This is a genomic window from Nonomuraea sp. NPDC003727 (genome assembly GCF_053586935.1).
Genome location: NZ_JBSFNE010000004.1, coordinates 223,230 through 279,083, shown reverse-complemented (window position 1 = coordinate 279,083; position 55,854 = coordinate 223,230). Strand labels below are relative to the sequence as shown.

The following is a 55,854-nucleotide window of genomic DNA, read 5'->3' as shown; positions in this document are numbered from 1 at the left end:
GTCATGTCACCGCGTGGTGTTGCGATCCCTGACGTACGACAGCAGCTCTTCAACGCGGCCGAGCGCGTGCTGCTGCGCGAGGGCCCGTCCGGCCTGACTGGACGCGCCATCACCAAGGAGGCCGGGTGCGCCACCGGCCTGCTCTACAACCACTTCGCCGACCTGGACAGCTTCCTGGCCGCGCTGCTCCTCGATCGCGCGGCCCGGACGGGCGAGAGCCTGGCCGGCCTGCCTGGGCTGGCGGGCACGGGCCGCGTGGTGGACAACCTCCTGGACGCCGTCGAGACGTTGTTCGCGAGCAACCTGCTCGCCCTCGCCGGGCTCGTCATGGCCAGGCCGTCCCTCATTCCCCGGCTGGGCGACGCACTCGCCGACGGCACCCTGCACATGGATTCCGGCGAGCGCGCCTTCGCCGCCTACCTCCGCGCCGAACGCGAACACGGCCGCGTCCAGGCCGAAGCCGACGTGGACTCGCTCGCACTCGCCCTGGTGGGGACCGCGCACCATCTCGTGCTGAGCCACACTCCCGACCTGCGCCGGCGCATGCACAGGGTGACCACGGCCCTGATCGCGGGCGTCCAACCGACGATCTAGCGAGGCGCGGACCTGGCGCAGGCGTGGAGGCTCGGCGCAGCCGCAGAGCCAGGTTCGCTCCCTGGCATCGCGGCCCCGTGAGGAGCAGGCTCCAACGCGGCGATCGAACGGATTTGAGAGGGCTTTAACCACGTGAGTGGTTGGATCCGCCACATCGCCGAAAGGATTCGAGACATGAGCAAGCACGTACTCGAACCGGAAGCGCAGGAGATCGCGGATGCCACCGCGAACCCGCCCTTCCTCTATGAACTCGGACCTGAGGGTGCCCGCAAGGTACTCGACGATATTCAGTCCGCTCCGATCGACAAGCAGCCCGTCGCCGGCGACAAGTGGATCACCGTTCCGGCGGAGGTCGGAGATGTCCAGGTGCGCATCATCAAGCCTGAAGGGACGACCGGCCTCCTGCCGGTGATCCTCTACATCCATGGCGGCGGGTGGATCCTCGGCAACTCGGCCACGCACGACCGGCTTGTCCGCGAACTCGCCAACGGCGCGCGGGCGGCCCTGGTCTTCGTCGAGTACGACCGCTCCCCGGAGGCGCGCTATCCCGTCGCCATCGAGCAGGCGTACGCGACCGCGCAGTGGATCATCAAGAACGGCGCCGGCGAAGGGCTCGACGCCAGCCGCATGGCAGTCGCCGGCGACTCGGTCGGCGGCAACATGACCGCCGCGGTGGCGATCATGGCCAAGCAGCGCGGTGACGTGCGGTTCGTGCACCAGTCGCTCTATTACCCCGTCACCGACGCGGCGCAGGACACCGACAGCTACCGCGAGTTCGCCGACGGGCCGTTCCTCACCGCGAGGGCGATGGCCTGGTTCTGGGACGCGTACATCCCGGGCGATGGAGCGCAGCGCAAAGAGATCACCGCGTCACCGTTGCGCGCCTCCCTGGAGGAACTCGCGGGCCTCCCGCCGGCGCTGGTCATCGTCGACCAGAACGACGTCCTCAGGGACGAGGGCGAGGCTTACGCCGCCAAACTCACTCAGGCCGGTGTTCCCACGGCGTGCGTCCGGTACAACGGCATCATCCACGACTTCATGATGCTGAACCCGGTGCGTTCCACCCAGGCCACCACAGCGGCCATCGACCAGGCTGTCCACGTGCTGCGCAAGGCACTCGGCACGCTTTGACACTCCCGTGACGTGTCGGGGAAGACCGTCCTTCTGCGATGAGTTTCGGCCCGGGCGTTCGAGGATGAGCCAGGCTGCTTGGAACTGATAACGCGAGCGGAGCGTGTTTGCCGAGGTCGCGGTGCGCTCTTTCATCTGCGGCACGGTCTGGACGCCCTGAGCCGGCTGCCGTCCACCGAGGATTCGTGACTCACCGACACGCTGCCGGTGGCAGGGACGGCCGCATCGCCCACTGCGACAAGTCCGGTTCGGCCGGCCTCCATTGCATGATGCTGCCTTCGATCCCGCAGCATCCTGCCACCCGTCGATCTTCAAACTGCCCGTCACCCCCGCCATCCTTGAACGAAACATCCAGCGCGAATGAATCCTTCTGGGGGAAGCGGAAATGAAGAAGATGATCAGCAGGGTCTTGGCGGTAGTCGCGCTGGCTGGCGCGACGTTCATGGGTGCGAGCAGTGCGCACGCCGCGGCGGACTTCTCCGATGTCATCGTGTGCGTGCGGTCGACGGCGGAGTTCGCGGACGGTTCGGTGCTCTCCTGCACAAACGTCTGGTAGACGGTCTCGTTCCATCGGATTGGGGTGTGGGCGCGGTTCGCCTCACCCCAATTCCGTTGCTCTGACGAAATGCGGCCAGGCTGAACCAGGGGTGAACGCACCGCGAAAGCCGGAGTGGAAATCCAGATCTACCTCCCATTCCGAAATCGGGCTTCACATGACCACCTGACCCGAGGTGGGGCACCCCGCACGATGACCAGCGGGCATCTCCCCGAGGGGAACGCCGTCTGTGCCGGTGCGCCGGACGATGATGTCCATCGCCCCGCCGGCTGCGCGGGTCCAGCCCGTCGACATCCTGCCCCGAAGCAGGGCGATACCGGTCGCGCCGCCGACAGCGTGCGGTTTGTGAGGGGCGCGTCGGAGGGTGAGGCGGTCCGCGTCACCTATCCCTTATCACCTATCACCCGGAGGAACGGGTCAATGTCCCAACCTGTCTTTTCGTCGGATCGTGCGCGGCCACGCCAGCTGCGTACGGTCACAGCTTCGGCGCTGGCCGTGAGTATGACCGTGGCCGCGGCGTCCCCCGCTGCCGCCGCGGCCACGCCGTACGCGGACTGGAGCGGCACCACGGCGCAGCGCGCTCAGCTACAGCAGTTGGCACGGAACCTGGTGGACGCCGGGGCGCCCGGTGTGGTCGTGCGGGTCGACGACGGCCGCGGCCGGCCGATCGAGATCGCCGAGCAGGCCACCTGGACCAGACGGGATCACCTGCTCAAGGTGGGAGACGAGTTCCGGATGGGGTCCCACACCCAGACCGTGATGGCCACGCTCGTGCTGCGGCTGGTCGCCGAGGGCAAGCTCGCTCTGACCGACCCGGTGGAGAAGTGGCTGCCTGGCAAGGTGCCGGGCGGCAAGGCGATCACGTTGCGCATGCTGCTGAACCACACCAGCGGCCTGTTCGACTACACCGATGACGCCGCGCTCCTGCCGTCGATCCTCGGCAAGGATCGGCGGCGGTGGACCTCGGCGAAGCTGCTCGCCGTGGGGGTGAAGCACGATCCGCTGTTCGCGCCGGGCACGAAGTGGTCGTACAGCAACACCAACTACGCCGCGGTCGGCGCCGTCCTGGAGCGGGTCACCGGGGCGAGCCTGGCCGATCTGGTCCGGGATCGGATCGCCCGACCGCTCGACCTCAAGCACACCTACTTCGCCACGGACTCCACCTGGCGCGGCTCCCATGCGCACGGCTACGAACCGGATGCCGCCCACATGCCGCAGACCGTGCCGGCCAAGTTCCGGCACTTCGCCGGGGCGCGCCACCACGGTCACGTGGACGTCTCCGACAATGACCCCGGGTGGAGCGGGGCGGCCGGGGCGCTGGTGTCCACCACACGGGACTGGTCCCGGTTCTACACCGCGTTGATGTCCGGCAAGCTGCTGCCCGCCGCCCAGCTGGCACAGCTGCGCGCCACTGTGCCGAGGGACCCGCAGCAGCCGGACGGGCCCGGCTACGGACTCGGCATCCAGACCGGTACGAGCCCGTGCGGCACGTTCTGGGGTCACGAAGGCGGCATCCCCGGCTACCTCACCATCAGTATCACCGACCGCACCGGCACCCGCTCGGCGACCGTCCTCATGTCGACGGAGGTCCAGGCCGAGTTCGGGGCCGACCCGAAGATCGCCGAGGCCGCCCCGGCGCTCCAGACGGCCGTGGCCTGCGCGATGTTCGGCCAGCCCGTGCCGACCACGGCTTCCGCCAACTGACCGGTGCGGTGGTGATCGGCCTGCATGACCCGCGCCGCCGACCGGTGGACGCCGCACTCCCCCGCCACGGCGTCGGACTCTCCCGGTCACCGGCGAGCGCTCCACGCGCCCAGCTCACCATCGCAAGGCACCAAGCCGCGCCGCAGCCCCTGACCGGCTGCAGACAGTGACAGACCGACATGTCCACCATGCCGCGAAGACGAAGATCGGAGCTTGAACGACAAGCCAAGAGTCGCATGTTTGCGGTGTCCGGCGGCGGGCAGGCGGCGGCTGTCTGCCCCGGGCGGGGTTCTCCCCGAGGCTTCGTCCGGAGCAGGCCGGGCAGGGACACCTGCCGGGGAAAGCGTCTCCCGACGGCCACGGCGCGGGAGACGACGGGACTCGCAGTCGAGCACTACGGATCGACACCAGACGCCACGCGCGCCCGCGGCGTAGGGATACCAGAAACCACCCCGCGGTTTCGAACGGCTGGCCCCGACCCCTTACACCGACCGGCACACCAGCACCCTGTTCCTGGGCACCTGCAACGCCGACGACGTGGCCGCCCGCCTGTCGATCAGCGTCCAGCACATGCGCCGGCTGGCGACAGGCACGTCCTTCAACAGGATCCGTGAGGAACTGCGGCGCGACATCGCCGTGGACCGCGGTGGCGAGTCCATCGACGAGCTCTCCCATCGGCTCGGGTTCTCCGAGCCGAGCGCACCTTCACGCGCTGGGTCGGGCGTTCGCCGGGCGCGTACCGCCACAGCCTCCCGTGACCGCGGCGGCCGTCAGGCGTCAAAGCGTCCGCGGGCAGCCTCGATGTGCGCCAGGTACCGCTGGGTCCAGCCGCACATCCCGTCAGCCACCGATCGCAGAGCCCTGCCCGGCTCGGTGAGGGTGTACTCCACCCGCGGCGGCACGGTGGGATGCACCTCGCGCTCGACCAGGCCGTTGCGCTCCAGCATGCGAAGGTTCTGGGTGAGCATCTTGTGGCTGATGCCCTCGATCTCCTGCCGCAGCTCGCTGAAGCGCAGGGTGCGCTCGCCGAGGGCCTCGATGATGAGGAGCGCCCACTTGTTGGCGACATCCGAGAAGATCTCCCGCGCCAGGGAGTCCGCGCGTCTGAGGTCCGCGGCCTCGGGTGAGCTTCCGTACTGCTTGGTCACCATCGGGTTCCCCAGTCACTGAAAAGTGCGTTCTTCCATGTCAGAGAACACTCTCCTACGGTTCCTGAGTAACCACAAGTGACTACGAAAGCAGGCGTCATGGCCATCACTCTGGTGAACCCCGACGGATTGCCCACGATCGACGTTTACCGGCAGGTGGCGATCGCGTCCGGGACGAAGCTGGTCTTCATCGCCGGGCAGGTCGCCTGGGACGCGGAACCGGAGCTCGCAGCGCAGGTCGAGCAGTGCTACCTCAACATCGGCACTGCCCTGGCCGAGGTCGGCGGTTCCTTCGCCGATGTGGCGAGACTGACCGTGTACGTCGTCGACTGGACTCCTGACAAGATGCCGGCTCTGCTGGAGGGGATCTCCCGGGCGGCCGGAAGGCTCGGGATCACTCCCGTTCCCCCGGCCACTCTTGTGGGTGTCGCGGCGCTGGACATCCCCGACCATCTGGTCGAGATAGAAGCCACCGCGATCCTCGACTGAACTGGCGTAGCTACGCAGGCGCCCGCCGGGCCGGCCAACCAGCCTTCCCACCGGCATCGAACTCTTCGTCGACGGCGGCCTGGCGCAGGTGTGAGCCCGATCGGCCGGAGCGGCTCGGCTGAGCACAGGGCGGCATGTCCACACGGTTTCTAGGTGGGCAACTCCGTCCCGGCCTGCTCGGCGATCATGTACGCGGCATACCAGCTGGGCCAGTCCGCGTCCGGTTCGCCGGTGCGCTTCTCGTGCTCACCATGGGCGGCCTCGGCCCGCCGCAGCGCCTCGGCCAGTTCGCCCGCGGAGGTGTAGGAGGCGGGAGCCGGGTCCACGCGCCCGGGCAGGCGGGTCGTGACCTCCTGCATGACCCAGGTGTTGCCGTCGGGGTCGCTGAAGGTGGCGAGGGAGTTGTAGGTGCGGCGCTCCGGATCCAGGCCGTCGGCCTGCCCGTCCGGGGTGCGGTGGAAGATCTCGCCGACGTCGACGCCGGCCGCGACCAGCGCCCGCCTGGCGGTCTCGATGTCGGAGACGATCACGTACGCCCTGGCCGAGCCGGGCGCGGCCGAGGTGATGTTCTCCCCGAAGTGCACCGAGCCCGGCGAGCCCGGCGGCGTGAACTGTTCGACCCCGGGCGGCGTGACGTCCTGCCTCCAGCCGATCCTGCGGTAGAACTCCGTCGCCCGCTCGACGTCAGAGACGGGCAGGACGATCACCTCGATCTTCATGTCGAAGCTGCCGACGCCGACATCTGTCGTGCTCATCGCTATCTCCTTGGTGGCGATCTTTACCAGGACCCGGGGGCCCTTGGGGTCGAACGGGATGCCGCCGGGCTTGGCTCGTTCGAGCTGGGCCTTCATGGAAGCTGCGCCGATCTCGAGGCGGGCGTCGCCGAAGGCGGAGTGGTGCACGAACGCGTTCCGGAAACTGACATCTCCGCTGGAAGTACCCGGGTAGCCGTTCCAGCCGATCAGGCGCGGGTAAAACCATCCGCCGGTGTGGTTCTCCACCGCGTCATCGGCTGCGTTGGCGAAGCGGAGAGGCGGAGCACCTCCTGCCGACCCGGTCCGGGCCGGGGCCGATGCCGCGTTCCAGGTAGGCACCGGCGACGTGGGCGTTGTCGATCCCGGCGCGCTTGAGCACGGCGTCGACGCCTTCCCGTGCCCGGTCGAGGGCGTCCGGATCCGTGGCGTCCACACGCATCGCGGTGACCGCCGGGACGGGCCGGGCCCGCGCGGGGTCCCGAGGAGCTTGCCTGGTACCAGAACGTGGCTGCACTCCCCACCAGGGGCGAACGTCACACCGGCGCCAGGACCATGGCCGTGCCCAGGAGGACCGCGACGGAACCCGGCGGGACCGTAGTCGAAGGACCGGTTTCGTCGCGGTGGCGTCGGCTGAGCAGCATGCGACGCTCCGCGGCACCGGGACGTGGGCCGAACGACTCGGATGTGAGGGACCAATTGCTCTTCGAACGGTCCCCGCCGACCGTCACTGTGGAGAGGCGGGGAGTGTGCACCCGGGGCGAGGAGGGTTGGCGCTGTCCCAGGCCGCTGCCCGATCTGCGTCTCGACGGGTCGTGCTGGAGGCCGCGGCTTCCTGGGTGTGCTCGGTGGGGCCGCCATGGGCGTCACCTGGGCGACGCTCACCGCCCTGGCGATGGTCCGGCTAGGGGGAGGACATGAAGATCAAGAACGTGATGTCCACGCCGGTGGTCGTGGTGCCGCCGTACACGGCGGTGTGTGATGTAGCCCGGCAGATGGACCATTCCGGAGTCGGCAGCGTCGTCGTCAGCGACGGACAGGAGGTCATCGGCATCGTGACCGACCGCGATCTGGTGCTGCGGGTGCTCGGGCAGGGAGGGGACGGCCAGGCTCAGGTGCGAGAGGTCATGACCAGGGATCCGGCCACCGTGCGACCTGATGACGACCTGGACGTGGCGGTCGAGATGTTCCGACGGAGCGCGTTCCGCCGGCTGCCCGTGGTGGAGGCAGGCACGGTGATCGGACTCCTGAGCGTGGACGACCTGCTGCTGCGGGTCAACCAGCTCACAGCCGACCTGCTCCGGCCGCTGGCCAGGCAGATCAGCACGCCCGGGCACTTCCAGGAAGGCTAGCGCGGTTACCACGAACGTTCACCGGCGTACAACGGCGATCCGGGGTAGTGGCCAATGATCACCTTCGCCGTAGCAGCGCCGCGATGCTCGCCGTGAGGGCAGCACCCACTCCTAAAGCCATGAGCACATGCTTGGTGTCCGAAGACGCGTGCCTCTGCCGGATCACTGGCCTCGCCGGGAAGCGCTGGGCCTTGTTCAGTTCCTCATCTACCACGCGACAAAACGCGCGGCTGCGGGTGCGACTCGAGGCCGAGAAGCTCGCCCTCGCACTTGCCCAGTGCTGTCTAGCAATCTCGCCCTTGAAGGCATCTGCGACATACATGCGTAGCTCGTTGTCGGGGAGCTGGCCGAGCTCGTACATCGCGAGCCAGTGGACGAGCCACAGATTGTAGTACATGCGCATCTGGCGAGTCTGATGATCCTGACCGTCCAACGGCGCTTCCAAGACCTGCATCAAGTCGGGTGTATCCATCCCGAGTCGGACCATCTCCAGATGCTGTGCTCTGGCCATCTGCAAAGCAGAAATCCGGACACTCCGCGCCTGCACGACGACGGAGAGCGCGACGCCGATGAGAGAGATCGCGGCCAGCAGCGTCGCCGCCGGCCCGTACGCCTGCCCGATATCGCTCAACAACGACCAGTCGAGCCCCGGCGTTAGCTCCACCACGCGGGCCATGGCCAGCGGCGAGAAGATCAGCAGTCCCCCGGCTAAGAGGAGCATCATCAGCGCGAACCACACGACCGTCGTTCGCCATATCCAGCGCCTCATCCGCTCTCCTCGCTCGTTGGTCGACGTCTTCACCGTCCAATCTGCCCGGGTTGCGATCGAAGATCACCGGTGCCCAGCACGCCCGCTACCGCTACCTTCGCCGACCTGGCTTGAACTTCACCTGCACATCGACCACCTAGCATTCGAGCCGAGTGCGGGGGTTGACTATGGATCTCACTCGAGCGCCGAAAGCGGTTCCGATGCCGAGCAACTCCAACGTTGCCTGCCGGACCATCGGTACCGCGTTGCTCGGCAATGCTCGATAGTCCTCGGCAATACTCGGCAAGGCATGGCACCGGACTTCTAGTCCAACGGTCGCAGGTTCGAATCCTTCAGGGCGCACTTCAATTACGGTGTTGACCTGCGAAAACATGTGTTGGCCCACTTGTGTGGAACATGGTTCTAGCCGTTACACCGGCATCTTCGTCCCGTCCGGGAAACTCGCCGACGGATGCAGAATTCTCGGCGCCGACCGTGTCTACGCCATGTACACGGAAGATCCGTTCCGTGGAGAGGTGGCGAGACACATCAGGGACGCCTTCCAAACCCACAGGCAACCGATCCGAAGCCGGATCGGCAAGGCCAGCCCATCACCAAGAACTTCCCCGGCAACTACGACGTGATGCCCAGGGCCCCCTTGACCAGGCGGGCGAACAGCGAGCTCGCCCCCCGGCGGCGTGCTGCTGAACGGGAAGAACCGCACCCGGATGACCTGGTACTGTCCGAACCTCAGCGGGGCCGGCACGGGCAAGGAGTGCGACGAGTATCCATTCCCTCCACCTTCCGATCGCTCGGCGTCGAGGGCAAATGGTCAACAATGTCTGGACGCCTACGTTCAACGCCTCAATTCGCATGGTGAGCGCGGCGCACAACCAGGCCGCCGGACGCGATCTGGGAGCTTTCTACTCCCGCTATCGCGTCTTCACCTCGAGCTCCCGTGAAGGCGGCGCGGGCAACTGGCCGTCCAACGCCTTCTGGGTCAGAATCCGCACGGGCACGCCACCGTCATAACTCCACAGTCAGGAGGGGCGTCTCCGGGATGCCCCTCCTGGCGCACCGACAATCGGGAGGTGACCGTGCGGTCGCCGACGTACCTGCACGACCTTCTGGTCTCGACTCTCTTCACCGAAGAACTCGATCACGACATGGACCTGTGGTCGCTGGGATTCAGCGCCCTTTGGATCAAGGGAGCGGATCTCGACACCCTCGCCCAAGCCTTCTCCTTGGACCTTTCCACCCGCACCCCGAGCCACCTGAGCGAAATCCTCGACCACAACGGCGACGACGGTTCTCTCTGGGTAGCCGAGGCCGGAGGTTGGACGGGCATCCTGCCGGCACGTTCAGACGACGCTTTCCTGCTGTCGCTGACCGAAGGAGGCCGTCACGCCCTCAGCTTCAGCATGGACATCAACGGCCATGACAGCTTCAAGTACATCCGGGACGGGGACACCATCGTCTCTTTCCGGCCCACCTGGCCCGACTCCAAGCACGGCAGCGACCCGCACGCGCTCGATCACCTGATGGATGGGCTGCGCTTTCAGGTCAGTGGCGACGACAACCCCGTGGAAGAGGACGAGAGCATCAGCTCGACCCTGGCGTTGATCGGCCGCATAACGGAAACGGACATGGCCGCTGACTGGCTTGAGGCGGTGCACTCCCGCATCGGACTGACCCGAAGGTGACGGGGTTGGTCTCCGATCGCCCTGGCGGGCGGCCCGTTCCGGGCTGAAAATCGGGGTGGTTGCCCGCCAACGTCGTGTCTCTATGCGCGCCTGATGATCTGGCTATCAGGCCGGCCTTTCAGATTGCCCGTAACGACGGGGGTGATGTTGGCCGGCGCATCGCTCTCATGCCCTCGCGGGACTTGGCCGCCGCGTGGGGCCACCGGCGTGAACGTAGGCGACCGCGAAGGAGTACCACGTGCGGGCGTTCTTGGCTCTGGCCATGGAGGCCGGCAGACCGCACTCCAGCTCGAAGGCTTCACCGTTGCGCGCGGCCTGACGAAGCCCGGACCGGAAGCTCTCGGCCAGGCCCTTGGTCTTGAAGGTGGACGACTTCTCGCGGTTATCGACCCGCCCAGCGCACGGTGTGGGAGACGATGCGCGGTTTCTTGCCCTGACCGAGGCGGGCCTGCCCGACGTTCGGACAGGTCCGCCCGGTTCTGGCTCGGGAACCCTTACGGGATCACGAACCCCTGTACGGCTGCGATGGGCAGCGGCTAACACGAAGCCTTGCCCAGCTTGAACCCGGCGTTGTAGCCGTGATCGTATGCCGCGTCCTGCAGCTCAGGGGCCAGCCCCTGTCGGGGCTGTTGGCCCTTGCATGAGGCTTGCCCTTCGGTGTATCCCTCGTTGAAGCCGCGCGAGCACAACGTCCTGAGCTCGCCGTTGAAGTTGCGGGTGCACGTGGGCGGCGCGACCTTCAAGGTCGCCGTGATGTGACTGTCGCCGGCGCTCACGGACGTCGGAACGACCGAGGCTTGCGAGACAGCGACCGTCCCGAACACGAGGGCGGGGATCAGCGGACTGGCGATGAGCAGACATTTTCCGCGCATCTTCGTCTCCTTCCTGATGAAGCCATCTCGAAGACCGCGACTTCATCCGGGGAAATGGCGCTGGGATGGCTCGGGAGAGCCGATCCTCGTGAAGGCGAACCTTCCTTGGGAATTTCTGCTTCCTTAGCCTCTCAGCGGAGGACATCTGGCTGTGGCCCCTGATTTTCGTCGCCGCCCATTGGCGATGTTTTCCGACATCGCATGCCGGCTGGGGCGACGCACTACCTCCAGCATGGGATTCGGCTTTTCTGCGTGTCCAGGCACTTGACCTCAATCTGAGCACGGTTTTTCCTGTTGCCCGCAGATTTCCGAGATCTTAACTGAACACGAAGGGACCTGCCTGTTTGCGCCAGGCTTCAGGGGGACAGCAGAGCGGCCGGGGACAGTCAAAACATGGCTTGAGTTTTGTCGTTTTGTAGGGCGGCACGCGGGACGAAAGCAACTGGCCGATCTTGCATCAGCGGCTGAATCGCCCCGCTCTCCACATCGAGGAACCGCTATCTCCTCCACAGGTGCCAGGTGGCGAGCACGACGAGCGCCGTGAAGCCCGACGTGAGCGCGCCGCCCTCCCCGATGAACCAGCCGGAGTGCTCCGTGGCGGCGGTCATGGCTCCGGCGACGAAGTAGATCGATGCGTTGAGGGTGGCGTGCAGGACCAGGACCGGCCAGATGCTCCCGGTGGGCGGCGAAATCCCCAGTCGAGGGTGCGCACGCCTCCGCTGAGCGCTGAGGCCACCAACGCCGCCAGGGCCGGCATGAACGCCTGCCCGTAGATGGCGATCTGGGCTGCGATCGGCGCCTGGCCGACCTGGTTGATGTCGAGCCCCTGGGACACGGCGAAGGCGATGAGAGGCAGGTCGATGGCCGTCAGCGTGATCCCGAAGAGCAGGATCGGCCGGAGGCCGGTTCGGGTGGTCGTGTTCATGGCCGACAGTCCACCTGCCGGGCGGTCCCACCCGCCTGAGAGCACGGTCCCCTCCGAGTCCCTGTGCGGTCCCGGAACCGGCTGCAGGTCAGCGATCAGCCGGCGGTGCGTCCGGCGGCGGCCGGTCCGCCGGGGTGGCAAGCCCTTCGACGGCCATCCGCGCGAGGACCCGCCGAACGTCTTCCACGTCCACGCCCGCGATGGCCGCCAGTTCCTCCACCGGGTACGGCCCGGCGCCGCGGCGGTCGACAAACGAACGGATCGCCCGGAAGGTCACCAGATCGGCCGTTCCCGCGGCCAGCGACTCCAGCTCCTTGAGCGCCAGATCCAGCCACACGACATCCTCGCCGGCCTGCACGCGACGCTCACGCTCACGGCGCATGGTCGCCAGCAGCCCGGCGGTGTCGTAGGCGATCTCGGTGAGGATCCGGTCGCGCTCGACCTCGTCCACACCCTCATGCTGCGCCTGCTCAGCATGCGGTGTCCCCCAAGTCGGACAAAATCATCCCCGAGCAAGTTGTCCGATAAGACGGTCTTGTCTGACCTGTTCGCGAAGGATCAGGGCACGTAGGTCACCTCGGGGAAGCGCGGCGCGGGCCCGTGCAGCAGGCGGCTGTCCAGCCCACGCAGGTGCCGGTCGAAGAAGGCGGCGGGACAGGCACGCTGCACGGCCAGGCCGCGCTCGGTAACCACGGCTGGCCAGCTCCTCGACCACGACCGTGGAGTCAGCCCGGTTGGCGCCGTTGCCAGGCGAGAGCACCACCACCGGCAGCCGCCTGCCGCGCACGGGCGCGCTCAGCCGGGCGTGGGTGAGCGGCAGCCGTACCTGCCGGGAGGACAGGCCGCTGTCCTTGAGGAAGAGGGCCGCAGCGGCCGGGGGCAGGTAGGGCGCGCGGGGGCGGCCATCGTCCCTCAGGGCAGGCCCGCGCCCGGGCCGTCACATCGGCCGCTGCCGTCGGTGCGCGGACGGAGACCTCGTCGGGGACGGCCGCGCCTGACCATGTCAGTGCTCGCGGAGGAAGCCGCGCAGGAGGCGAAGGTAGGTCGCGGTTTGCTCGTGGGCGATCCCGTGGCCGGCGTTCGCGACCTCGGCGAGGCGGGCGCCGGGGATCGTGTCGCGGTACTCGGCGGCGACGTGGGGTTTGATGTAGTCGCAGGTGCCGCGCATGATGAGCGCGGGTACGTGGAGCCGGCGCAGTCGGGGGCGGGGGTCGGGGACGCGCATGGCGTCGGCGACGGTGAACTGGTTGGCGTAGAAGCCGGGGCGGTTGCCGTGCGTCGGGGCGGGCGGGCCGTCCGGGCAGGTGGTGGCGTCCTTGCCGATGAGCAGCAGTTCGCGCATCCGCCAGTCGGCCTCGCGGTCGGGGACGAGAGCGTGCGCGGCGGCCGGGCCGTTCTCCAGCAGGAGGGACAGAGCGATCATGCGCGGGCTCCCGAGGAGGTCGTCGCGGCGGCGGGCCTGGTCGGGTGTGAGGCGGTTCCACGGCTCGCCGATGTCGCCGGCGCCGGGTGCCCAGAGCGCGCCGGGGGAGACGAAGACCGCCTTGGCCACCCGGCCCGGGTGGGCGGCCAGATACTGGGCGGTCAGCGTGGCCCCCCACGACCTGCCGACGAGGATCATCTTGGGCACGCCGATGACCTGCCTGATCGCCTCGAGATCGGCCACCTGGCGGGCGACGGTGTAGCCGGTGACGTCGGCGAGGCGGCTGGAGCGGCCCGCGCCGACCTGGTCGTAGGCGTAGACGTCGAAGCCGTCCGCGGCCAGTTCCTCCGCCCCTTCCGGCAGGCCCTCGCCCGCGGTGCCCGGTCCGCCGTGCAGGAAGATCACGGGGTACGGCTCGGCGCCGCCCTTCCGGTGCGTGTAGGCGATGCGGGAGCCGGTGGGCAGGTCCCAGTACCTGACGTACGCGGGAGCGGCCGGGGCGAGCGGCGTCGGTAACGGCCGGAAGACGAGCAGCCAGGCGCTCACCGCGGCCAGTGCGGTGACCGTGACCGCGAACCAGACGGCGGCGCGCCCGGCCGAGCGCGTCAGCAGTCGCATCGACGGCCGGCCCAGCAGAAAGGCGACCAGCAGGCAGACCAGGACTGCCGCCGCGCACAGCATGGGGATGACGGCGGTGACGGAGGCGAGCGCGAGAAAGGAGAACGCGGCGGCGGCCACGGCCAGGAGGGCGGCGATCAGGCCGGCCAGCAGGCCCGCCGTGCGGCGAACAAAGGTGAGCATGCCGCCAAAGATCCTCTTGTGAGGTGTGTGCGGCATCGGGAGCAACCCCGGCCCTCGCCCCGGATTCCGGGCGGATACTCCTCCTGCGGACCCACTACTTTCGACCTGGAAACGTGGCGAACAGGGTGCGTGTCGCGGGCGCCCTGGTGGTGCAGGAGGACAAGCAGCTCGGCCGCGGCATCATGATGGGTAGAAGTGCATGACGACGGCGAGCCCCACGAAGTGGATGATCACCACGAAGGTGATCAGGAAGATGAACACGAACTTGGCCGGGCCGTGCTCGAAGTGCTTACCCTCCTTCAGGGGAGGCAGCTTGGCCTGCCGCTCAGCGATGCGCTCCTCCAAAGGCTTGCGGTAAAACACGGGTGTCCTCCAGGGGTCAGCCGACCGATAGGTTTGCGTGCAGGTTATTGGTGGGCTATTAGTTTGTACACAAAGTAACCTACCAGGGAATGGAGGAGGAAACCTCATATGGAGCCTGTGACAGGCGTAACAGACCTGCTGGCGCTGGATCGGCAGGTGTGCTTCGCCTTGAGCATCGCCTCGCGCAGCGTCATCGGGCTGTATCGGCCACTGCTGCAGCCGCTGGGTCTGACTCATCCGCAGTACCTGGCCATGCTCGCGCTCTGGCAGCAGGAGCCTCTGTCGGTCAAGGAGCTGGGAGAGCTGCTTCAGCTCGATCCGGGCACCTTGTCTCCGCTGCTCAAGCGGCTTCAGGCCCTCGGCTACATCCATCGCGAGCGCAACAGCAAGGATGAGCGTGCCCTGGCGCTGACCCTGACTCCAGCCGGCAAGGAGCTACGAGCCGAAGCGGAGAAGATCCCACCCGCCATCGTGGCACGTCTCGGCATGGACATCGAAGAGTTGCAGCACCTGCACCAGTCGTTGATGCGAGTGATCGCGGCAGCACGCGGCGCCGACGAGCCCAAGCCGCACGATTCCTGACCGTTCCACGTCATTCGTCCAGGTCGAGCGACACGCCCATACTCCCTGAGGACACCGGTCACGCCGGCGGACGTCGAGCCGGGTGATCCGCGGTGGTGCCGCTCCGGCGACGGCTCAGCACCGCGGCGATGGGAATGGCGGCGGCCAGGCCGCTCAGCAGGACGGCCGCGAGCGCTCCAAGGACGGCCGGTTCGTCGCCGAAGGCGAGGCCGACCGCGGCGAGCGCCGGTCCCACGTTGCGCACCGCGGTGACTCCCCCCATGGTGGTACGGAGTGCCCGCGGCCCGGTGGCCATGGCCGTGCCGAGGCCGAAGGCGATGGCGGAGAAGACGAAGCCCGCGAGCGGGCTGAGTGAGCCGATCAGCGCGACGACGTCCCGCCAGTTGCCCAGGAGCATGCCGGCCAGCACGACGAGGAAGGTCACGTTCGACGCTCCGACCGCCACGGGATGCCATGACAGGGCTGTGGGCGACGCGTAGTGGCGCACCGTCAACCCGACGGCGAACGGAACGAGCTGGAGGACCGCCACGGTCAGCATCAGTGCCGGGACGTCCAGTGCGACTCCACCGCCCACGCCGGCCGCCTTGAGCATCACGTTCGCCGTGGGACCGAAGGTGATGCTGCCGACGGCGGCCAGCAGGACCTGCATCGCCGCACCTGCGACCACGTCGCCCTTCTGCACCATGCCGAGTTTCGCGCCGAGCGGCCCACCCGGTGAGGACGCGATCAGGAGCAGCGCGATGTACGCCGCCGTGGGCAGGCCGAACAGGGCGGCGAGGCCCCAGCCGAGGAGCGGGACGGCGACCAGGTTGGCCAGGAGGACCAGCACCAGCAGCAGGACATTCGCGAACACGGCGCGCAGGGCCGACAGTGTCGCCCCGAGACCGGCGGCGAACATGGTGGCCGCGATGAAGACGACGGTGACGGCGTTGAACAGCAGCTGCAGCGTGTCCATATGGATCCCCGGTCGTCGGGCCAGAACGGCGTCACCATGCTCAGTCCGTGAGGTCGCCGAGCCAGCGCAGTGCGGTCAGCCCTGGCATGAAGCAGTATTCGCCGCCTCGCGTGACCACGAACCGCGGTGTGGAGAGCAGCCGCCGCCGTACGGGACGCCGGGGAATGGTGAAGTCGCCGGAGCCGTCGGTGGAGCCGATGACAGGGTCCTTCGCGTCACCCGCGCCGAAGAAGACGCCGTCGTTCATCCATTCGGACTGGACGAACTCGAACTGCCGCCCGAGATGCGCTCCGACGAAGGCGAACATCAGCCCGCGGTCGGCCCCGTCGTCCTCCAGGACGCCCTCGGGCAGCGGCGGCCCGTACGCGGTGCCGCGCCTGATCATGCGATGCAGCCTCGGCACCCCGGCCACCCTCGCGTCACGAGGATTGCCCCGGCGGATGTGGCAGCCGCCGGGAGTGGTGAAACCTGCCGGATCGTCCTGCTCGAACAGGAAGATGTTGTTGCGCGTCCGGTCGGCGCCGAGGCCGGGGTCGTCGTGTCGCGGGCTGAGCGCCAGCGGAGCGCCGCTGCGCCAGCGTCCCATGAGCTTCGCGGCCAGCAGTTCCTCGTCTTCAGGCCCGGTGGCGTTGTCCTTCAGGTATCGCCGGAACAGGGCCACGCGCTGGTGGAGCTTGCGGAAGACCACGTAGGTGCCATTGCGTCCGAGGACATCGGGTTGCGGGGTCTGGATGCCGCCGAGCTCGTCGCGATAGCCGAGCACGAACTCCCCCGCCTTGAGCGGCGCTTCCAACGGGTTCGAGCCGGCGATGCCGCTGCCCTCGACGGCGGGATGGCTGATGCCGTCGCGGTAGCCGAAAGGTTCGGTCTCGGTGGGCAGCGCGTGGCAGTTCTGCCGCCAGATCGCCGTCACTCCGGGCAGGGCCTCGTAGGCCGGGCGAGCACGGTCGATGGCGGCCTCCAGCCGTGCGCTGTCGGGCGCGAGCGCCACCAGCACCACGTGGACGTCGGGTGTGCCGAGCGGCGGCTCCCAGTTGCCGGGGCTGCTCTCGCCGACGTCGCCCAGCACGGTGGCCCGTGCGGCCATCCCCTGCCGGAACTCCCAGGCGAAGGTGTCCAGCCACTTCTGAGGGACACCGAGCGCCTTGAGACCGTGGTAGGTCAGCGCGACGCTGACCCAGGTCTCGCCCAACGGGCTGACCGTGTCGGCGGCCGAGGTCACCACGGCGCTCACGCGCCGCATCAGCTCCCGCCCATGGTCGCGGTCGTCGATGCGGAACAGGATGTAGGTCGCCGCGTACGGCGTCGGCCGGGGGCTGAGGACCCCGCGCTGGATGTCGTCGAGTTCGAGCTTGACCTGGGCCTGGGTGTCCTCGCTCACCGGAACCCGCCTCCTCGTAGCGCTACTTCGCCGAGACGATGTTGTTCCAGAAGGCGCGCAGGCTCTCGTCGACGCCGAACAGCGAGCTGAAGATCGTGGTGTCGGCGAAGATCACGTCACCGGCGCGGTCACCGCCGGGTGGCATCCACAGGAACATGTTGAACTCGGTGTTCCCGGCCTCGGTGAACGGGTGGGGCCTGGACATGTCGATCGGCTGCCTGCCCAGCACGTGGATGACGCTCGGGTCGTCGGTGGTCACGGCGTAATGAGGCAGGTGCTTGTGGAAGTTGAAGCTGGACACCCCTTCCAGCCACCCCTTGGTGTCCAGGTCCCTGACGATGGACAGCGGGGCGCTCCTGTTCCCGTCCGTCACCGCGGGACGGAGCCCGTACCGGTTCTCGACGGGTATCCCCAGCCCTGCCATCAGCGATCGGGTGTACCTGCCGAAGCGTTGCTGGCGGGGCACCAGCGCGTCGCCGTGGTGGTGGTATTCCATGTCGCGCACCACCATGTCGTTCGACGCGCCGACGTCGTGATGCGGTCCCAGTGCCAGGCAGGTTCCCTCGCGGGTGAGGAAGTCGCGCACCGCCTCGATCTCCGCGGGTGTGGCGTCCTGGCCGGTGATCATGTGGTCCAGTCCCCACACGAACAGGGTGTCGGTGTCCGCAAGGACCCGCTCGTCCAGTGGAGTGTGGAATCCGGCCTGGTCGACGCGCTGGTACACGGGTACGACGTGCCCGCTGGTCTCCTCGACGAACTGCTGGAAGGGCAGCCATCCCCAGAAGAACAGCTCCAGCCCGCCCGCGATGCCTTGCTGGAACCGCAGCGGATCCGACCATTTCGGGTCCTCGTAGGCAGGCCACGTCACGCGCCGCACTTCGGTCATCGTGGAGAACCGGTTGTCCAGTTCGGCGGTGTTCCTGCCGGCCTCGGCTGGATAGCTCCATGCGACGTAGATGCTCAACCGCCGCCGGCCGGGAGTGTACTGGCGCGGCACGTGGTTCTGGTTGTAGGTGCGCGCCGTTCTCAACTCGCTCATCTTGTCTCCGCATGGCGCCGGCGGGCATCACTGCATCTGGTCGAGCATCTCCGACAGGGCGCTCTTGACCAGCAGAGCCTTCTTGATCTCGTCGGCGGTGACGTACGGGTACTCGCCGTACTCGATGAAGCTCGGGCAGTGGTGCTCGCGAACGAATCTGATGAACGCCTCCGGGTTGGTCTTCCAGTCCTCGGGGAAGCCCTCGAGGTTCTCGAAAACCGTGTTCACCCCTGATCGGGCGAACAGTGCGATGGCGTCTTCGGTGTACTTGTCGAAATCGGTGTCGAAGATTCCCTGGTACATGAAGCGGGTGTCGTCGTCGAAGAGCACCCAGCGCAGGTAGTGCAGCTTCAGAGGAGCGAGCAGGTCCGGGTCGTCCTCCAGCGCCTTGGCGAGCGTGTGTCCGTAGCCTCGGATGACCTCAGCTCGGCCGGGCTTGACGTCCGCGATGATGGTGAACCCGTAGCACGCAGGGGTCCGCGGGTAGACGGGACCGTACTTCCCCTGCTCCAGGTGGTCGGTCTCTTTCGGGATGACGACCGCCTGCGGCCTGATCTCCATACCCGTCCCTCTCCATCGTTGTACACCAAGGGGGAAACGGTGGAGCGACCTGACTGCGGCCATTATCCCATAATGCGGCGCTGTACGGCAGGCGCGTGCACGCCCAGGGGCCGGCCGCGTCCAACGGAGTGGACGCGGCCGGCCGTGAGTTTCGTCGTTCAGCCGGCGCGGTCGGCCGCACCGGACTTGATGGTCTCGATGAACTCCCCGAGCTTGTCCTCGGGCAGGTTCTGGGCGAGGTCCGACTCGCTGATCATCCCGACGAGCCGCCGATCGTCGATCACCGGCAGTCGCTTGACCTTGTGCTGCATCATCTGCCGGAGCACATCATCGACGTCGGCGGTCGCCTCGACGTAGACGGGCTTGCCCTGGGCGAGCTCCGCGGCGCGGCACTCCTGCGGATCCTTGCCCTCGGCCAGGCACTTGATCACTATGTCGCGGTCGGTGATGATGCCGTGCAGCTTGTTGTCGGTGCCGCAGATCGGCAACGCTCCCACACCGAGGTCACGCATCTTGCGTGCGGCATCGATGAGGGTCTCGTTTTCGCCGATGCACTCGGCACCCACATGCATGATTTCCCGTGCCGTCGTCATCCGGGCCCTCCTCAGGTGTGTCCTTCCTTCCGTGCCGCCTACCCCATTCATCAGCGGTCATCCGCGCGTTCCAGAGATCGGCGGTGCGAACGTTCAGCTCAACGCCTTCTCCAGTTCCGTCTTGGACATGCTCGACCGGCCTCTGATGTTGCGGCGCTTGGCCTCGGCGTACAACTGATCCTTCGTGCGACCGCCCGCGCCGGAGCCGGAGCGCCGGCTGGAGGAGGTGTCCTTGGTCGAGGTGGAGCCGGCGGCGCGCGGGCTCTCGCCCAGCCCCCTACCCCTCCCCCACTCCCGGATTCGTCGTCGGCGCAGCCTCCTGTGGCCGTATTCCGGGCCTGCGCTCGCGCCCGCCGTCCCGCGCGTCCCTCGACTTGCGGCTACTAATGATGGCTGTTTTCATTTGTCTGCGACGTTGTTCATCGAGGGAGCGGCATGCGAGTACGCGGCAGTGACACTTCCAGGCTGAGACGGATCAACATGGTCACTGCCCTGCGCGCGCTGCGTGGGCACGGCGCGATCGGCCTGACCGAGCTGGCCTCGCGGGCCGGGCTGTCCAGGCCCACCGTCGAGGGGCTGGCCGAGGACCTGCTGGCCTCGGGCTGGCTGGCCGAGTCGCCGCCGGAGACCGGTCAGATGGGCAGGCCCAGGAGGCTGTTCCGCTTCCGCGCGGAGGCCGGGTACGTGCTCGGCGTGGACGTCGGCTCCTTCTCCGTGCGCGCGCTCGTGTGTGACCTGGAAGGCCACGTCGTGGGCCGGTCCGTCACCCGGCTGACGTCGGAGGCGAGCCGGGTGGACAGGCTGGACGGGATCAGGAGCGCCGCCCGCGGGGCGTTGCGGGACGCCGGTCTCGAAGCCGGCCGCCTGATGGCCGCCTGCGTCGGCACCACGGGCGTGGTGACACGGGAGGGCGTGGTCAAGCTCTCCGTGGCCCTGCCCGAGTGGACGGGCGTCGACCTGGTGGCCGAGCTGGGTGACGACATCGGACCCGTGGTCCTGGTCGAGAACGACTGCAACCTCGCGGCGCTGGCCGAGCGGTGGACGGGCGTCGCGACGGGCGCGCGGGACCTGGTCTTCGTGCTGTCGGGCGTGCGGACCGGCGCCGGTCTGCTGATCCGCGGCGAACTGCACGCAGGCGGACGCGGCATGGCCGGCGAGATCGGCGCGTTGCCGCTGGTCGGCTGGCATCGTGCCCCCTCACACCTGGCCGCGTTCCCCGGCCTTCCGGCGGGAACGGCCGCCGAGGAGGTGGCCGGGCTGGTCTTCGCGGCCGCCAGGCAGGGCGATCCCGCCGCGCGCTGGGCGGTCGAGCAGTACGCCCATGACCTGGCCGAGGGCATCGCCGCGCTGGTGCTGACGATGGACCCCGACCTGGTCGTGGTCGGCGGCGGCGTCTCCCGGTCGGGTGACGTCCTGCTGGAGCCGTTGCGCCGCCATCTCGACCCGCTCTGCCTGGAACCGCCGGAGCTGGCCGTCTCGACCCTGGGAGACCAGGCGGTCGTGCTCGGCGCGGTACGGCACGCCCTCGACCACGTGGACGCCCGCCTCTACGACGTGGACGCCACGCTGCCCGAGGCCCAGCCCTCCTGACGGCGGGGCGGCAGGAACCGGCCGGCGCGACGGGCACGCTGCGGACTCTTGACGGGAAGGCGCTTGCCGCCACATATTTAGCCTTGCTTCGTTAATAAGTCGGGCAGGCGCTCGACGCGCAGGAGAAGAGCGCTTCCATGTCCATGAGCCGCCGCTTCCAGGTCACCCGCCAGGCCCTCACCCTCGACGGTGAGCCGTTCCAGGTGTTGTCGGGCGCCATGCACTACTTCAGGACGCTCCCCCAGCAGTGGCCCGACCGTCTCGCCAAGCTGCGGGCGATGGGGCTGAACACGGTCGAGACGTATGTGCCGTGGAACCTGCACGAGCCCCGTCCGGGCGAGTTCACCTTCGCCGGCCTGGCCGACCTGGAGGGCTTCCTCACCGCCGCCGAGGAGGCCGGGCTGTACGCGATCGTCCGCCCCGGCCCCTACATCTGCGCGGAATGGGAGAACGGCGGCATCCCGGCCTGGCTGGAGTTCCGGCGGCGCTGCCATGACCCCCGCTGGCTGGAGCCCGTCGACCGCTGGTTCGACGAGCTGATCCCGCGGATCGCCGCGCGGCAGGTCAGCCGGGGCGGCAACGTCCTGATGGTGCAGGTCGAGAACGAGTACGGATCCTACGGCGACGACCACGTCTACCTGCGCCACCTGGCCGGGGGCCTGGTCCGCAGGGGGATCGACGTGCCGCTGTTCACCTCCGACGGGAGCTGGGACCTCATGGTCACCGGCGGCACCGTGCCGGAGATCTACGCGACGGCCAACTTCGGCGGCGACCCGGCCGGTCACTTCGCCGAATTCGCCAGGAACCGTGACGACCCCGAGTTCTGCATGGAGTTCTGGAACGGCTGGTTCGACCACTGGGGCGAGGAGCACCACGTACGCGACCCGGACGAGGTCGCCAAGCTGCTCGACGAGATGCTCAGCCGGGGCGCGTCGGTCAACCTCTACATGGCGCACGGCGGCACCAACTTCGGCTTCATGGCCGGCGCGAACGCGGGGGGCGAGCAGGCCGACGGCCGGTACGAGCCGACGGTCACCTCCTATGACTACGACGCGCCGATCTCCGAGCACGGCGATCCGACCGCCAAGTTCTGGGCCTACCGCGAGGTCCTCGGCCGCCACACCGAGCTGCCGCCCGCGCCGTCCCGCGAGCCGGTCGCCACGCTGCCCGCCCGGGAGATCGCCTGCGAGGCCCGCCTGAGCCTGCTGGACTGCCTGGACGTGCTCTCCACGGGCACGGTGCGCAGCGCTGTTCCCCGCACGTTCGAGGAGCTCGGCCAGGCATACGGGCTGGCCGTCTACCGGGGCCACGTGCCCGGCCCCCGGCCGGAGGCGCTGCCGCTGACGGTCACCGGGCTGCACGACCGGGCCTGCGTGCTGATCGACGGCGTCCCCCGGGCGACCCTGGAGCGCGACGCCGTCACCTCGCTGCCCCTCGCCACCCCGGAGCGCGGCGTGGAGGTGACGCTGATCGTCGAAGCGATGGGCCGCGTCAACTACGGCCCGATCCAGGGCGAGAGCAAGGGCGTCACCGGCGGCGTACGGCACGAGCGGCAGTTCGTCTTCGGCTGGGAGATCGACCCCGTCCCGCTCGACTCGATCGAGGGCCTGCCCTGGGGGCGCGAGACCAGCGCCGCCGGGCCGTCGTTCCACCGCGCGACCCTGCACGTGGAGGAGGTCAGGGACGGCTTCGTCGCCCTGCCCGGCTGGGGCAAGGGCTACGTCTGGGTCAACGGCTTCAACCTCGGCCGCTACTGGTCGCGCGGCCCGCAGGTCACCCTCTACCTGCCCTGGCCGCTGCTGCGCCGGGGCGCCAACGACCTCGTCGTGCTGGAGCTCGACGAGGCGCCCGCGCAGCCGCGGGTCGAGATCCGCGCGGCCCCCGACCTGGGAGAGCCGTGACCCTGCCCGCGGCCGTCACCACCACCCGGCTGCGCCTGGTCGTCAAGGCGGCCAACCGCACCTGGGGCAACCTGTCCGTCAACGAGATCAGGACCCGCTGACCCATCCGCGCGACGACCCCGGCGGGCCCCACGCCCGCCGGGCCCTCGGCGACCCTTGGCACGGCCGCGGACACCCGCGGATCCCGCCCTTGACAGTCTCCGGCGGCAATTAATAAAACAAGGAACGATTAATAAGTCGCCAAGCCGGAGAGGACACTCATGGTCACACTCGCCGTCATCGGGGCGGGACTGCGCGGGCTCGGTTACGCCCGCCACGCCCTGGAGAGCGGCCGGGCCCGCGTCGTCGCGGTGGCGGAACCGGACCCGCGCCGGCGGCAGAGCCTCGCGGAGGAGCACGACATCCCGGCCGGGAGCGTCTTCGCGGACTGGCGCGACCTGCTGGCCCGCGACCGGCTGGCCGACGCGATCATCGTGGCCACCCAGGACCGCATGCACGTCGAGCCCGCCGTACGGGCCGCCGAGCTCGGCTACCACATCCTGCTGGAGAAGCCGATGGCGCCCACCGAGGCCGACGCCGCCGCCATCGCCGAGGCCGCGCAGCGGAACGGCGTGCTGCTGGCCGTCTGCCACGTCATGCGCTACACGCCCTACACCAGGACGCTCAAGGCGCTCATCGACAAGGGACGCATCGGCCAGGTGATGAACATCCAGCACCTGGAGCAGGTCGGCTGGTGGCACCAGGCGCACTCCTTCGTGCGCGGCAACTGGCGCAACGAGGCGGAGTCCGCCCCGATGCTGCTGGCCAAGGCGTGCCACGACCTGGACTGGATCATCCATCTGAAGGGCGCGCTGCCCGAGCGGATCTCCTCCTTCGGCAACCTGGTGCACTTCCGCGCCGAGCAGCGGCCCGCCGGCGCGGCCGACCGCTGCCTCGACTGCCCGATCGAGTCCGCCTGCCCCTACTCGGCCAAGCGCATCTACCTCGGCTGCCTGGGCGACCCGCTCAAGGAGTTCTGGCCGCTGTCGGCGGTCACGCACGACCACACCGAGCCCGGCGTGCTGGCCGCGCTGCGCGAGGGGCCCTACGGCCGCTGCGTCTACGCCAGCGACAACGACGTGGTCGACACCCAGGTCGTGACCATGGAGTTCGCCGACGGCACCTCCGCCACCTGCACGGTCACCGCCTTCGCCGCCCTCGAGCACCGCAAGACGCGCGTCTTCGGCACCCACGGCTCGATCGAGGGCGACGGCGTGACCTTGCGGCTGCACGACTTCCTCACCGACAAGGTGTCGGTGATCGACACCCGCGCCGACGCGGACGCCTCGGCCGCCACCGGGCACGGCGGCGGCGACGGGGCGCTGCTCGACGCGTTCGTCGCCGCGGTCGCCCACGGCGACCCCTCGCTGGTGCTGACCAGCGGCCAGGAGAGCCTCGCGACACACCGGGTGGTCTGGGCGGCCGAACGCGCCAGGCACGCCGGGACCGTCGTCCCCCTCACCCTCCCATGAAAGGCCCCCCATCATGCGTAAGTTGACGGCCGTCCTCACCGTCGGAGCCCTCGCCCTCGGCCTGGCCGCGTGCGGCAAGAAGAACAGCGAGCCGGGCACCGTCCAGGCGACGCTGGCCTACCGCTCCCTGTGGGGCGCCGACGAGCCACAAGGCAAGATCATCAAGGCGATCTTCGACGACTTCGCCCAGCAGACGGGCACCAAGGTCGACCTGAAGTTCGTCGGCCGCAAGGGCAACGAGAACCTGTCCACCGAGATGGCCGCGGGCCGCGGCCCCGACCTGTTCGACACCTCCACCGACAACCTGGCCACCTACGCCGCGCAGAACCTGGTCGCCCCTCTGGACGACGTGCTGGCCGCTCAGGTACCGGGCGAGGGCAGGACGGTCCAGGACGTCCTGCCCGAGTCGGTGCGGCAGGCCTCCTCGAACGACAAGGGCCTGGCGTTCGTCCCGCACACGGTGATCTCGACCGCCGTCTGGTTCGACGCCGCCAAGCACTCCGACCTGGCCGGCGCGCCGCCGCAGAGCTGGGAGGACTTCATCGCCTACCTCGACCGGGCGAAGAAGGACGGCCGCACCCCGATCGGCCAGGACGGCACGATCAACTTCTACAACGTGTACTGGTTCTACAGCATCCTCGTCCGGGCCAACGGCGCCGGCAGCCTCAAGGCGCTGGCCACCGACGCCGCCGCCTGGGACAAGCCCGAGGTCCTCGCGGCGGCCGAGAAGGTCGCCCAGCTCGCCAAGGGCGGCTACTTCCAGAAGGACTTCATGGCCACCAAGTTCCCCGCCGCCCAGGACGCCTGGGCGCAGGGCCGCTACGACCTGAACCTCAACGGCACCTGGCTGGCCGGCGAGACCAAGCCCAAGCTGGCCGCGGGCGCCAAGATCGCCTCCTTCCAGCTCCCGGTGGGCGGCAAGGACTCCGTCGAGGTCGGCACGCTCGGCTGGGGCGTCAACATCAAGGGCACGAACGTGGCCACCGCCAAGAAGTTCCTGGCCTTCGCGCTGCAGAAGAAGTACGTCGAGCAGATCTCCACCAGCGCGCTGAACATCCCCTCGCGGGCCGACGTGCCCGCGCCCGAGCACCTGGTGGCCGTGCAGAAGGCGGTCGCCGACGCCGCGGCCACGCACCGCACCTACGACGACGCCGCCGCCGACAAGACCTGGTGGAACGACCGGTTCCTGCCGCTGCACGACAAGCTCATCTCCGGCGCGATCGACCCCGCCGCGTTCGTCGCCGAGGGCAAGAAGACGACCGCCGACTACCTCGCGAACAAGAACTGAGCCGATGGGAGCGGGAACCCTCACCCAGGCGCCCCCCGTGGCGCCGCCGGTCAAGGCCAGGGCTCTGCGTCCGGGGCGGGAACGGGCCTTCTGGCCCTTCCTGCTCCCCGCCCTCATCGCCTACACCGCGCTGTTCGTCGCGCCCTCGCTGTTCGGGTTCTGGGTCAGCCTCAACGCCTGGGCGGGGCCGGGCTCGGAGATGACCTGGCGCGGGCTGGACAACTACCTGGCGCTGGTGGGCGACGACGCGTTCCGCACGTCGTTCGTCAACACGTTCGTGCTGGCGCTGGCCGGCGGCGGGCTGGTCTTCGGCTTCACGTTCCTGTCGATGGTGGTGCTGCGGCACATCAGGGGCCGCGCCTTCATCCGGTCCGTGATGTTCCTGCCCATGATCATATCGATGATCGCGGTGGGCGCCGCCGTCGGCTTCCTGCTGAACCCCGACGGCGTGGTCAACACCGCCCTCGGCTGGCTCGGTCTGGACCCGCGGCCCTGGCTCGGGCCCGACCTGGTCTTCCGCTGCGTCGTCGGCGGCCTGGTCTGGTCGAGCACCGGCTTCTACGTGGCGCTGATGATGTCGGCGGCCGACTCCATCCCGGCCCACGTCTACGAGGACGCCCAGCTCATCGGGGCCACCAGGTGGGAGCAGTTCCGGCACATCACGCTGCCGCTGACCTGGGACGTCTTCGCGGTGTCCGCCGTGCTGTGGGTGGTCAACAGCCTGAAGATCTTCGAGATCGTGCTCGCGTTCACCACCGGCGGCACGCCGGGGAGCCCGCCGCTGCAGGCCAGGACGGTGGCGGTGCAGCAGTACTCCCTGGTGGCCGGGAACGGCGTGCCCCAGCTCGGCAACGCCGCCGCGATGGGCGTCGTGGTGCTGCTCGTCACCGTCGTGCTCATCGCCCTGACCCGGCGCATCACCAGGCGCGACCGAGTGGAGCTGTCATGAGACGCCTGATCGGCGACGTCCTGCTGCCGCGGGCCACCGCGATCGCCCTGTGGGCATGGGTGGCCGTCAACCTCGCGCTGGTCGTCTGGGTGGGCGCGCAGTCGCTCAAGGACTCCGGCGAGGTGTGGCTCGACCCCTTCTCGCTGCCCGCCGACCCGCACTGGGACAACTACGCCTCCGCCTGGCAGGCGGCCGAGTTCTCCGCCGCCGCGCTGAACAGCACGGTCCTGACCCTGCTCGGCTCGCTGCTCATCGTGGCGTTGTCGGCGCCCGCGGCGTACGTGCTCGCCCGCTCCAACCGGCCCGTGGCCGGCCCGCTGACCGGCTACTTCGCGATGGGCCTGAGCATCCCGCTGCAGACCCTGGTGATCCCCGTCGTGGTGATCAAGCTGTCGCTCTACACCTTCATGGAGGACTGGGTCACCGGCTGGTGGGACAACCGCATCACGCTGCTGGTCTTCCAGGTGGTGCTCTCGCTGCCGTTCGCGGTGTTCGTCCTGACCGGATACATGCGCTCGCTGCCGCACGAGATCGAGGAGGCCGCCGAGATCGACGGCGCGGGCCCGCTGCGCTCCTTCGTCCGCATCGTGCTGCCGGTCGCCAGGCCCGGCGTGATGACCGTGCTCGTGCTGAACATCATCGGCCTGTGGAACGAGACCCTGCTCGTACTGCTGATCTCGCCGCTGCCCGAGGAGCGCACGCTGCCCGCGGCGCTGCTCAACCTCTACAGCTCCATGCAGTACAGCTCCGACTGGGGCGGCCTGTTCGCCGGGATCGTGATCCTGATCTATCCCATGATCGTGCTCTACCTGTGGCTGGGCCGCCGCATCGTCGACGGCATGACCGCCGGAATCGGCAAGTGACCCCCCGAAAGGAACAGAGTTTGCGTACGCGATTCGGGTGGGCGGGGCTCGCCCTGCTCGCCATGTTGGTGTCGCCGGCCGTACCCGCCCAGGCGGCGGCCAGCCCCGGGAAGACCTTCTACGTCGACGCCGCCTCAGGCGACGACGCTGCCTCGGGACGGAGCCCGGCCGCGGCCTGGCGGAGCCTGGACAGGGCCGGCCAGCTGCGGCTGGGCCCGGGTGACCGGCTGCTGTTCCGCGCCGGGCAGCGCTGGGCGGGTCAGCTCAGCCTGCAGGGTGCGGGCCTGCCGGGACGTCCGGCGCTCGTCGGCTCCTACGGCGAGGGCGCCAAGCCGGTCATCGACGGGCAGGGCCAGGTGGACGCCGCCATCCGGATCAGCAACGTGCACGACTTCACCGTCGACGGCCTGGCGGCCACCAACCACAGCGCCGACACCTCGCTCTACCGCAGCGGCGTCAACCTGTTCGCCAAGGACGCGGGCCGGCTGGAGAACGTCACGCTGCGGAACCTGAACATCCATGACGTCAACGGCCAGGGCGGCCACAGCGTCGCCGCGGCCGGGCTGCTCGTCTCCATCCGCGGCAACACGACGCCGACCTACTTCCACAACCTGGTCCTGGAGCGGAACGAGATCTCCAAGATCGGCTCCTACGGCCTCATCATGTGGTCCACGTGGTCCCGTCGCAGCGGCATGACCAGCCTGTACCCCGTGGAGACCGGCATTCCCGACAGCGAGGTCGTCACCTGGACGCCCAGCACCGGCGTCCGCATCCGGGACAACTACGTGCACGACGTGACCGGCGGCGGCATCACCCCCATGCACACCGCGGGCGCCGTGATCGAGCGCAACCGGGTGGAGCGCGCCGTACGCGGCAGGACCAAGACCACCGGCGGCAACGTCGGCATCTGGTGGCAGGGCAACGACGACATCGTGGTCCAGCACAACGAGGTCTCCCACACCGGGTTCAACGGCCCGGGCAGCGACGGCCACGGTTTCGACGCCGACGCCGACAACAACCGCAGCCTCGTCCAGTACAACTACAGCCACGACAACGACGGCGGCTTCTTCCTGGCGGTCTCCTTCGCCGCCGCCCCGACCAGGGACACGGTCGTCCGGTACAACGTCAGCAGGAACGACGGCTACGAGGGCCTGGCCGCCTCGACCTCCACCACCGGCACCCACTTCCTCAACAACACGCTCTACATCACCGACCGTGCCGTCGAGGTCAAGCCGCCCTACAGCGGGGCGGGCACGTACCGCTTCGAGCGGGTCGTGCGCCTGTACAACAACGCGGCGGGCGTGGTCGTGCGCAACAACGTCTTCGTCAACCTCGCCGGGGCCGGCTTCGACAACAAGAACGGCGTCATCTACGACCACAACCTCTACTGGGGCACCGAGCAGCCGCCGACCGGCAACGACCACGCGGCGGTCGTCGCCGACCCCCGGCTGGCCGCACCCGGCCAGGAGAATCCGGAGGGCTGTCGGCCGCTCGACGGCTCGCCCGCCTTCGACGCGGGCGTGAGCGTGCCGGCCGAGCACGACTACGCGGGCACCCCGATCCCCGACGGCGCCCCCGACCTCGGCGCCTTCCAGCGGGAGATCGCCCCCGCGAAGGTGAGCGCGTCCTTCGAACCCAAGGGCCACCTGCGGCGCCTGGCCGACCGTGACCCGGCGACCGCCTGGCGAAGCGTGCCCGAGCCGCGCCTGCCCGGCACCATCGACCTGACCGGGGCCACCGGACGCGCCTTCCGCACGGTCACGGTGTCGGCCGCGCACGCCGCCTCCCACGCGATCACCGAGGTCGAGGTGCAGACCCGCGACGGCGAGGACTGGGTCACCAGGGCGAGCGGGAAGCCGGCTTGGACGACCGACGACGACACCGTCGAGCAGCAGGTGATCACCCTGCCCGAGACGGTCAAGGCCGCACAGGTCCGCCTGGTCGTCAGGGCGGCGGCGGGTGGCCCGATCCAGATCAACGAGATCGCCCTCGGCGTGCCCGCGGCGAGCGAGCCGTACCGGCCGGGACCGGCCGCGGTGGCGAGCACCACCTTCCCGACCTCGCCGACGAACACCGTGGACGCGCTCGTCGACGGCGATCCGAGCAGCCCTTGGGCATCGGTGAGCACCGGCGTGACCTTCCCCGGCGAGTTCGTGGTGGACTACGGCAAGGACCGGCGGATCGCCGCCGTCACCCTGCACACCGCCTGGGCGAAGGGCCAGGGCGTCACCGACGTCTCGCTCGACACCTGGGACGGAACCGCTTGGGTGCCGCAGGCGGCCCACCATCTGACGAACTGGCAGGAACTCAGCGCGAAGGTGGAGACCAGCACCATCACCCTGCCGAGCCCGGTCATCGCGCGCAAGATCCGGCTGACCGTCCACGACGCGAACCTCCAGTGGGGCAACATCGCCCTCTACGAGATCGTCGCCTCCTGACCCACGTGCGGCCCGCGCATCGGCGCGGTTTTCCTCTACATCATTCCAGGAAGAGTTCGACGACGGGCACCAGGACGTCGGGGCGTCGCACCGGCAGCTCCAGCGTGAGCGTGCCCGGCGCCTGGCCGCCCATCCGGGTGTTCTGGGCCTCCTGGTCCGGGTCGGTGCTGACGAACCTGATCTCCGAGGCGTCGTTCAGCAACTGCGCGTAGCGCACCTGGCCCGCCAGCCCCGGCAGGTGCACGTGGCGCAGCGGCCAGCTGAACAAGTGGAGGTAGAGCCGGTCGCCGCGGCGGGTGTAGCGGCAGTCGGCCGGGGCGGGATACTCCGCCGGGCCGCACCCGCGGATGGAGCGCTCGTGCAGCTCCATCCAGCCGCCGATCCCGGCCAGCAACGCGGTGGCGCGCGGGTCGATGCGCCCGCGCCCGTCAGGACCGACGTTGAGCAGCAGGTTGCCGCCCTTGGACACCCCGTCGACCAGCATCTTCACCAGCAGGTCGGCGCTCTTGTAGTCGAGGTTGTCGCGGTCGTAGCCCCAGCTGCCGTTCAGCGTCTGGCAGGCCTCCCAGGGGCGTGGCATGGGCGCGGAGGGCTGGTACTGCTCAGGGGTGACGAAGTCGCCGGGAATCCCGAGGCGGTCGTTGACGAGGATGTCAGGTTGCAGCTCGCGCACCATCGCCAGCAGTTCCTTCGAGCCCCAGTCCTCGGGGCCCTTTCCGCCCCACCATTCGCTCCGGCCGGCGTAGGAGAAGTCGAAGAAGAGATAGTCGATCGTTCCATAACGGGTCAGGAGTTCCCTGACCTGGCCGTGCAGGTATTGCCGATACACCGAGACATCGCGTTCGGGAAGGGGACGTTCATCGCGCAGCGGATGGGTTCCGTCCACGGGGAACTGCGGGTGGTGCCAGTCGATCAGCGAATGGTAGAAACCCACCTTCAACCCTTCGGCGCGGCACGCCGCCACGAACGGTTCGACCAGGTCACGGGAGGCCTTGTAGTCCGTCAGGTCGCTGTCCCACAGGCAGAATCCGTCGTGGTGCTTGGTGGTCAGCACGGCGTAACGCATGCCCGCCGCCCTGGCGGTCCGCGCCCACGCGGTGGGGTCGTACAGGTCCGGCGAGAAATGGTCGACGTAGGGTTGGTATTGCGCGTCGGTCAGTTTCTCGCGCGTCTTCACCCATTCGTGCCGGGCCGCCAGCGAGTACGGCCCCCAATGCACGAACATTCCAAAACGATCATTGACCAACCAGTTCATGAAAAATCATCCCTTGAGGGCGCCCGACGACAATCCATGGACGAACGAGCGCTGGAAGAACAGGAACACGATCACCGACGGCAGCAGCGCCAGCAACGAGGCCGCCATCACCACACCGGGCGTGACGACCGGGTCGATCCGCAGCGTGCGCAGCGCCAGCGGCAGCGTGTAGGTCGAAGCGTCGGCGGCCACCAGCATCGGCAGCAGGTACTGGTCCCAGATCATGGTGAACCCGAACACCCCGATGACGCCCAGCGCCGGACGGCACATCGGCAGGATGATCCGGGCGAAGATCCGCAGCTCCCCCGCCCCGTCGATCCGCGCCGCCTCCTCCAACTCGCGCGGCACGTCCCGCATGAACTCCGTCATGACCAGGATGGAGAACGCCCACGCGCCCACCGGCACGATGATCCCGGCCAGCGTGCCGATCAGGTTGATGTGCAGCACCGGCAGGTCCGACAGGATCAGCGACAGCGGGATCGCCAGGATCTCCTCCGGCAGCATGAGCGTGGCCAGGATCGCCACGAACACGACCGTCATGAACCTGAAGCGCTTGCGGGCCAGCGCGTAGGAGGCCAGCGTCGAGACGACCACCTGCAGCAGCAGCCCGAAACCGACCACGAAGAAGGAGTTCAGCAGGTACTTCAGCACCCCGTGGTCGACGGCGACCCCGAAGTTGTCCAGCGTCGGGCGCGAGGGCACGACACTGAGCTGCGTCGGATCGGAGACGTGGTTGAACGCGCTGACGAGCAGCGCCAGCAGCGGCCCGGCGAACACCACCAGGACCAGCGCGTAGACGACGAGTTTGAGCAGCCGCGCCTGCGGCGTCCTGCTCTCCTTGAGCCCGAGTGCGGTCTCGCTGGCCGCGCTCATTCCCTCTCCCTCCGCCTGAGGACGGACACGACGACGGTCAGCAGCAGCGTGGCCAGGAACAGCAGCACCGCCCCCGCGGAGGCCACGCCCAGCCGGTTCTGCTCCAGGCCCAGCTTGGTGATCAGGGTCATGACGACCTCGGTCGAACCGTTCGGCCCGCCGTTGGTCAGCAGGTAGACCTCGGTGAAGACGCGCAGGCCGCGGATCGCTGCCAGGATGAAGAGGATCGAGAACACCGAGCGCAGCCCCGGCAGCGTCACGTGCAGCAGCCGCCGCCACCGCGACGCGCCGTCGACGATCGCGGCCTCGTACAGGTCCCTGTTCACCCCCGCCAGCCCGGCCAGGAAGATCATCATGTCGTACGGCGCGCCCCGCCAGATCCCGGTGGCGATGACCGACGCCATCGAGGTGTGCGGGTCGTTGATGAACCCGGACGGCCCGAGCCCGACCAGGCCGAGCAGCGAGTTCAGCATGCCGTCGCCGGTCGGGTGGTACATGATCCGCCACAGCTCGGCGATGACCGCCATCGGCACCACGACCGGCAGGAACGCCGCCGACCTGATGAAGCTCAGCCTGCGACTGCGCCCCTCCATCAGCAGCGCGAGCACCAGCCCGAGCAGCATCGAGCCCGCCGTCTGGAACACCGCGAGCAGCACGGTGTGCCAGGCGGCCTGCTGGAAGCCGTCGGAGGTGACGACCTTGACGTAGTTGTCCTGGCCCACCCACTGGTTGCCGAGGAAGGGCTGCACGTTCTGGAAGGACATCACCAGGGCGTTGCCCATCGGGATGAACTTGAAGTACAGGAACAGGACGAGCGCGGGGGCCAGGAACAGCCACGGAACCCACCAGCGCCCGCTCCGGCCGCTCACGCGCTCCCGCGTGGCCGGAGCGGCCGGAGCGGCCGGTTCGACCTTCACCGCCGTCATGACGCGGCGACGCCCTGCTCGGCCAGGATCCCGGCGAGCTTGGTGTCCAGCTTCTGCAGCTCACCCTTCAGGTCCAGGCCGCAGTCGGCGACCAGGGCGTTGACGGTGTCGGCGGTGGCCTGCCGTACGGGGGTCCAGTTGGGGATCGACGGCGGGTAGTGGCCCGAGCTCTGGTAGACGTCGGCGTAGGTCTTCCACCTGGGGTCGGGGCGGACCTGGCTGATGTCGACGGTCTTGTTGACGGGCAGTTGCACGATGTAGGCGGTGTCGCCCTCCATGCCGATCTTCTGGCCCTCGGCGGAGATGGCGTAGGAGGCGAAGGCGTCCTGGCCCGCGTTGTTGGGCGAGCCCGCCATCAGGTAGATCGCGCCGCCCTCGGCGAGCACGTCGGCGTTCTTGGCGCCCTGGGGCATGGGCACGACCTCGTACTTGTCCTTGCCGAGCGACTTGTCGTAGCGGGGCATCAGGTAGGGGCCGACGACGTACATGCCGGTCTTGCCCGACTCGAACGTCTCGTTCGTCGGCGGGGTGTCCATGGTGACGGCGCCCGGCTGGATGACCTTGTCCTTGCACGCCAGGTCGCGGAACCACTGCGTGGCCGCGATCGACTCGGGGGTGGACATGGCGGGCTTGAACCTGCCGCCGCCCGCGTCGGCGACGAAGTCACCGCCGCCCGCCCACAGGAAGTTGGAGAAGTACCAGGAGGCGTAGCCGCGTTTGGTCGACAGCGGCGCGGCCAGCCCGGAGGTGTCGTTCCGGCCGTTGCCGTCAGGGTCCTTCTCGGTGAACGCCTTGGCCAGGGCCGCCAGATCCGCCCAGCTCCGCGGCGGCTCGAGCCCCAGTTTCTCCCGCCAGTCCTTGCGGATCAGCAGCGCCGTGGCCTGCGCGGAGTACGGCACGCCGTACTGCTTGCCGTCCACGCCCTTGCCGGAGGCGAGCGCGCGCTCGGACAGGTCCTTGGCCCCGGCGAGCTTGGTGAGGTCGATCTCCCTGAGCAACCCCTGGCCCTGCATCGTTCCCAGCTGGGCGACGTCGTTCATGACGATGTCGGGCAGGTCCTTCTGGGCGGCCCGCTGCTGCATCTTCGTCTCGAAGTCGTCGAAGATCGCGGTCACCTTGACCTTGTAGCCGGTCGCCTTCTCGAACGCGGCGGCCAGCTTGAGCGTGCCCTGCTCGCCGGGCCCGCCCGGCGAGGTCCTGGTCCAGAGCTCGAGCGTAGCCTTGGCGTCCTGCTCGACGTTGGTTCCGGCTGCGCCTGACGAACATGCTGTGAGCACCACCAGGCACGCCAGCATTGTGGAGACGGTTCGCATACGTGGACGGCTCCCTCTACTTGGCAAGCGATTCCCGGAAGGTAGCGGTGGTCACGTTCCCCGGTCAATGCTCCGATGACTAAACCGTCACCGATAAAGCTGTTCCGTCATACGACACCATGTCTCCCCAGACATCCGACGAAACGAGGAAGAGATGATCAAAGCGCTGCTGGTGATGGAGGAGCTCAGGCGGGCCGACGTCTACCCCGCGCACGTCCTGGAAAGGCTGGCTGACCTGGTCGAATGGCAGGCTCCCGCGATGACGCGCGAGCAGCTGGCCGCCGATCCCCGCGTGCTGTCGGAGGTCGAGATCCTGCTGTCCGGCTGGGGCGCGCCGGTGCTCGACGCCGGGCTGCTCGGTCACGCTCCGCGCCTGCGCGCGGTGCTGGTGGCGGCGGGCTCGGTGCGCCCGCTGACCACGCCGGACTTCTGGGCGCGGGGCATCCCGATCGTCTCGGCCGCCTCGGCCAACGCGATACCGGTGGCGGAGTTCACGCTGGCCCAGATCCTGCTGGCGCTCAAGCAGTTCCACCGGATCTCCCGCGAGATCAAGGAGCTGGGCCGCTACCCGGACGAGGTACGCGTGGCCGGGGCCTACCGGTCGCGGGTGGGGCTGCTCGGCCTGGGCGAGATCGGCCGCCTGGTCGCCTCCCACCTGCGCGCCTTCGACCTGGAGGTGGTCGCCCACGACCCGTACGCCCCCGCCGGGCTGGGCATCCCGCTCCTCCCGCTGGCCGAGCTGTTCGAGACCTGCGAGGTCGTCAGCGTGCACACCCCGCTGCTGCCGGAGACCACGGGCCTGGTCGACGGCCCGCTGGTGGCGCGGCTGCGCGCGGGCGCGACGCTGATCAACACCGCCCGCGGCGCCGTCCTCGACGAGCCGTCCGTGGTCGAGGTCCTGCGCGGGCGGCCCGACCTCACCGCGGTCCTCGACGTCACCTGGCCCGAGCCGCCGGAGCCGGGATCCCCGCTGTACGGCCTGCCCAACGCGGTCCTGACCCCGCACCTGGCCGGGGCGATGGGCGCCGAACGGGGCAGGATGGGCGAGCTGGTGCTGGCCGAGGTCGCCCGCCTGGCCGCGGGCGAACCGCTGCGGCACGCGGTGAACCCGGCGTTGGCGAGCCTGCGGGCGTGACGGCGATGGACCCGGCACTCAGGGAGCACCTGCGGCGGCTCGACCTCGACCTGCTCATGGCCGGGCACGCCGATCCCGTCCCCGCCGGCTGGGGGCGGAAGGCGCGGACCGACGGCTACAACCGGATCTACCTCATCCTCGACGGGGTGGGGTCGATCACCCTGGACGGCGTGGAGTACCTGCCGCGGCCCGGCCAGCTCTACTTCCTGCCTGCCGGGTCCGCGCTGGCCTTCTCCAGCTCGAAGGAGCGCCCGTTGCGCAAGTACTGGGCGAACTTCACCGCCACCGTGGCCGGGCGCGAGCTGGCCTCGCTGGTCGCGCTCCCCCGGGTGGTGGAGGTGGAGGATCCGCGGGCCGTACGGGAGATGTTCACCAGGCTGCTGGCGGCGGGCAGGGGCGCGACGCAGGTGACGGGGCCGCTGCGGCAGCGGGCGGTGCTCATGGAGCTGACGGCCTACCTGGTGGACCACGCGCCGCTGGGCTCGTTGCGGCCGCTCAGCCAGAGGCCGGGGCGGATCCTGGAGTACATCGACGCGCACCTGGCCGAGGTGCTGACGGTCGGGCGGCTGGCGGAGGTCTTCCACTACAACCCGACCTACTTCATCACCTACTTCGCCCAGCTCTTCGGGGTCTCCCCCAACCAGTACATCCGGCAGCTGCGGGTCGAACGGGTCAAGCAGGCGCTGATCCACACCGAGCAGAAGATCGAGGAGATCGCCGGGACGGTGGGCTGGGAGGCCGCCTACCTGTCACGGGTCTTCCGCCAGGTGACCTCGCTGACGCCCACGCAGTACCGGGCCTTGCACCGGGCCTCCTGAGGATCGTCCTAGGAGTGCCCGAGTTTTGCCCATGCCCAAGGGAATACGCTTTCCCTACGTTGCCGGTATGAACCGATTGGCAGCCCTTGTCGCGGCGGCGTTCCTGCTGCCCGCCGCGCCCGCCCTCGCCTCGGCGGGCGGGGAACGGCTTGTCTCGAACCAGGCCGAGCTGAACGCGGCGATCGGGACGGCAGACACCATCGTCATGGCCGACGGCACCTGGCAGGACACCGTCATCGACCTGCGCGCCCCAGGACCCCTCACGCTCAGGGCGCAGACGCCCGGCAAGGTGCTGCTCACCGGCAGGTCGGCGCTGTCGCTCAACAGCCCCGACCTGACCGTGAGCGGCCTGACCTTCACCTCCGGCCAGGCGCCCGCCGGCGCGGCCTCGGTCATCTCCTTCAACAGCGACCGCGGCAGGGTCACCGACACCGCCGTGGTCGACTTCAACCCCGCCGACCCGGCCACGCCGTACTACTGGGTCTACTTCAAGGGCGGGCACAACCAGTTCGACCACAGCCTGCTCAAGGGCAAGGCCCACCAGGAGCCGGTGGTCGGCAACGACCGGGGCCCGGCGGCCGTCTACAACCGGGTCGACCACACCCGCTTCGCCGACGTCCCCAACCTCGGCCGCAACGGCATGGAGGCGCTGCGCATCTGGGGCTACGGCCAGTGGGCGGAGGAGGGCGCCGAGGAGGGCGCGTACTTCACCATCGACAACAACCTCTTCGAGCACGTCAACGGCGACGACGAGATCATCTCGCTGAAGTCGAACCACAACACGGTCCGCAACAACACCATCAGGCAGTCCAGCGGCGGCCTGGTGCTGCGCTACGGCAACTACAACACGGTGGAGAGCAACGCCATCATCGGCGACCGCTACCCGGCCAGCGAGGGCATCCGCGTCAGCGGCGACCACCACGTGGTGCGCGGCAACTACGTGCAGGGCGTCTCCGGCTACGGGCTCAAGGTCACCAGCGGTGAGCACCTGTTCGACGAGAACCACAAGCTCGACTACCTGACGCCGGACTTCGTCCCGCAGCCGAACCCGCTCACGCCCCACGGCTACCTGTTCCACTACGGGCAGGTGACCGACAGCGCGTTCACCGGCAACGTGTTCACCGACAACGCCAAGAACGACATCCACATCGGCTGGTTCTACAAGAACCACTGGCCCGGCTACCAGATGGTGCTGCTGCCCGAGGGCAACACCTTCACCGGCAACCTCAGCTACAAGCCCAAGGGCGGCGTGGCCGTGACCACCTCGGTACAGGACACGGCGGGCCCGCTGGCGAAGTTCTCCTTCCAGCCGAACACCTTCCGTGGGAACGTCGTCTACGGCGGGACGCTCGACGTCAACCCGCCCAACAGCACCAAGGGCATCGTGGTCGTCCCCTCCCGCGACCGGACCCCGCCCGCCCCGCCGCGGACGGAGGAGACCGGGCCGTCCTGGCAGGCCGGCTAGGACCACTCGACACAGCCCGGGTGACCCCGCCGGAGGCCGTATCGGCAGCCAGCGAATGTTTTAAACGCTTGTTTGCGGCATTGGTAGGATCGCCCGCGTGGGAGTGCCTGAGGATTTGCTGGCCGCGGCCAAGCAGTGCCTGTCCGAGCGCGGATATGCCCGTACAACGGTCCGAGACATCGTCGCCGTGTCCGGCAGCAACCTCGCTGCGATCAACTATCACTTCCGCTCCAAGGACGCCCTTCTCACCCAGGCGATGATCGAGGCGACCGGGGAAGCGGTCGCGGAGGTCCTCAAGGCGTTCCCGGACGACTCCAAGGAGTGGTTCGAAGCGTTCTGGGCGGAACTGATCGAATCCTTCCGAGTCAATCCGATGGTGTGGCGAGCCAACGTCGAGACGCTGGCGCAGGCACCTCATCTTCCCGAAGTACGAGCCCGCCTGACTGAAGGGCAGGCGCTGGCCCGGCGCGAGCTGGGCCGGCGCCTGCCACGCCAGGACGAGGCGGGTGCGCAGGTGCTGTTGACGCTGCTCATCGGTCTGCTGGTGCGCTGGCAGATCGATCCGGACAACGCCCCGACGGCTCACGACCTGGCCGCCGGTCTCCGGTCGGTGGCCGAAGCAGCCGCCGGCTAACCCGTCACGTGCCGTCCGGAGTGGTCCGGGCGAGGTTGCGGCCGGCTTGCACGCCGGACGGAACGCAACATGATGGGCGCGAGCAGCGCCATCAGGCACAGACCCGTGGCTGCGGCGATCATGGCGTAGTGCTGGCCTTGAGCGAAGGCCCCGCGGGCCGCGCCGGCCAGAGCGGTCCCAACCGGTTCCGGCAGGTGCCGCGCCGACTCCAGGGCGCCGCCGAGGGTGTCCAGCGCCGATGCGGGAGCGCCGGCGTCGCTGAGGTGCGCCCGGTAGACGGCGGTGCCGATGCTGCCGAGCAGGGAGATGCCGAGTGCACCGCCGAACTCGGTGGCCACCTGCGACAGCCCGGCGACCGAGCCCGCCCGCTCCGGCGGGGCGGTGGCGATGATCAGGTCGGAGGAGATGGTCAGGACGAGGGTGACGCCGCCGGCCATCAGCATGATCCCCGTGATCAGCAGGCCGGTCTGCCCGGTCACGTCCAGCCTGGACAGCAGCGCGAACCCGCCGGCGCCGACGAGCAGCCCGGCGCACACCACCAGCCCGGGACGGATCTTGCGGACCAGGACGGGGGCCAGCCCCGCGGCGAGCATCGCCATGCCCGCCGAGGGCAGCGCGTACAGGCCGGCGACAAGCGGCCTGGCGCCCATGACCATCTGCAGGTACTGGGTGGTGAAGAGGCTGGAGCCGACCATGGCGAAGACGCCGAGGGTGTTGGCGCTGAGGGCGGCGGTGAAGGCGCGGCTGCCGAACAGGCGCACGTCCAGCATCGGATCGGTCATCGAGCGCTGGCGGCCTACGAAGGCGACTCCCAGCGCCAGGCCGGTGACGATGGCCAGCGCCGGCGGCCAGCCGAAGCCCTCCTGGGCGATGTGCTGGATCCCGTAGATCATGGGCAGGATCGCGCCCAGCGACAGGACCACGCTGGGCAGGTCGAACCGGCTCGGGTGCGGGTCACGCGATTCGGGGAGCAGCAGTGGCGCCAGGATCAGCAGCAGCGCCATCACCGGCAGGTTGACCAGGAACACCGAACCCCACCAGAAGTGTTCCAGCAGCGCGCCGCCCATCAGCGGACCCAGCATGGCGCCGCCGGCGAACGCTCCGGTCCAGATGGAGATGGCGATCCGGCGCTGGCCGTCGTCGTGGAACATGTTGCGGATCAGCGAGAGCGTCGAGGGCATCAGCGTGGCACCGCCCACCCCGAGCAAGGCTCGGGTGATGATGAGCAGGTCCGCGCTGGGAGAGAAGGCGGCGACCGCGGAGGCGACGCCGAACGCTGCCGCCCCGGCCATCAGCAGCCGTCGCCGTCCGACCCGGTCACCCAGCGTGCCCATGGGCAGCAGCAGTCCGGCCAGCATGAACGGGTAGATGTCGATGATCCACAGCAGCTGGGAACCGCTCGGCGCCAGGCTGGCGCTGATGAAGGGCAGCGCGTACGACAGCACATGCAGGTCGACGGAGATCAGAAGGACGGGCAGGACCAGGACGGCCAGCCCGATCCACTGCTTGCGTCCGGCTTTCATCGGCGGCCTTTCTCGCGGAGGGAGGCACCGGCGTGGTGCAGGTGGCGGAGGGCCTCTCCGTGCGAGGCCACAAAACTGACTTCGTGGTACGGCAAGCCGAGCCGGCGGCAGTAGGCCCGCACGATGGGTTGCGCCAGGCGCAAATTCGGGGTGGGCATGTTGGGGAACAAGTGGTGTTCGATCTGGTAGTTGAGCCCGCCCATGGCGATGTCGATGAAGCGGCCGCCCCGCACGTTCCGGGTGGTGAGCACCTGTTTGCGCAGGAAGTCCAGGCCGGCTTCCCCGGTCAGCGTCGGCATGCCCTTGTGACCGGGGGCGAAGACGCAGCCCATGTAGAGGCCGAACAACCCCTGGTGCACGGCGAAGAAGGCCAGAGCCTTGCCCGGTGACAGAACCCAGGCGAGCGCGCCCAGGTAGAGGGCGAAGTGGGCGAGCAGCAGCGCGCCTTCCATGACGCGGTGTTTCATCCAGGGCTGCCGCAGCGCGCGGACGCCGCCCAGGTGCAGGTTGAGCCCTTCCAGCAGGAGCAGCGGGTAGAACAGCAGCGCCTGCCGGCCGCCGATGAGCCGGGCCGGCCCGCGGCTGGCGCGTGCCTGCTCCTGTGACCACACCAGGACGTCGGGAACGACGTCCGGATCGAGCTCCTCGTGGTTGGGGTTGGCGTGGTGGCGGGTGTGCTTGTTCATCCACCAGCCGTAGCTGAGGCCGATCCCGAGATTGCCGCCGAGGCGCCCGAGGGTCTCGCTCGGCCCTCGGGTGAGAAAGATCTGCCGGTGCGCCAGGTCGTGCAGCACGAGGGCGACCTGGGCGAAGACGATCGCGAAGCAGGCGGCCAGCGGCACCTGGAGCCAGGAGTCGCCGAGCCAGAAGAACGCCGCCACGCCTGCCAGGTAGAGACCTACCACCGCGCTGAGCCGTACCAGGTAGTAGCGGGGGCGGCGGTCGAGGAGCCCGGCTCGCCTGATGCGTCTGGACAGGCGGCTGAAGTCGCTCGCGGCCGTTGCGGTTGCTTGTGCCATGCCGCCGACCATACACACGTTTGAAACAATTGTGCAAAACATTTGTTTGTGACAGTTGTTTGGATATGGTGACGGCATGGAAGAGCGAGACGAGGGCGCCGAACGCTGCCTGCAGGAACGCGGCTATGCGCACGCCACAGCGCTGCCTCCGCTCACCCTGCGTCAAGCCCTGCTGATCGTCGATGCCGTGAACGGGCTGGACTCCACCGACCGCCTGGCCAGGACGCGACTACTGGCGCGGGAAGTGGCGGCAGTGATCGCACTGGGCGCGCCAGAGATATGGGCGGCCGACGGGCGCGCCCTGCTGCGCATGATCGAAGCATGGACGACATGCCGGCGCCTGGCCGTCATGGATGCCGCCGAGCGATTCTGGGCATGCTCCGAGGGCGGCTATGAGGAGGGGCTGCGGGCGGTAGGGCTGCTGCCCGAGCCGAGAGTTCGATAGCACGTGCCGCCGCTCGGCCATCCACATGTCAGCTGACCGCCGTGCGCGGCCGTACCGGTGCGACGGTCGCCTGACCGGCGCGGCGGAAGCGCCAGAGGCGGCGGCCGAGGGCGACCGCGCCGAGCACGCAGCAGGTGAGGCAGAAGATCGCCGGCAGCGGCAGCAGCCAGACGGTGACGATCCAGTACTGGAAGCTGAACCCTCCCCAGATCAGCGTCGGCAGCACCGCGCCCAGCACGGCGACGAGCACAGCGCCGAGGACGAGCAGGGAGGTGACACGAGGAAAGCGCAGACGCAGGAAATGCACGACGTCGAACCCAGGCAGGGCGTCACCGGCCGACATCACCCCAAGGTGTGAGACGGCACCACCCGGCAGGATGGGATCTCAGTCAGGCAGATCGTTGCGACCCACGAGCCCGTTCTCGTACGCGTGGATCACCGCGTGCACGCGGTCGCGCAGGTCCAGTTTCTGCAGGACGGCCCGGACGTGCGACTTCACCGTGTTCTCGCTCAGCACCAGTTCCGCGCAGATCTCGCCGTTGGACCTGCCGCGGGCGAGCAGGCCGAAGATCTCGACCTCGCGTGGGGTGAGGCCGTCCAGGGCCGCCGTCCTCCGCATCGGCACCTGCCGTACGAGATCGAGGACCGTCGCGGCCACCCCCGGGGCCAGCGCCGACGTCCCGGAGGCCACGTCGCACACGGCCTGGGCCAGGGCGGCGGGCCGGACGTCCTTGGTCAGGTAGCCGCTCGCGCCGGCCCGGATGGCGGCCACCACCAGTTCGTCATCATCGAACGTCGTCAGCATGAGCACCCGGGTCGCCGGCGCGATCCTGACGATCTCCGCCGTGGCGGCGACCCCGTCCATGCGCGGCATGCGGATGTCCATCAGCACCACGTCGAGGCGGTGCCGCCGGACGACCTCGATCGCGTCGCTGCCGTTCGCGACGTCGTGGGTGACCTCGATGCGTTCGTCGGCCGACAGCACCGTACGGAGCGAGGCCCGCAGCAACTCCTGGTCGTCGACGAGCATGACCTGGATCCCGGTCAAGCCCCCTCCTTCGTGGGGAGCCGCACCCGCAGCACCCACCCGTCGTCCCCGTCGTCGATCGACAGGGTGCCGCCTGCGGTACGCACACGTTCCTCGATCCCTATCAAGCCGGTCCCCTGACTGCCGGCGTCGCGAAGCGCCCTGCCGCCGTCGTCGCGCACCTCCACCACCACCTCGGCCGGGGTCCAGCGCAGGCGAACGGTCACCTCGACCGGTGGTTCGAGGTGGCGCAGCGCGTTGGTGATGCCTTCCTGCACGGTCCGGACCGCCGCGACCTCGGCACTCAGGCTCAGCGGCCGTCGCTCACCCACCTCCGCGAACGTCACCACATGGAGCGGGCTCGCCGCCGAGGCCACGAGGTCTGGGAGGGCGTCGAGCGAGATCGGGACCTCTCTGGGCCGGGAGTCGGCGCGCGGCGCCACGGTGGCCGGGCGCAAGGTGGCCAGCATCGCTCGCAGGCCTTGGTGGGCGTCCCGGCCGGCCTCGGCGATGTCGCCGAGTTCGCGGCGGGTCGCCGGATCCGCCGTCGTCACCGCCGCGGCCTCGATCCGCGCGACCATGACGGTGACCGTGTGGGCGATCACGTCGTGCAGGTCGCGGCGGATGCTGGCCCTTTCGTCCGCGACCGCTGCGGCCAGTCGTTCGCTCTCGGCTCGTCGGCCGGCCTCGTGCCTGCGGCGTACCAGCAGGGCCGCAAGCCACACACCGCCGACCACGAGCATCAGCAGCCCGCCCTCGACCAGGCGGGTCCACCCAGGGGTGTCAGGGGGCAGCCGGGTCCACGCCACCAGTTGGGTGAGGACGATCCCGAGCGCGGCGACGGCCAGCGCGACCACCGAGGACCTGACCGAGAGCAGGCTGGTCAGCCGCCACAACGTGAGGGGGAAGCACACAGCCGAGGGCAGCATGGTCAGTGACCAGCCCGGGAAGGGCGTCATCACCAGGACGAGCATTGCCAGCGCGCCGATCGCGTACCCCACCCACGGCCGTCGACGGGCCACCACCGCTCCCGCATGGAGGAGGACGGCAGCGCCCGCCGCGGCGAAGACCTGCCACAGGTCCGCGCCGAAGTGCCAGGCGCCCGCCAGGATGATCACCGTCAGGAGAGCCAGGACCGCGTGCGCCACCACCGTCACGGCCGGCCATGTGCTCCGGCGCTCGGCGGCTGTCACGGTCGTCGCCTCCCGATGGACTCGTGGTGGGGAGCCGTGCCCGGCTCGACGTGCCACAGGATAGCCAGCAGCGGCAGCCGTCATGGGAGCGGGCCACAGTGACGACCGGCACGCCGGCTTCGGCGTCACAGCCGGCCTGACCACACGACCGGCTCGCCGCCGCCCGCCTTTTCCGTCCGACCCTGGGCGGGGCGGCGGCTGCATCTGACGGCCGGACACCGCTCAGACCGGACACACCCGTTTGCGGTCGTGCGGTCAGGGCAGCGGCCGCTCATACTCCAGCCGGTCTGACATCCCGACACGAAGGGGACGACAGCCATGAGCACACCCACCGACAACGACGTCATCGCCGTCCTCACCCACGACCACCGTGAGGTCGAGCGGATGTTCACCGAACTGGAGCAGCTCGGCACGGCCGACGTCGACCGGCGCCAGACGCTCACCGAGAAGGTCATCATCGAGCTGGTGCGCCACTCGGTCGCCGAGGAGGCCTACCTGTATCCGGCCGTCCGCGATCTTCTGCCCGACGGCGACCAGCTGGCCGACCGGGAGCTGGCCGAGCACGCCCAGGCCGAGGAGACGATGAAGCAGCTGGAGCGGACCGACGCCGACGAGGCCGGGCACGCCGAGCTGCTGGCGCGCCTCATGGCCGAGATCCGCGATCACGTGGCGGAGGAAGAGGGAGAGCTGTTCCCGCGGCTGCGCAGTGCGGCCGATACCGAGCAGCTGGCCGAGCTGGGCCGCAAGGTGGAGGCGATCAAGAAGATGGCCCCGACCAGGCCGCACCCGTCCGCGCCTGACACACCGCCCGGCAACAAGATCATGGGACCGCTCACCGGCCTGATCGACCGGATGCGCGACACGCTCAGCGGCCGCGGCAAAGACTGATCGGCCAGGCAGCCGGGATGGGCTACCAGTCCGACCACGGCGGCACCCCGATCCCCAGACCAATGGCGCCCCTACCCGAGGGCCCCCGGGGAACCCCGCCTGGTGGCGCGCCACATCGTCCGGACGGCTCGCCGTACCGCGCGTGTGATGGCCCCGCCGCGGGTGTCACCAGGTTTTCGTCCCGTTCTGTGGGAACCAAGCATGGTGAAAGGCCTGCAGCTGAGGGGGCGGGAGGCGTGCCGGAGCAGACCATGAACCGGCCCATCGGTGACCCGCGCGTCGGCGCCGTCGTCATCACGTGGAACCGGAAGCAGGAGGCGCTCGCCTCCGTGGGCCGGCTCCTGGCCCTGCCCGAACGTCCGCGTGTGGTGCTGGTCGACAACGGCTCTGGCGACGGTACGGCCGAGGCCGTACGGCAGGTCCATCCCGCCGCGGAAGTGATCGCCTTGCGCGAGAATCTCGGCGCGGTCGGCCGCAACGTCGGCGTCAAGCACCTCGACACCCCTTACGTCGCCTTCTGCGACGACGACACCTGGTGGACCCCCGGCTCCCTGACCAGAGCGGCCGACGTACTGGACGCTTTCCCTCGTCTGGCAGCCGTGACCGCGCGCATCCTGGTGGCGCCCGGCGGACACGCCCGGCGCGAGCCATGACATTCCGATCAAGTACTTCCTGCCGGTGACGGGCCCGGCGAACGTCACCGTCACCACCAGAAGCGGCGGCTCGTACGGGGTGGCCACCGGCAACGCCCGCGGCGCCGCCGCTCCCGGCCCGGTGGACGACGGCGGCTGCCACGCGCCTGACTGGGATGCCGCCAAGCTCTACGACCCCGCCGCGGACGGCACGGCCGAGGCGCTACCGGTCAGGTACAACGGCCGCTACTGGCGGGCCAAGTGGTGGACCAGGGGCGACAGGCCCGGCACCGGGGCCGACGCCGACCACGAACCCTGGAAGGACCTCGGGCCGACGGAGTGAACCCCACGATGGCACGGGTCGCTGTGCGCAGCGACCCCTGCCATCGGTCAGCGAGATCCCCGCGGCCTCCGGTCGGTCAGCGGTTGAGATAGGCGAGGACGGCCAGGACGCGGCGGTTGTCGTCCTCGGACTCCGGCAGCTGGAGCTTGCCGAAGATGCTCGCGATGTGTTTGGTGACCGCGCTGGCGGAGATCGTGAGCTGATGAGCTATCGCCGCGTTGGAGCGCCCCGCGGCGATCAGGCTCAGCACCTCACGTTCGCGGGGGCTCAGTTCGGCCGTACGGCCGCGCGCGTCCCCTCGGGTCAGCAGCTTGGCGACGACCTGCGCGTCCATCGCCGTGCCGCCGTTGGTCACCGATGTGACCGCGTCGATGAACTGTCTGGTGTTGGACACCCTGTCCTTCAGGAGATAGCCGACCGCCCCGGCTCCGTCCGCGAGCAGTTCACGGGCGTAGAGCTGCTCCACGTACTGCGACAGCACCAGCACCGGGAAGCCGGGCCGCTCGCGACGCGCCAGGATCGCGGCCTGCAGGCCCTCGTCGGTGAACGACGGCGGCAGCCGTACGTCGACGACCGCCACGTCGGGCCGCTCCTCGGCCAGCGCCTTGCGCAGGGACGGGCCGTTGTCGACGGCGGCCACGACCGTGAAGCCGTGCTCGGTGAGCATGCGGACCAACGCGTCCCTGATGAGGAACAGATCCTCGGCGACCACTACTCGGACCTGATCGCGCACGGCACCTCCAGACGCACACGAGTGGGCCCGCCGGGCGGGCTGTCCACGGCGATCGTTCCGTCGAAGACAGCCAGCCGGCTTTGGACGCCACGCAGCCCGGTGCCGTTGGCCGGATCGACGCCACCGCCGCCGTCATCGACGACATCGCAGCTGAGCACACCGTGCCGGTAGCGGAGCATGACCCGAACCAACGCCGCACCCGCGTGTTTGCTCGTGTTGGCGAGCAGTTCGTTGACGGCGAAGTAGACGGCCGACTCGACCGGCGGCGGCGGCCGTCCTGGCAGGTCGGACGACACTTCGACATCGAGCAGGCAATCCAGCGCCAGGGCTCGGATCGCGTCGGCGAGGCCCCGGTCGGCCAGGACCGGCGGATGGACGCCCCGCACCAGGTCGCGCAACTCCTCCAATGCCTTCGACGAGGTCTCCCGCGCCGTGACCAGCAGGGCGCGGGCCGCCTCCGGGTCCTGGTCGAACAGCCGCTCGGCGTTGCCGAGCCCCATGCCCAGCGCGACCAGTCGTGCCTGCGCGCCGTCGTGCAGGTCGCGTTCGATCCGGCGCAGTTCCGCGGCCTGCGCGTCGGCACCCTCCGCGCGTGTCTCCACCAGCGTCTCGACCCGCTGCTCCAACTCGGTCGTTCGCGACGGCCCGAGCAGCGCGAGCGTCCATCGGGCGCGCACCCGCAGCACCTTCGGCCCGATGTACAGGCCGAGCGCGATCAACGCGAGCCCGACCGGGATCGCCGCCAGCGCGGCGGCTGTCGAGGTCACATGGATGACGCCATAGGAGTTCGTCCCACCGGCCCGGGCGTTGGCCTGCCACACGAACGGCTGCACCGCCGCGCCGTACAACCCGTAGAGCGGCATGCCGAGCGCCAGCGCGGCCGCCCACGTGCCGATGATCGGGTCGAGGACCGCCCAGAGCACGTCCCGCCACGTCGCACGCTCCTTCAGCAGCGCGACCGCATCCGTTCGGGGACCGTAGGGACGCTCGATGTCCACGCCGACCCGGCCCGCCACCCGCCGGGCCGCGTTCGCGACCGTCCGCAGCAGCGACACCGCCGGCGGGAACACGTACCGGCCGACGCCGACCGCCATCAGTGCCGCGCTGACCACGACCAGGACGGCGGCGCCGACACCGGCGGCTGACAGGCCGATCATCGCCAGCGCGAGCACCGGTGTCTCAAGCCTGGCCCTCATCCCTTGTCTCCCCGTTTCGCGCTGGGTGGCATCATCGCACTCTCATCCGGAAAGCCCACGATCAGCCCTGGAGTCCGGTTCGCCGGACAGCGGCCAACGCCGCCAGCCCGACCACGCTCGCGACGCAGAGCCAGGCGAACAGGTCGCCGACCAGCCCATAGACCGTCCAGGTGCCTCGCGTCGGCACGGACACGACCATGCTCTGCTGCGCGGTGCTGAAGTAGTTGGTCCTGGCCAAGCTCGCACCGTAGGCGTCGACGGCGATCGAGATGCCGTTGCTGGTCTGCCGGACGAGGGCGTATCCGTTCTCGACGGCGCGGAACACCGCGTTGGCCGAGTGCGTGCGCTCGATGCCCTTCCAGTCGTTGGCGGGGACGAACATGATGTCGGCGCGCGTGCGTAGCGTGCTGGGGAAGTCGGCGTCGAAGCAGATGACGTTGGCCAGCCTGCCGTACGGCGTCGCGGACACCGGCACGATGCCGTCGCCCGGCCGCAGGCTTTCCATACCGGGCACGGGATGCGCCTTGTCGAAGATCGACAGCACCTTGCCGTCGGGTGCCACAAGCACGACGATGTCGCGCGAGTGCGGTTGGCCGTCCAGGATGACGGCTATGCCCATGTCGAGATAGATCCGCTTCTCCCTGGCCAGGTCCTGGGCGGTCCGCAGGAAATCGGGAAGGTCCTCGTCGAGCACGACCGCGGCGGTCTCCGGCCACGCCACGATCTTCGCGCCGCCGTCGGCCTCGATCCGGGTGCGGGCGAACAGGTCGTCGTTGAGCGCCGCGAACGCCTTGCGCAGTGTCGGCTTCTGCTCGGGCAGGACCTGCGGCGTATGGAAGTTGTTGATCTGTCGCATCCGGCCCTCTGCCGCGAGCGACGCGCTGATGCCGGCGACGCGCACCAGGCTCGGCGGTGTCGGCGCCATGGCCAGCCGCAGACCGCCGCCGACGAGGACGAGAACGAGCACCGAGACGTACGTCAGCGCGACGGTCCGGATCGATGGCCGGCTCAGCCCGCGCTCCAGCGCGAGGTTGACGACCGATGCGAGCCACGCCATCAGAAAGCTGATCCCGTAGATGCCGGTGACGGACACCGTCTGGAGCAGCGGCAGGTTCGCCGACTGCGTCGCGGCCAACGGCCCGAAAATCGTTCCGAGCGGGCTGATCGCCGCGACCAGGAATTCGACCGTCACCCGGGCCGCCGGGAAGACCAACGTGGCCAGGAACGGATTCAACCGCTGGAAGAGCAGCCGGTCGACCAGCAGCGGAATGCTCAGGATCAGGCTCAGCACCAGGCAGCCGAGCAGGATCGGCAGGACACCGGACTGGCCCGCGGCCGCGACATGGACAACCGACGTCGCCGCCGACGACAGGCCGACGCACGCGAGTCCGGCGAGCACTGTGGAGCTTCTGGTGAACCGCATCAGGCCGATGGAGAACAGCCAGCCGGCGATCGGAATCGACCATTCACCGTTCGTGCCGAACAGTCCGAGCGCTGTGCCTGCCGCCAACCAGCCGTATCTGCGCCAACCGGTGGCGAGGTATGTGTTTACCATGCGTGCGAGCCTGTCCGACCGCACGGACGCCGCCATTGCGGATGACTCTCCACTCTCCCTGTAGTTATCTCCACCTCCAACCCAAGCCGGGTGGTCGCCCTGCGCGGGACGTGGCCGTTCCGCGCTCGATGAGGCATGGCCAGACCGGCGGCTCGCCCCTGTTTATGCTCGGAGACATGACCGTTCAGCGGATGGACAACGTCGCCATCGTCGTCGACGACCTGGACGCGGCTGTCGCGTTCTTCACCGAACTCGGCATGGAGCTGGAAGGCAAGGCCCAGATCGAAGGTGTTTGGGCGGACCGCACCGTCGGACTCGACGGCGTCCGGAGCGACATCGCGATGATGCGTACCCCGGACGGCCACAGCAAGCTGGAGCTGACGAAGTACCACACCCCCGCCGCGGTCGGCGCCGAGCCGCAGAACCCGCCGCCCAACACGCTGGGCCTGCATCGCGTCATGTTCGCCGTCGACGACATCGACGACACGGTCGCCCGCCTGCTCCCCCACGGCGCCGAACTCCTCGGCGAGGTGGCGCAGTACGAGAGCATCTTCCGGCTCTGCTACCTCCGCGGCCCCGCCGGCGTCATCGTCGCCCTGGCCGAGCAGACCGGTTGATGCGAGCCCCTGCTGGTAGTCGATCTCATGGACACGGAGGACATCATGACGACCACGCCGGACGACCCGACCACCGCGCTGCTGCCCGGACGCCCGCCCGTCGTCGACCTGGCCACCTGGCAGGCCGCCCGCGACGAGCTCCTGGTCCGTGAGAAGGCGCACACCCGCGAGGGCGACGCCATCGCCGCGGCCCGCCGCCGGCTGCCGATGGTGGAGCTCGACGGAACGATCGAGGTCGTCGGACCTGACGGACCGGTCCCGTTCCTGGACCTCTTCCAGGGTCGCGACGAGCTCGTGGTCTACAAACACATGTGGTACGACGGCGCACCGCACCAGGGGCAGTGCGAGGGCTGCACCACCACGGCCTGGCACCTGAAGGACGCCGTCTACCTCAACGCCCGCGGCGTCTCGTTCGCCGTCCTGACCACGGGCCGGTGGGACGAGGTGGCCTCCTATGTCGAGTTCATGGGCTACACCCAGCCCTGGTACTCGGTGCGCGACGTGGACGCGCCGGTCGGCGGCAACATGGGGTACATCACCTGCTTCCTGCGCGACGGCGACCGCGTGTTCCTCACCTACTCCACGACGGGCCGCGGCAACGAGCGGGTCAACGGGTCCCTCGGCCTGCTCGACATGACGCCCTACGGCCGCGGCGAGGCGTGGGAGGACCATCCCGAGGGCCGGCCGGAGGGCCGCCACGCGTGCTGGTCCTGGCGCTCGGACGCGGACGGGACCGCCACCTGGGGCCCGACCAGCCGCCCCGTGCCGCAGTGGACCCGCCCCGGCGCGACCCCCGTGGAGACCCTCGGCCGGCACGACCACCACCACTGACAGTCCTTCGTCGACGGCGTCGCGGGCGGAACCCTGCGGACGATGCGACGGTCCGCCCGCGCGCCCGCCCGTCGCGGCGGCACAGCGCTCCGGTCGTGCCATACGACAATGGGAGATGTGCCCTTTGCGACGACGAAGGACGGCGTGAAGCTGTCCTACCAGGTGAGCGGCGACGGATACCCGCTCATGCTGCTGCCCGGCCAGTCCAACGACCACCACTGGTGGGACGGCGTGCGGTCGGACTTCGAGGACTCCTATCGCACCATAACCTTCGACTACCGCGGCACCGGGGACAGCGACAAACCCGACGAGCCCTACACGACGCGCGGCTTCGCCCTCGACGCGCTGGCCGTACTCGACGAGCTCGGCGTGGAGCGCGCGCACGTCTACGGCACCTCCATGGGCGGCCGCGTCGCCCAGTGGCTGGCCGCCGACCACCCGGAGCGGCTGGCGGCGCTCGTGCTGGGGTGCACGTCTCCCGGAGGCGCACACGGGGTGGAGCGAAGTCAGGAGGTGCGCCGCTCGCTGGCCCAGCGTGACCGGGCCGCCGCCCGGCGGGCGCTGCTCGAGCTGATGTACACCCCGGAGTGGCTCGCCACCCACCCCGGCCCGTATCGCACGATCGGCGATCGCGGCATGCCGGCCCACGCCCGCCGCCACCATTTCGCCGCCAGCGCGCATCATGACAGCTGGGAAGCCCTTCCCGGCATCGTCGCGCCCACCCTCGTGATCCACGGCGCCGACGACGTCTTCAACCCGGCCGCCAACGCGCCGCTGCTGGCCGGCCGCATCCCTGGAGCGCGGCTGCACCTCATCCCGGGTGCGCGGCACGCCTACTTCGAGGAGTTCCGCGAGGTCGCCGGCCGGGTGGTCGCCGGCTTCCTCGCCGGCGTGGCCGGCTGAGGAATCGTGCCGTTCGTGCCGGCGTGAACACCGGCACGGGGATGTCGCCGGCGGGGTCACGGGCCGCCCGGTCATGGCCGTCCTCGATCTGCTCGGGCGCCGCTGGACGATGCGCATCCTGTGGGAGCTGAACCAGGCCCCCGCCGGGTTCCGCGAGCTGCAGCGCCGATGCGAGCGCATGTCCTCCAGCGTGCCCAGCACCCGTCTTGACGAGCTGGCAGGCTCCCGGCTGGTCACCTCGCACGACGGCGGCTACCGCCTCACCCGCCTCGGCGAGGACCTCGTCGAGGCGCTCGGACCGCTGAACGCCTGGAGCCTGCGATGGGCCGAGGAGGCGGGCGGCGACGCCACGGAATGACCGCCCATCAGCCAGAACGGACGACGACCACCAACGAGCGAGACGCGTCGCCGGCTCGGGCCCGTGAGCTTGCGCGACGAAACCGCTCAAGATCGAACATGACGAAGCGCTGCCTGAAGTCGCGCTCTATGCCGACTCCCGGGACCCTTGAGGAGCGAGCTGCGACACAGGCCATAATCCCTGTCGTGGAGAGGTACATGGCGGTCTCCCAGGGCACTGCGGTCGGGGTTCTGGTTCTGGCCGGGTCCAGCGGTCGAATCGATGCGGAACGCTGCGATCTGCTGGCGCGGCACGGCGTGACCGCGATGTCCATCCGCTGGTTCGGCGGGGCGGGTCAGCCGCCGGGCATCTGCGAGGTGCCGCTCGAGACGTTCATGACAGCACTTGATGTGCTGGCCGACACAGGGGTGTCGCGGTTGGCGGTGCTGGGAGTGTCGAAGGGCGCGGAGGCGGCGTTGACGCTTGCGTGCATCGAGCCGCGGGTGGACGCCGTCATCGCAGTGTCGCCGTCCTCCGTGGTCTGGGCCAACGTCGGCCCCGGACTGGATGGAGCGACGCGGCCTTACCGATCGTCCTGGACATGGCGGGGCAGGCCGCTGCCCTTCGCCTCATATCCGGCTGAATGGCCCACTCACGGACCGCCCACCTCCTTCCGCGCCTTCTACGAGCGCGGTCTCGCCACTGCTCCTCCTGAAGCGGCGATCCCGCTGGAACGGGCCCGCGCCGACGTCCTTCTCGTCGCGGGTGCGGACGATCAGATGTGGCCGTCATCAGCTTTCGCCGAGGCACTTTCGGAACGTCGCGAGGTCCGCATTGTCAGCCATCCTTCAGCGGGACATCGGCCTCGCTTCCCGGGTGAGCCTCCTTCGCAACCGTCGCCGTCGTACCTGTACGGGGGGATCTCCTGAGACCGATGCGGCCTTGGGAGCGGCAGCCTGGCCGCACATCCTCGCCATGCTGAATGCTTGATGAGCCTTCCAGGGCAGACCGGCCGGCAGCGCCGGACCATCCGCATGCCGAACGAAGTCACCGTGGTGCGCCTTTCAACACCTACCTGTCGAACGGAAGCGTCGGCTTGGGCATGACGCGGTAGATCGGTATCCAAGGAATGGCGCCGACCGCTGCGGCCCGCGCCGGCCGCCATGGCCGTCTACGTCTTCCTCTACCCATCCATGGAGTGACTCCTGTGGGGTGGCGTGGGGCGTTGGCCAGGACGCTACACCCAGTCTTGCAAGAGTTCAATGAAAGTTTTCGCTCGATCAAGCCATCCATGCCGAGGGCCGGCCGCCTCGCCCGCGTACGCGCATGGGCCCGCGCGAGGGTAGCCGCCCTCCCACAACTAAACAACTGTTGACATTGATCTTTGTGAAGCACTCAATAGGCCCCATAGTTCAACATCTTCCAACGCATCGCTCCGGCTTCCTCGCCGAAAGGAATCGATGTCAGATGCGCCGCCTCACCCATGCGCTCCTGGCCTTACTGGCTTCAGCCCTGGCCGTATCCGCCATCCCCGCATCACCCGCCGAAGCGGCGGGGCCGTACGTTGTCGAGGCCGAGAGCATGGCGCTGTCCAACTTCTCGACCGCCAGCGTGGAGCACACCTTCAACGGCACGCCGGTCGAGACCGTGAATTACATCCAGGGCGTTTCCGGCCAGTCGAGCAGCGCCACCAAGGCATTCAGCGGGGCCGCCGGCACCTACGACCTCATCACGCGCTACAACGGCAAAACCGCGGGCGGAGTCACCTACACGCTCGCGGTGAATTCCACCACCGTGGATTCGTGGGCCACGGCGCAGCGAAATGGTCGCGACTACACCGATCCCACGAACATCGACACCCATACGTCGAGCAAAATCACGCTCAACAACGGTGACACCATCAAGCTGACGGCCGCGTCCGCCGGCGAGACACCGCGCGTCGACAAGATCACGATCCAGGAGCACGTGGGTCCGCCGACCAGCACGCTGAGCATCGATTCGCCGAACGCGGCACTGAACGAGGGCTTCACCTGGGGCAAGAACCGGGCTTTGGGCATGACGTTCTACCCCGGGAACCCGATGATGGGGCACGAAGCCGAGTGGTGGCGGCTGAAGGATTCCACGCACACCACGGTGGTGCCCGGCTACTGGGGCTCCTACGTGAACCGGGAGGCCTTCTACAACAGGGACATCGCCCACCAGTCGGATGGCGCGCACGCGCTCGGCCTGGACAACGAGACCTTCGCGATGCTGAAGACGTTCGCCGGCGATGCCGACGACCCGGGCCAGAACGGCTGGCCGCTCTGGGCGCACAGCTCCTACGGGAGCATGTACTACGTCGACGGCACGGGATTCAGGGAACTGCCGTCGCCGTTCAACGTGATGGCCAAGGCCTACAAGCAGTACCAGTGGACGGGAAACCAGAACTGGATCAACGACCCGACCCTCTCGGCGTACTACGACTCGACCATGGGTTCGTTCCTGACCAACCACGAGGTGACGTGGAACGACGCGAACCCCTCCAGCGAGCAGCCGGTCGCGAGGATGCAGCCCGGCGAATACACGGCGACATTCTTCGAGTTCCCGAACGAACATCTCGTCTCCGCCGCCGACGCGCTGGGCTACCAGTACCAGTCGATGATCGCGTATTCGGCGATCCTGAAGGAAAAGGGCGACAACGCCAACAGCACGAAGTGGGCCCAGCGCGCCCAGCGGGTACGCGACCACTTCGAGCGAAACTGGTGGGACTCGGCGACCAACCGCTACATCCGCGGCAAGGACGCCGACGGCAAGGGTTACAGCAGTTGGGGGCATGAGGCCAGCTTCCTGATGATGCTGACGGGGTTGGGCGACCACGGCGCCAGGACCAGCGACTACCTGGACTTCATCGCCGCCAACGACGACGACCTGAATGTCGAGGCGACCTCCTATCTGCCGGAGATGTACTACCAGTACAACCGGCCGTCAGAGGGTTGGGCGTGGCTCAAGAAGCTCATGGCCGACAAGAACGGATATCCGGAAGTTTCGTTCATGGTGGTCAGCAGCATCATCGACGGCATGATGGGCGTGCAACCGGACGCCCCGCACAACAAGGTGACCACCGTCCCGCGGTTGACCGCTGAGGTGCCGTGGGTGGAGATCAACCACCTCAAGGTCGGCGGCAACGACCTCAAGCTCAAGCACACCGGCACGACGGCCTCCACGCTGACCAACAACTCCGGCTCCACCATCACCTGGGAAGCCCAGTTCTACGGGACCCTCTCGTCGATCAGCGTGAACGGCACCCCGCAGACGCCGCAGACCAAGTCGCTGTACGGCCGGACGGTCTCGTACGTGGCGGTGCCGGTGGCCGCCGGCGCGTCGGTGACCGCGACCGCCGGAAGCGCAGGGGGTGACACCACGGCTCCCACCGCGCCGACCGGCCTCGCGGCGAGCAAGGTGACCTCGAACAGCGTGGATCTGAGCTGGGGGGCGTCGACCGACAACGTCGGCGTGACCGGCTACGGCGTCTACCGCGGCACCACGCTGATCGGTTCGTCGACGGGCACGAGCTTCACGGCGACCGGCCTTTCCGCCTCGACGCCGTACACGTTCACGGTGAAGGCCAAGGACGCGGCGGACAACACCTCGACGGCCAGCGACGCGGTCAGTGTCACCACGGCCATCAGCGGAAACGGCCAGACAGCCGATCTCAGCGATCTCACCTGGGTCAACGCCGTGACCGATTTCGGCACTGTTCAGAAGAACAGAAGCGTCGGGTCGAACCCCATCAAGCTGGCCGGGACTTCCTACGCCAAGGGCATCGGCACGCATGCCAACAGCGCCATCACCTACACCTTGAACGGCGGGTACGCGAAGTTCCAGGCGGAGGTCGGCGTGGACGACGAGGTCTCGGCGGGCGCGACGGTCAGGTTCGAGGTCTGGGGCGACGGCGCCAAGCTGTACGAGAGTCCGTCGGCACTGACGGCCTCAAGCCCGACC

56 protein-coding genes (1 of these 56 cut by a window edge) are annotated in these 55,854 nt (G+C 69.0%); 29 read left to right on the top strand and 27 right to left on the bottom strand.

The genetic code is table 11. The annotated features are described in order from the left end of the window. Window positions 1-3: 3 nt before the first annotated feature. From ACWDLG_RS12910 to ACWDLG_RS12895, 4 genes are all read left to right on the top strand, one after another. Window positions 4-594: a TetR family transcriptional regulator gene (locus ACWDLG_RS12910; RefSeq protein WP_449919174.1), complete on the top strand. Its 591-nt coding sequence runs from the start codon at window positions 4-6 to the stop codon at window positions 592-594. A 174-nt stretch (window positions 595-768) separates the two neighbouring features. Then, window positions 769-1,725 (top strand): alpha/beta hydrolase, encoded by a 957-nt coding sequence (locus ACWDLG_RS12905; protein ID WP_449919171.1) that lies wholly within the window; start codon window positions 769-771, stop codon window positions 1,723-1,725. A 385-nt stretch (window positions 1,726-2,110) separates the two neighbouring features. Continuing rightward, window positions 2,111-2,281, top strand: coding sequence for a hypothetical protein (locus tag ACWDLG_RS12900; RefSeq protein WP_449919168.1), 171 nt, complete (start codon window positions 2,111-2,113; stop codon window positions 2,279-2,281). Between the two features lie 501 nt (window positions 2,282-2,782). Beyond that, window positions 2,783-3,985, top strand: coding sequence for a serine hydrolase domain-containing protein (locus tag ACWDLG_RS12895; protein WP_449919722.1), 1,203 nt, complete (start codon window positions 2,783-2,785; stop codon window positions 3,983-3,985). A 770-nt stretch (window positions 3,986-4,755) separates the two neighbouring features. On the opposite strand, the gene ACWDLG_RS12890 is transcribed toward ACWDLG_RS12895, so the two are convergent. Next, window positions 4,756-5,136, bottom strand: a complete 381-nt coding sequence (locus ACWDLG_RS12890; RefSeq protein ID WP_449919165.1) for a winged helix-turn-helix transcriptional regulator — start codon at window positions 5,134-5,136, stop codon at window positions 4,756-4,758. Window positions 5,137-5,232: 96 nt separating this feature from the next. Between ACWDLG_RS12890 and ACWDLG_RS12885 the strand changes: the two genes are divergently transcribed. Beyond that, complete coding sequence (locus ACWDLG_RS12885; RefSeq protein WP_449919162.1) at window positions 5,233-5,622, top strand: RidA family protein; 390 nt, start codon at window positions 5,233-5,235, stop codon at window positions 5,620-5,622. 149 nt (window positions 5,623-5,771) lie between these two features. Here the strand turns inward: ACWDLG_RS12885 and ACWDLG_RS12880 are convergent, their stop codons facing one another. Both ACWDLG_RS12880 and ACWDLG_RS12875 read right to left on the bottom strand, forming a co-directional pair. Further along, entirely contained in the window at window positions 5,772-6,524 is a 753-nt protein-coding gene (locus ACWDLG_RS12880) for a VOC family protein (protein ID WP_449919159.1), read from the bottom strand. A gap of 103 nt (window positions 6,525-6,627) precedes the next feature. After that, window positions 6,628-6,816, bottom strand: a complete 189-nt coding sequence (locus tag ACWDLG_RS12875) for a hypothetical protein (RefSeq protein ID WP_449919157.1) — start codon at window positions 6,814-6,816, stop codon at window positions 6,628-6,630. A 475-nt stretch (window positions 6,817-7,291) separates the two neighbouring features. On the opposite strand from ACWDLG_RS12875, the gene ACWDLG_RS12870 reads away from it, so the two are divergent. Further along, entirely contained in the window at window positions 7,292-7,726 is a 435-nt protein-coding gene (locus ACWDLG_RS12870) for a CBS domain-containing protein (RefSeq protein WP_449919154.1), read from the top strand. A 58-nt stretch (window positions 7,727-7,784) separates the two neighbouring features. Here ACWDLG_RS12870 and ACWDLG_RS12865 read toward each other — a convergent pair whose 3' ends face one another. Then, window positions 7,785-8,495 (bottom strand): DUF6082 family protein, encoded by a 711-nt coding sequence (locus tag ACWDLG_RS12865; RefSeq protein ID WP_449919151.1) that lies wholly within the window; start codon window positions 8,493-8,495, stop codon window positions 7,785-7,787. Window positions 8,496-9,565: 1,070 nt separating this feature from the next. Between ACWDLG_RS12865 and ACWDLG_RS12860 the strand changes: the two genes are divergently transcribed. Then, the gene (locus ACWDLG_RS12860; protein WP_449919149.1) at window positions 9,566-10,177 is read left to right on the top strand and encodes a DUF6461 domain-containing protein; all 612 of its coding nucleotides are present in this window, start codon (window positions 9,566-9,568) and stop codon (window positions 10,175-10,177) included. Between the two features lie 536 nt (window positions 10,178-10,713). On the opposite strand, the gene ACWDLG_RS12855 is transcribed toward ACWDLG_RS12860, so the two are convergent. The 6 genes from ACWDLG_RS12855 to ACWDLG_RS12830 all read right to left on the bottom strand — a co-directional run bounded on the left by ACWDLG_RS12855 (window position 10,714) and on the right by ACWDLG_RS12830 (window position 14,561). Further along, window positions 10,714-11,049 (bottom strand): hypothetical protein, encoded by a 336-nt coding sequence (locus ACWDLG_RS12855; protein ID WP_449919147.1) that lies wholly within the window; start codon window positions 11,047-11,049, stop codon window positions 10,714-10,716. A 604-nt stretch (window positions 11,050-11,653) separates the two neighbouring features. After that, window positions 11,654-11,974, bottom strand: a complete 321-nt coding sequence (locus ACWDLG_RS12850) for a hypothetical protein (protein WP_449919145.1) — start codon at window positions 11,972-11,974, stop codon at window positions 11,654-11,656. A gap of 88 nt (window positions 11,975-12,062) precedes the next feature. Next, the gene (locus tag ACWDLG_RS12845) at window positions 12,063-12,425 is read right to left on the bottom strand and encodes a hypothetical protein (RefSeq protein WP_449919143.1); all 363 of its coding nucleotides are present in this window, start codon (window positions 12,423-12,425) and stop codon (window positions 12,063-12,065) included. A gap of 107 nt (window positions 12,426-12,532) precedes the next feature. Beyond that, the gene (locus tag ACWDLG_RS12840) at window positions 12,533-12,667 is read right to left on the bottom strand and encodes a hypothetical protein (protein ID WP_449919141.1); all 135 of its coding nucleotides are present in this window, start codon (window positions 12,665-12,667) and stop codon (window positions 12,533-12,535) included. A 310-nt stretch (window positions 12,668-12,977) separates the two neighbouring features. Next, complete coding sequence (locus ACWDLG_RS12835) at window positions 12,978-14,198, bottom strand: alpha/beta fold hydrolase (RefSeq protein ID WP_449919139.1); 1,221 nt, start codon at window positions 14,196-14,198, stop codon at window positions 12,978-12,980. A 180-nt stretch (window positions 14,199-14,378) separates the two neighbouring features. Beyond that, a complete protein-coding gene (locus ACWDLG_RS12830) occupies window positions 14,379-14,561 on the bottom strand; it encodes a hypothetical protein (RefSeq protein ID WP_354908293.1) in 183 nt (60 codons plus the stop codon). A gap of 108 nt (window positions 14,562-14,669) precedes the next feature. Here ACWDLG_RS12830 and ACWDLG_RS12825 point away from each other — a divergent pair, with 108 nt between their 5' ends. Next, window positions 14,670-15,143 (top strand): MarR family winged helix-turn-helix transcriptional regulator, encoded by a 474-nt coding sequence (locus ACWDLG_RS12825; RefSeq protein WP_449919136.1) that lies wholly within the window; start codon window positions 14,670-14,672, stop codon window positions 15,141-15,143. Window positions 15,144-15,201: 58 nt separating this feature from the next. On the opposite strand, the gene ACWDLG_RS12820 is transcribed toward ACWDLG_RS12825, so the two are convergent. From ACWDLG_RS12820 to ACWDLG_RS12800, 5 genes are all read right to left on the bottom strand, one after another. After that, a complete protein-coding gene (locus ACWDLG_RS12820) occupies window positions 15,202-16,098 on the bottom strand; it encodes a bile acid:sodium symporter family protein (protein ID WP_449919134.1) in 897 nt (298 codons plus the stop codon). 40 nt (window positions 16,099-16,138) lie between these two features. Continuing rightward, window positions 16,139-17,479, bottom strand: coding sequence for a Dyp-type peroxidase (locus ACWDLG_RS12815; RefSeq protein WP_449919132.1), 1,341 nt, complete (start codon window positions 17,477-17,479; stop codon window positions 16,139-16,141). Between the two features lie 22 nt (window positions 17,480-17,501). Then, window positions 17,502-18,518, bottom strand: a complete 1,017-nt coding sequence (locus ACWDLG_RS12810; protein ID WP_449919131.1) for a hypothetical protein — start codon at window positions 18,516-18,518, stop codon at window positions 17,502-17,504. Window positions 18,519-18,545: 27 nt separating this feature from the next. After that, window positions 18,546-19,079, bottom strand: a complete 534-nt coding sequence (locus ACWDLG_RS12805) for a hypothetical protein (RefSeq protein ID WP_449919129.1) — start codon at window positions 19,077-19,079, stop codon at window positions 18,546-18,548. Between the two features lie 158 nt (window positions 19,080-19,237). Next, window positions 19,238-19,672, bottom strand: coding sequence for a CBS domain-containing protein (locus tag ACWDLG_RS12800; protein ID WP_354908285.1), 435 nt, complete (start codon window positions 19,670-19,672; stop codon window positions 19,238-19,240). Between the two features lie 480 nt (window positions 19,673-20,152). Between ACWDLG_RS12800 and ACWDLG_RS12795 the strand changes: the two genes are divergently transcribed. The 7 genes from ACWDLG_RS12795 (at window position 20,153) to ACWDLG_RS12765 (ending at window position 30,212) form a co-directional block, all read left to right on the top strand. Next, a complete protein-coding gene (locus ACWDLG_RS12795) occupies window positions 20,153-21,262 on the top strand; it encodes an ROK family protein (protein ID WP_449919126.1) in 1,110 nt (369 codons plus the stop codon). A 137-nt stretch (window positions 21,263-21,399) separates the two neighbouring features. Further along, a complete protein-coding gene (locus ACWDLG_RS12790) occupies window positions 21,400-23,163 on the top strand; it encodes a glycoside hydrolase family 35 protein (RefSeq protein WP_449919124.1) in 1,764 nt (587 codons plus the stop codon). Between the two features lie 260 nt (window positions 23,164-23,423). Then, a complete protein-coding gene (locus ACWDLG_RS12785) occupies window positions 23,424-24,674 on the top strand; it encodes a Gfo/Idh/MocA family protein (protein WP_449919122.1) in 1,251 nt (416 codons plus the stop codon). 13 nt (window positions 24,675-24,687) lie between these two features. Then, the gene (locus ACWDLG_RS12780) at window positions 24,688-25,962 is read left to right on the top strand and encodes an ABC transporter substrate-binding protein (RefSeq protein WP_449919120.1); all 1,275 of its coding nucleotides are present in this window, start codon (window positions 24,688-24,690) and stop codon (window positions 25,960-25,962) included. Between the two features lie 4 nt (window positions 25,963-25,966). Then, a complete protein-coding gene (locus tag ACWDLG_RS12775) occupies window positions 25,967-26,911 on the top strand; it encodes a carbohydrate ABC transporter permease (protein WP_449919118.1) in 945 nt (314 codons plus the stop codon). Continuing rightward, window positions 26,908-27,774, top strand: a complete 867-nt coding sequence (locus ACWDLG_RS12770; protein ID WP_449919116.1) for a carbohydrate ABC transporter permease — start codon at window positions 26,908-26,910, stop codon at window positions 27,772-27,774. The genes ACWDLG_RS12775 and ACWDLG_RS12770 overlap by 4 nt, the downstream gene beginning before the upstream one ends. Before the next feature lie 20 nt (window positions 27,775-27,794). Continuing rightward, on the top strand, window positions 27,795-30,212 hold the full coding sequence (locus ACWDLG_RS12765; protein ID WP_449919114.1) for a discoidin domain-containing protein: 2,418 nt from the start codon (window positions 27,795-27,797) through the stop codon (window positions 30,210-30,212). Window positions 30,213-30,252: 40 nt separating this feature from the next. Here the strand turns inward: ACWDLG_RS12765 and ACWDLG_RS12760 are convergent, their stop codons facing one another. The 4 genes from ACWDLG_RS12760 to ACWDLG_RS12745 are packed head-to-tail and all read right to left on the bottom strand — an operon-like array spanning window position 30,253 to window position 34,579. Beyond that, window positions 30,253-31,467 carry an alpha-L-fucosidase gene (locus ACWDLG_RS12760; protein WP_449919113.1) on the bottom strand — a complete coding sequence of 405 codons (1,215 nt, stop codon included), beginning with the start codon at window positions 31,465-31,467 and terminating at the stop codon, window positions 30,253-30,255. 6 nt (window positions 31,468-31,473) lie between these two features. Next, window positions 31,474-32,340, bottom strand: coding sequence for a carbohydrate ABC transporter permease (locus ACWDLG_RS12755; protein WP_449919111.1), 867 nt, complete (start codon window positions 32,338-32,340; stop codon window positions 31,474-31,476). Next, window positions 32,337-33,266 (bottom strand): carbohydrate ABC transporter permease, encoded by a 930-nt coding sequence (locus tag ACWDLG_RS12750; protein WP_449919110.1) that lies wholly within the window; start codon window positions 33,264-33,266, stop codon window positions 32,337-32,339. The genes ACWDLG_RS12755 and ACWDLG_RS12750 overlap by 4 nt, the downstream gene beginning before the upstream one ends. Beyond that, window positions 33,263-34,579: an ABC transporter substrate-binding protein gene (locus ACWDLG_RS12745; RefSeq protein WP_449919108.1), complete on the bottom strand. Its 1,317-nt coding sequence runs from the start codon at window positions 34,577-34,579 to the stop codon at window positions 33,263-33,265. The genes ACWDLG_RS12750 and ACWDLG_RS12745 overlap by 4 nt, the downstream gene beginning before the upstream one ends. Window positions 34,580-34,733: 154 nt before the next feature. On the opposite strand from ACWDLG_RS12745, the gene ACWDLG_RS12740 reads away from it, so the two are divergent. From ACWDLG_RS12740 to ACWDLG_RS12725, 4 genes are all read left to right on the top strand, one after another. Continuing rightward, window positions 34,734-35,714 (top strand): hydroxyacid dehydrogenase, encoded by a 981-nt coding sequence (locus ACWDLG_RS12740; protein ID WP_449919105.1) that lies wholly within the window; start codon window positions 34,734-34,736, stop codon window positions 35,712-35,714. 5 nt (window positions 35,715-35,719) lie between these two features. Further along, window positions 35,720-36,532, top strand: coding sequence for an AraC family transcriptional regulator (locus ACWDLG_RS12735; protein ID WP_449919721.1), 813 nt, complete (start codon window positions 35,720-35,722; stop codon window positions 36,530-36,532). Between the two features lie 67 nt (window positions 36,533-36,599). Beyond that, window positions 36,600-37,997 (top strand): polysaccharide lyase 6 family protein, encoded by a 1,398-nt coding sequence (locus tag ACWDLG_RS12730; protein ID WP_449919102.1) that lies wholly within the window; start codon window positions 36,600-36,602, stop codon window positions 37,995-37,997. Window positions 37,998-38,094: 97 nt separating this feature from the next. Next, on the top strand, window positions 38,095-38,631 hold the full coding sequence (locus tag ACWDLG_RS12725; protein ID WP_354908272.1) for a TetR/AcrR family transcriptional regulator: 537 nt from the start codon (window positions 38,095-38,097) through the stop codon (window positions 38,629-38,631). Here the strand turns inward: ACWDLG_RS12725 and ACWDLG_RS12720 are convergent. After that, complete coding sequence (locus tag ACWDLG_RS12720) at window positions 38,628-40,154, bottom strand: MFS transporter (protein WP_449919099.1); 1,527 nt, start codon at window positions 40,152-40,154, stop codon at window positions 38,628-38,630. The two genes, ACWDLG_RS12725 and ACWDLG_RS12720, sit on opposite strands and share 4 nt — an antisense overlap. Then, on the bottom strand, window positions 40,151-41,173 hold the full coding sequence (locus tag ACWDLG_RS12715) for a fatty acid desaturase family protein (RefSeq protein WP_449919098.1): 1,023 nt from the start codon (window positions 41,171-41,173) through the stop codon (window positions 40,151-40,153). Before ACWDLG_RS12715 ends, ACWDLG_RS12720 begins: the two co-directional genes overlap by 4 nt. A 76-nt stretch (window positions 41,174-41,249) precedes the next feature. Between ACWDLG_RS12715 and ACWDLG_RS12710 the strand changes: the two genes are divergently transcribed. Then, window positions 41,250-41,618: a hypothetical protein gene (locus ACWDLG_RS12710; protein WP_449919096.1), complete on the top strand. Its 369-nt coding sequence runs from the start codon at window positions 41,250-41,252 to the stop codon at window positions 41,616-41,618. A 28-nt stretch (window positions 41,619-41,646) separates the two neighbouring features. Here the strand turns inward: ACWDLG_RS12710 and ACWDLG_RS12705 are convergent, their stop codons facing one another. Genes ACWDLG_RS12705 through ACWDLG_RS12695 form a run of 3 tightly spaced genes read right to left on the bottom strand, consistent with a single transcriptional unit; the run spans window position 41,647 to window position 43,838 of the window. Further along, complete coding sequence (locus ACWDLG_RS12705) at window positions 41,647-41,961, bottom strand: hypothetical protein (RefSeq protein ID WP_449919094.1); 315 nt, start codon at window positions 41,959-41,961, stop codon at window positions 41,647-41,649. 42 nt (window positions 41,962-42,003) lie between these two features. Then, window positions 42,004-42,666, bottom strand: a complete 663-nt coding sequence (locus tag ACWDLG_RS12700) for a response regulator (protein ID WP_449919091.1) — start codon at window positions 42,664-42,666, stop codon at window positions 42,004-42,006. Then, the gene (locus ACWDLG_RS12695; protein ID WP_449919090.1) at window positions 42,663-43,838 is read right to left on the bottom strand and encodes a sensor histidine kinase; all 1,176 of its coding nucleotides are present in this window, start codon (window positions 43,836-43,838) and stop codon (window positions 42,663-42,665) included. Before ACWDLG_RS12695 ends, ACWDLG_RS12700 begins: the two co-directional genes overlap by 4 nt. 318 nt (window positions 43,839-44,156) lie before the next feature. On the opposite strand from ACWDLG_RS12695, the gene ACWDLG_RS12690 reads away from it, so the two are divergent. From ACWDLG_RS12690 to ACWDLG_RS12680, 3 genes are all read left to right on the top strand, one after another. Further along, complete coding sequence (locus tag ACWDLG_RS12690; RefSeq protein WP_449919088.1) at window positions 44,157-44,726, top strand: hemerythrin domain-containing protein; 570 nt, start codon at window positions 44,157-44,159, stop codon at window positions 44,724-44,726. Between the two features lie 251 nt (window positions 44,727-44,977). Further along, a complete protein-coding gene (locus tag ACWDLG_RS12685; protein ID WP_449919086.1) occupies window positions 44,978-45,379 on the top strand; it encodes a glycosyltransferase family 2 protein in 402 nt (133 codons plus the stop codon). Window positions 45,380-45,404: 25 nt separating this feature from the next. Continuing rightward, on the top strand, window positions 45,405-45,701 hold the full coding sequence (locus ACWDLG_RS12680; protein WP_449919084.1) for a hypothetical protein: 297 nt from the start codon (window positions 45,405-45,407) through the stop codon (window positions 45,699-45,701). Between the two features lie 76 nt (window positions 45,702-45,777). Here ACWDLG_RS12680 and ACWDLG_RS12675 read toward each other — a convergent pair whose 3' ends face one another. From ACWDLG_RS12675 to ACWDLG_RS12665, 3 genes are all read right to left on the bottom strand, one after another. Next, window positions 45,778-46,368, bottom strand: a complete 591-nt coding sequence (locus ACWDLG_RS12675; RefSeq protein ID WP_449919718.1) for a LuxR C-terminal-related transcriptional regulator — start codon at window positions 46,366-46,368, stop codon at window positions 45,778-45,780. Window positions 46,369-46,412: 44 nt separating this feature from the next. Next, window positions 46,413-47,630 (bottom strand): sensor histidine kinase, encoded by a 1,218-nt coding sequence (locus ACWDLG_RS12670; protein ID WP_449919082.1) that lies wholly within the window; start codon window positions 47,628-47,630, stop codon window positions 46,413-46,415. Between the two features lie 61 nt (window positions 47,631-47,691). Next, the gene (locus ACWDLG_RS12665; RefSeq protein WP_449919080.1) at window positions 47,692-49,185 is read right to left on the bottom strand and encodes a nitrilase-related carbon-nitrogen hydrolase; all 1,494 of its coding nucleotides are present in this window, start codon (window positions 49,183-49,185) and stop codon (window positions 47,692-47,694) included. Window positions 49,186-49,376: 191 nt separating this feature from the next. Between ACWDLG_RS12665 and ACWDLG_RS12660 the strand changes: the two genes are divergently transcribed. The 6 genes from ACWDLG_RS12660 to ACWDLG_RS12635 form a co-directional block, all read left to right on the top strand. Beyond that, window positions 49,377-49,802 carry a VOC family protein gene (locus tag ACWDLG_RS12660; protein ID WP_449919715.1) on the top strand — a complete coding sequence of 142 codons (426 nt, stop codon included), beginning with the start codon at window positions 49,377-49,379 and terminating at the stop codon, window positions 49,800-49,802. A 45-nt stretch (window positions 49,803-49,847) separates the two neighbouring features. Further along, window positions 49,848-50,633, top strand: coding sequence for a DUF899 domain-containing protein (locus tag ACWDLG_RS12655; RefSeq protein WP_449919077.1), 786 nt, complete (start codon window positions 49,848-49,850; stop codon window positions 50,631-50,633). Between the two features lie 117 nt (window positions 50,634-50,750). After that, on the top strand, window positions 50,751-51,536 hold the full coding sequence (locus tag ACWDLG_RS12650) for an alpha/beta fold hydrolase (RefSeq protein ID WP_449919076.1): 786 nt from the start codon (window positions 50,751-50,753) through the stop codon (window positions 51,534-51,536). A 73-nt stretch (window positions 51,537-51,609) separates the two neighbouring features. Then, entirely contained in the window at window positions 51,610-51,894 is a 285-nt protein-coding gene (locus tag ACWDLG_RS12645; RefSeq protein WP_449919074.1) for a winged helix-turn-helix transcriptional regulator, read from the top strand. Between the two features lie 185 nt (window positions 51,895-52,079). Then, window positions 52,080-52,802: an acyl-CoA thioester hydrolase/BAAT C-terminal domain-containing protein gene (locus ACWDLG_RS12640; protein WP_449919071.1), complete on the top strand. Its 723-nt coding sequence runs from the start codon at window positions 52,080-52,082 to the stop codon at window positions 52,800-52,802. Between the two features lie 538 nt (window positions 52,803-53,340). After that, window positions 53,341-55,854: the 5' portion of an NPCBM/NEW2 domain-containing protein gene (locus ACWDLG_RS12635; protein ID WP_449919069.1), read on the top strand. 816 nt of this gene lie beyond the right edge of the window; 2,514 of the gene's 3,330 nt are visible here — the first part of the coding sequence; it begins with the start codon at window positions 53,341-53,343; the stop codon falls past the right edge of the window.

Coding starts and splice junctions, on each gene's coding strand:
- ACWDLG_RS12910 (WP_449919174.1), top strand. CDS start 4: ATGTCACCGCGTGGTGTTGCGATCCCTGACGTACGACAGCAGCTCTTC.
- ACWDLG_RS12905 (WP_449919171.1), top strand. CDS start 769: ATGAGCAAGCACGTACTCGAACCGGAAGCGCAGGAGATCGCGGATGCC.
- ACWDLG_RS12900 (WP_449919168.1), top strand. CDS start 2,111: ATGAAGAAGATGATCAGCAGGGTCTTGGCGGTAGTCGCGCTGGCTGGC.
- ACWDLG_RS12895 (WP_449919722.1), top strand. CDS start 2,783: ATGACCGTGGCCGCGGCGTCCCCCGCTGCCGCCGCGGCCACGCCGTAC.
- ACWDLG_RS12890 (WP_449919165.1), bottom strand. CDS start 5,136: ATGGTGACCAAGCAGTACGGAAGCTCACCCGAGGCCGCGGACCTCAGA.
- ACWDLG_RS12885 (WP_449919162.1), top strand. CDS start 5,233: ATGGCCATCACTCTGGTGAACCCCGACGGATTGCCCACGATCGACGTT.
- ACWDLG_RS12875 (WP_449919157.1), bottom strand. CDS start 6,816: ATGCGTGTGGACGCCACGGATCCGGACGCCCTCGACCGGGCACGGGAA.
- ACWDLG_RS12870 (WP_449919154.1), top strand. CDS start 7,292: ATGAAGATCAAGAACGTGATGTCCACGCCGGTGGTCGTGGTGCCGCCG.
- ACWDLG_RS12865 (WP_449919151.1), bottom strand. CDS start 8,495: ATGAGGCGCTGGATATGGCGAACGACGGTCGTGTGGTTCGCGCTGATG.
- ACWDLG_RS12855 (WP_449919147.1), bottom strand. CDS start 11,049: ATGCGCGGAAAATGTCTGCTCATCGCCAGTCCGCTGATCCCCGCCCTC.
- ACWDLG_RS12850 (WP_449919145.1), bottom strand. CDS start 11,974: ATGAACACGACCACCCGAACCGGCCTCCGGCCGATCCTGCTCTTCGGG.
- ACWDLG_RS12835 (WP_449919139.1), bottom strand. CDS start 14,198: ATGCTCACCTTTGTTCGCCGCACGGCGGGCCTGCTGGCCGGCCTGATC.
- ACWDLG_RS12825 (WP_449919136.1), top strand. CDS start 14,670: ATGGAGCCTGTGACAGGCGTAACAGACCTGCTGGCGCTGGATCGGCAG.
- ACWDLG_RS12820 (WP_449919134.1), bottom strand. CDS start 16,098: ATGGACACGCTGCAGCTGCTGTTCAACGCCGTCACCGTCGTCTTCATC.
- ACWDLG_RS12810 (WP_449919131.1), bottom strand. CDS start 18,518: ATGAGCGAGTTGAGAACGGCGCGCACCTACAACCAGAACCACGTGCCG.
- ACWDLG_RS12805 (WP_449919129.1), bottom strand. CDS start 19,079: ATGGAGATCAGGCCGCAGGCGGTCGTCATCCCGAAAGAGACCGACCAC.
- ACWDLG_RS12800 (WP_354908285.1), bottom strand. CDS start 19,672: ATGACGACGGCACGGGAAATCATGCATGTGGGTGCCGAGTGCATCGGC.
- ACWDLG_RS12795 (WP_449919126.1), top strand. CDS start 20,153: ATGGTCACTGCCCTGCGCGCGCTGCGTGGGCACGGCGCGATCGGCCTG.
- ACWDLG_RS12790 (WP_449919124.1), top strand. CDS start 21,400: ATGTCCATGAGCCGCCGCTTCCAGGTCACCCGCCAGGCCCTCACCCTC.
- ACWDLG_RS12785 (WP_449919122.1), top strand. CDS start 23,424: ATGGTCACACTCGCCGTCATCGGGGCGGGACTGCGCGGGCTCGGTTAC.
- ACWDLG_RS12780 (WP_449919120.1), top strand. CDS start 24,688: ATGCGTAAGTTGACGGCCGTCCTCACCGTCGGAGCCCTCGCCCTCGGC.
- ACWDLG_RS12775 (WP_449919118.1), top strand. CDS start 25,967: ATGGGAGCGGGAACCCTCACCCAGGCGCCCCCCGTGGCGCCGCCGGTC.
- ACWDLG_RS12770 (WP_449919116.1), top strand. CDS start 26,908: ATGAGACGCCTGATCGGCGACGTCCTGCTGCCGCGGGCCACCGCGATC.
- ACWDLG_RS12760 (WP_449919113.1), bottom strand. CDS start 31,467: ATGAACTGGTTGGTCAATGATCGTTTTGGAATGTTCGTGCATTGGGGG.
- ACWDLG_RS12755 (WP_449919111.1), bottom strand. CDS start 32,340: ATGAGCGCGGCCAGCGAGACCGCACTCGGGCTCAAGGAGAGCAGGACG.
- ACWDLG_RS12750 (WP_449919110.1), bottom strand. CDS start 33,266: ATGACGGCGGTGAAGGTCGAACCGGCCGCTCCGGCCGCTCCGGCCACG.
- ACWDLG_RS12745 (WP_449919108.1), bottom strand. CDS start 34,579: ATGCGAACCGTCTCCACAATGCTGGCGTGCCTGGTGGTGCTCACAGCA.
- ACWDLG_RS12740 (WP_449919105.1), top strand. CDS start 34,734: ATGATCAAAGCGCTGCTGGTGATGGAGGAGCTCAGGCGGGCCGACGTC.
- ACWDLG_RS12735 (WP_449919721.1), top strand. CDS start 35,720: ATGGACCCGGCACTCAGGGAGCACCTGCGGCGGCTCGACCTCGACCTG.
- ACWDLG_RS12730 (WP_449919102.1), top strand. CDS start 36,600: ATGAACCGATTGGCAGCCCTTGTCGCGGCGGCGTTCCTGCTGCCCGCC.
- ACWDLG_RS12720 (WP_449919099.1), bottom strand. CDS start 40,154: ATGAAAGCCGGACGCAAGCAGTGGATCGGGCTGGCCGTCCTGGTCCTG.
- ACWDLG_RS12715 (WP_449919098.1), bottom strand. CDS start 41,173: ATGGCACAAGCAACCGCAACGGCCGCGAGCGACTTCAGCCGCCTGTCC.
- ACWDLG_RS12710 (WP_449919096.1), top strand. CDS start 41,250: ATGGAAGAGCGAGACGAGGGCGCCGAACGCTGCCTGCAGGAACGCGGC.
- ACWDLG_RS12705 (WP_449919094.1), bottom strand. CDS start 41,961: ATGTCGGCCGGTGACGCCCTGCCTGGGTTCGACGTCGTGCATTTCCTG.
- ACWDLG_RS12690 (WP_449919088.1), top strand. CDS start 44,157: ATGAGCACACCCACCGACAACGACGTCATCGCCGTCCTCACCCACGAC.
- ACWDLG_RS12685 (WP_449919086.1), top strand. CDS start 44,978: ATGAACCGGCCCATCGGTGACCCGCGCGTCGGCGCCGTCGTCATCACG.
- ACWDLG_RS12675 (WP_449919718.1), bottom strand. CDS start 46,368: ATGCTCACCGAGCACGGCTTCACGGTCGTGGCCGCCGTCGACAACGGC.
- ACWDLG_RS12670 (WP_449919082.1), bottom strand. CDS start 47,630: ATGAGGGCCAGGCTTGAGACACCGGTGCTCGCGCTGGCGATGATCGGC.
- ACWDLG_RS12665 (WP_449919080.1), bottom strand. CDS start 49,185: ATGGTAAACACATACCTCGCCACCGGTTGGCGCAGATACGGCTGGTTG.
- ACWDLG_RS12660 (WP_449919715.1), top strand. CDS start 49,377: ATGGACAACGTCGCCATCGTCGTCGACGACCTGGACGCGGCTGTCGCG.
- ACWDLG_RS12655 (WP_449919077.1), top strand. CDS start 49,848: ATGACGACCACGCCGGACGACCCGACCACCGCGCTGCTGCCCGGACGC.
- ACWDLG_RS12645 (WP_449919074.1), top strand. CDS start 51,610: ATGGCCGTCCTCGATCTGCTCGGGCGCCGCTGGACGATGCGCATCCTG.